Annotated in this window: 49 protein-coding genes and 2 pseudogenes; 20 read left to right on the top strand and 31 right to left on the bottom strand. The window is 71.7% G+C overall.

Features of this window, described 5'->3' with window-relative positions; all coding sequences use genetic code 11:
- Positions 1-127: 127 nt before the first annotated feature.
- From glnII to ABZ154_RS08510, 3 genes and pseudogenes are all read right to left on the bottom strand, one after another.
- Complete coding sequence (gene glnII / locus ABZ154_RS08520; RefSeq protein ID WP_356830309.1) at positions 128-1,162, bottom strand: glutamine synthetase; 1,035 nt, start codon at positions 1,160-1,162, stop codon at positions 128-130.
- Between the two features lie 206 nt (positions 1,163-1,368).
- Positions 1,369-2,516 (bottom strand): annotated as a pseudogene (locus ABZ154_RS08515) (hypothetical protein).
- 25 nt (positions 2,517-2,541) lie between these two features.
- Positions 2,542-4,020, bottom strand: a complete 1,479-nt coding sequence (locus ABZ154_RS08510; RefSeq protein ID WP_356830307.1) for a hypothetical protein — start codon at positions 4,018-4,020, stop codon at positions 2,542-2,544.
- Between the two features lie 242 nt (positions 4,021-4,262).
- Here ABZ154_RS08510 and ABZ154_RS08505 point away from each other — a divergent pair, with 242 nt between their 5' ends.
- Positions 4,263-5,225, top strand: coding sequence for a Gfo/Idh/MocA family oxidoreductase (locus tag ABZ154_RS08505; RefSeq protein ID WP_356830305.1), 963 nt, complete (start codon positions 4,263-4,265; stop codon positions 5,223-5,225).
- Positions 5,226-5,234: 9 nt separating this feature from the next.
- Here ABZ154_RS08505 and ABZ154_RS08500 read toward each other — a convergent pair whose 3' ends face one another.
- Positions 5,235-6,644, bottom strand: coding sequence for a PLP-dependent aminotransferase family protein (locus ABZ154_RS08500; RefSeq protein ID WP_356830303.1), 1,410 nt, complete (start codon positions 6,642-6,644; stop codon positions 5,235-5,237).
- A 47-nt stretch (positions 6,645-6,691) separates the two neighbouring features.
- On the opposite strand from ABZ154_RS08500, the gene ABZ154_RS08495 reads away from it, so the two are divergent.
- The gene (locus tag ABZ154_RS08495; RefSeq protein WP_356830301.1) at positions 6,692-7,189 is read left to right on the top strand and encodes a carboxymuconolactone decarboxylase family protein; all 498 of its coding nucleotides are present in this window, start codon (positions 6,692-6,694) and stop codon (positions 7,187-7,189) included.
- Between the two features lie 18 nt (positions 7,190-7,207).
- Here ABZ154_RS08495 and ABZ154_RS08490 read toward each other — a convergent pair whose 3' ends face one another.
- Positions 7,208-7,570 carry an ArsC/Spx/MgsR family protein gene (locus tag ABZ154_RS08490; RefSeq protein ID WP_356830299.1) on the bottom strand — a complete coding sequence of 121 codons (363 nt, stop codon included), beginning with the start codon at positions 7,568-7,570 and terminating at the stop codon, positions 7,208-7,210.
- A gap of 119 nt (positions 7,571-7,689) precedes the next feature.
- Here ABZ154_RS08490 and ABZ154_RS08485 point away from each other — a divergent pair, with 119 nt between their 5' ends.
- On the top strand, positions 7,690-7,995 hold the full coding sequence (locus tag ABZ154_RS08485; RefSeq protein ID WP_356830297.1) for a hypothetical protein: 306 nt from the start codon (positions 7,690-7,692) through the stop codon (positions 7,993-7,995).
- Positions 7,996-8,427: 432 nt separating this feature from the next.
- Positions 8,428-8,994, top strand: coding sequence for a GNAT family protein (locus ABZ154_RS08480; RefSeq protein WP_356830295.1), 567 nt, complete (start codon positions 8,428-8,430; stop codon positions 8,992-8,994).
- A 240-nt stretch (positions 8,995-9,234) separates the two neighbouring features.
- Here the strand turns inward: ABZ154_RS08480 and glnA are convergent, their stop codons facing one another.
- Positions 9,235-10,644, bottom strand: a complete 1,410-nt coding sequence (gene glnA / locus ABZ154_RS08475) for a type I glutamate--ammonia ligase (RefSeq protein ID WP_015608102.1) — start codon at positions 10,642-10,644, stop codon at positions 9,235-9,237.
- 294 nt (positions 10,645-10,938) lie between these two features.
- Here glnA and ABZ154_RS08470 point away from each other — a divergent pair, with 294 nt between their 5' ends.
- Complete coding sequence (locus ABZ154_RS08470) at positions 10,939-11,346, top strand: RDD family protein (protein WP_356830293.1); 408 nt, start codon at positions 10,939-10,941, stop codon at positions 11,344-11,346.
- An 88-nt stretch (positions 11,347-11,434) separates the two neighbouring features.
- On the opposite strand, the gene ABZ154_RS08465 is transcribed toward ABZ154_RS08470, so the two are convergent.
- From ABZ154_RS08465 to lipB, 4 genes are all read right to left on the bottom strand, one after another.
- Positions 11,435-12,142 carry a DUF4191 domain-containing protein gene (locus tag ABZ154_RS08465; RefSeq protein WP_356830291.1) on the bottom strand — a complete coding sequence of 236 codons (708 nt, stop codon included), beginning with the start codon at positions 12,140-12,142 and terminating at the stop codon, positions 11,435-11,437.
- A 30-nt stretch (positions 12,143-12,172) separates the two neighbouring features.
- The gene (locus ABZ154_RS08460; protein WP_356830289.1) at positions 12,173-12,373 is read right to left on the bottom strand and encodes a hypothetical protein; all 201 of its coding nucleotides are present in this window, start codon (positions 12,371-12,373) and stop codon (positions 12,173-12,175) included.
- A 267-nt stretch (positions 12,374-12,640) separates the two neighbouring features.
- Complete coding sequence (lipA, locus tag ABZ154_RS08455) at positions 12,641-13,618, bottom strand: lipoyl synthase (protein WP_356830287.1); 978 nt, start codon at positions 13,616-13,618, stop codon at positions 12,641-12,643.
- A 184-nt stretch (positions 13,619-13,802) separates the two neighbouring features.
- On the bottom strand, positions 13,803-14,624 hold the full coding sequence (gene lipB, locus ABZ154_RS08450) for a lipoyl(octanoyl) transferase LipB (RefSeq protein ID WP_356830285.1): 822 nt from the start codon (positions 14,622-14,624) through the stop codon (positions 13,803-13,805).
- A 301-nt stretch (positions 14,625-14,925) separates the two neighbouring features.
- On the opposite strand from lipB, the gene ABZ154_RS08445 reads away from it, so the two are divergent.
- Positions 14,926-16,644, top strand: coding sequence for a regulator (locus ABZ154_RS08445; protein WP_356830283.1), 1,719 nt, complete (start codon positions 14,926-14,928; stop codon positions 16,642-16,644).
- 47 nt (positions 16,645-16,691) lie between these two features.
- On the opposite strand, the gene ABZ154_RS08440 is transcribed toward ABZ154_RS08445, so the two are convergent.
- On the bottom strand, positions 16,692-18,095 hold the full coding sequence (locus ABZ154_RS08440; RefSeq protein ID WP_356830281.1) for an NAD(P)/FAD-dependent oxidoreductase: 1,404 nt from the start codon (positions 18,093-18,095) through the stop codon (positions 16,692-16,694).
- Positions 18,096-18,266: 171 nt separating this feature from the next.
- Positions 18,267-19,166 carry a TIGR01777 family oxidoreductase gene (locus ABZ154_RS08435; RefSeq protein ID WP_356830279.1) on the bottom strand — a complete coding sequence of 300 codons (900 nt, stop codon included), beginning with the start codon at positions 19,164-19,166 and terminating at the stop codon, positions 18,267-18,269.
- Between the two features lie 119 nt (positions 19,167-19,285).
- Here ABZ154_RS08435 and ABZ154_RS08430 point away from each other — a divergent pair, with 119 nt between their 5' ends.
- Positions 19,286-19,813, top strand: a complete 528-nt coding sequence (locus ABZ154_RS08430; RefSeq protein ID WP_356830277.1) for a GNAT family N-acetyltransferase — start codon at positions 19,286-19,288, stop codon at positions 19,811-19,813.
- A gap of 83 nt (positions 19,814-19,896) precedes the next feature.
- Here the strand turns inward: ABZ154_RS08430 and ABZ154_RS08425 are convergent, their stop codons facing one another.
- From ABZ154_RS08425 to ABZ154_RS08390, 8 genes are all read right to left on the bottom strand, one after another.
- Positions 19,897-20,418, bottom strand: coding sequence for a DUF4240 domain-containing protein (locus ABZ154_RS08425; RefSeq protein WP_356830275.1), 522 nt, complete (start codon positions 20,416-20,418; stop codon positions 19,897-19,899).
- 62 nt (positions 20,419-20,480) lie between these two features.
- Positions 20,481-21,470, bottom strand: a complete 990-nt coding sequence (locus ABZ154_RS08420; protein WP_356830273.1) for a WYL domain-containing protein — start codon at positions 21,468-21,470, stop codon at positions 20,481-20,483.
- Between the two features lie 167 nt (positions 21,471-21,637).
- On the bottom strand, positions 21,638-24,310 hold the full coding sequence (gene aceE / locus ABZ154_RS08415) for a pyruvate dehydrogenase (acetyl-transferring), homodimeric type (protein ID WP_356830271.1): 2,673 nt from the start codon (positions 24,308-24,310) through the stop codon (positions 21,638-21,640).
- Between the two features lie 266 nt (positions 24,311-24,576).
- Complete coding sequence (locus tag ABZ154_RS08410; RefSeq protein ID WP_356830269.1) at positions 24,577-25,200, bottom strand: GntR family transcriptional regulator; 624 nt, start codon at positions 25,198-25,200, stop codon at positions 24,577-24,579.
- A 147-nt stretch (positions 25,201-25,347) separates the two neighbouring features.
- Positions 25,348-27,174: a 2-oxoglutarate dehydrogenase, E2 component, dihydrolipoamide succinyltransferase gene (gene sucB / locus ABZ154_RS08405; RefSeq protein WP_356830267.1), complete on the bottom strand. Its 1,827-nt coding sequence runs from the start codon at positions 27,172-27,174 to the stop codon at positions 25,348-25,350.
- A gap of 62 nt (positions 27,175-27,236) precedes the next feature.
- Positions 27,237-28,625, bottom strand: a complete 1,389-nt coding sequence (lpdA, locus tag ABZ154_RS08400; protein WP_093693018.1) for a dihydrolipoyl dehydrogenase — start codon at positions 28,623-28,625, stop codon at positions 27,237-27,239.
- Between the two features lie 351 nt (positions 28,626-28,976).
- Complete coding sequence (locus tag ABZ154_RS08395) at positions 28,977-30,536, bottom strand: leucyl aminopeptidase (RefSeq protein WP_356830265.1); 1,560 nt, start codon at positions 30,534-30,536, stop codon at positions 28,977-28,979.
- A 206-nt stretch (positions 30,537-30,742) separates the two neighbouring features.
- Positions 30,743-31,528: an adenosylcobinamide-GDP ribazoletransferase gene (locus ABZ154_RS08390; protein ID WP_356830263.1), complete on the bottom strand. Its 786-nt coding sequence runs from the start codon at positions 31,526-31,528 to the stop codon at positions 30,743-30,745.
- Between the two features lie 130 nt (positions 31,529-31,658).
- On the opposite strand from ABZ154_RS08390, the gene ABZ154_RS08385 reads away from it, so the two are divergent.
- Positions 31,659-32,423 carry a hypothetical protein gene (locus ABZ154_RS08385; RefSeq protein WP_356830261.1) on the top strand — a complete coding sequence of 255 codons (765 nt, stop codon included), beginning with the start codon at positions 31,659-31,661 and terminating at the stop codon, positions 32,421-32,423.
- On the opposite strand, the gene ABZ154_RS08380 is transcribed toward ABZ154_RS08385, so the two are convergent.
- From ABZ154_RS08380 to ABZ154_RS08365, 4 genes and pseudogenes are all read right to left on the bottom strand, one after another.
- Positions 32,363-33,094 carry a hypothetical protein gene (locus tag ABZ154_RS08380; RefSeq protein WP_356830259.1) on the bottom strand — a complete coding sequence of 244 codons (732 nt, stop codon included), beginning with the start codon at positions 33,092-33,094 and terminating at the stop codon, positions 32,363-32,365. The genes ABZ154_RS08385 and ABZ154_RS08380 overlap by 61 nt on opposite strands.
- Positions 33,091-33,763, bottom strand: a pseudogene (locus ABZ154_RS08375) (phosphatidylglycerol lysyltransferase domain-containing protein); the annotation flags it as partial. The gene ABZ154_RS08380 and the pseudogene ABZ154_RS08375, both read right to left, overlap by 4 nt.
- 85 nt (positions 33,764-33,848) lie before the next feature.
- On the bottom strand, positions 33,849-34,955 hold the full coding sequence (gene cobT / locus ABZ154_RS08370; protein WP_356830257.1) for a nicotinate-nucleotide--dimethylbenzimidazole phosphoribosyltransferase: 1,107 nt from the start codon (positions 34,953-34,955) through the stop codon (positions 33,849-33,851).
- A gap of 119 nt (positions 34,956-35,074) precedes the next feature.
- Entirely contained in the window at positions 35,075-36,277 is a 1,203-nt protein-coding gene (locus tag ABZ154_RS08365) for a bifunctional adenosylcobinamide kinase/adenosylcobinamide-phosphate guanylyltransferase (RefSeq protein ID WP_356830255.1), read from the bottom strand.
- A gap of 100 nt (positions 36,278-36,377) precedes the next feature.
- Here ABZ154_RS08365 and ABZ154_RS08360 point away from each other — a divergent pair, with 100 nt between their 5' ends.
- Positions 36,378-36,587: a hypothetical protein gene (locus ABZ154_RS08360; protein WP_003969611.1), complete on the top strand. Its 210-nt coding sequence runs from the start codon at positions 36,378-36,380 to the stop codon at positions 36,585-36,587.
- A gap of 72 nt (positions 36,588-36,659) precedes the next feature.
- On the opposite strand, the gene ABZ154_RS08355 is transcribed toward ABZ154_RS08360, so the two are convergent.
- The 3 genes from ABZ154_RS08355 to ABZ154_RS08345 form a co-directional block, all read right to left on the bottom strand.
- Entirely contained in the window at positions 36,660-37,751 is a 1,092-nt protein-coding gene (locus ABZ154_RS08355; protein WP_356830253.1) for a trypsin-like peptidase domain-containing protein, read from the bottom strand.
- A 79-nt stretch (positions 37,752-37,830) separates the two neighbouring features.
- Positions 37,831-38,523 (bottom strand): methyltransferase domain-containing protein, encoded by a 693-nt coding sequence (locus tag ABZ154_RS08350; protein ID WP_356830471.1) that lies wholly within the window; start codon positions 38,521-38,523, stop codon positions 37,831-37,833.
- A gap of 143 nt (positions 38,524-38,666) precedes the next feature.
- Positions 38,667-39,266 (bottom strand): DUF3043 domain-containing protein, encoded by a 600-nt coding sequence (locus ABZ154_RS08345; RefSeq protein WP_356830251.1) that lies wholly within the window; start codon positions 39,264-39,266, stop codon positions 38,667-38,669.
- A gap of 341 nt (positions 39,267-39,607) precedes the next feature.
- On the opposite strand from ABZ154_RS08345, the gene ABZ154_RS08340 reads away from it, so the two are divergent.
- The 7 genes from ABZ154_RS08340 (at position 39,608) to ABZ154_RS08310 (ending at position 48,914) form a co-directional block, all read left to right on the top strand.
- Positions 39,608-40,390 carry a PspA/IM30 family protein gene (locus ABZ154_RS08340; RefSeq protein ID WP_018511919.1) on the top strand — a complete coding sequence of 261 codons (783 nt, stop codon included), beginning with the start codon at positions 39,608-39,610 and terminating at the stop codon, positions 40,388-40,390.
- 13 nt (positions 40,391-40,403) lie between these two features.
- A complete protein-coding gene (locus ABZ154_RS08335; RefSeq protein ID WP_356830249.1) occupies positions 40,404-40,682 on the top strand; it encodes a hypothetical protein in 279 nt (92 codons plus the stop codon).
- Between the two features lie 186 nt (positions 40,683-40,868).
- Positions 40,869-42,155: a sensor histidine kinase gene (locus tag ABZ154_RS08330; protein WP_356830247.1), complete on the top strand. Its 1,287-nt coding sequence runs from the start codon at positions 40,869-40,871 to the stop codon at positions 42,153-42,155.
- Positions 42,152-42,865 carry a response regulator transcription factor gene (locus ABZ154_RS08325; protein ID WP_356830245.1) on the top strand — a complete coding sequence of 238 codons (714 nt, stop codon included), beginning with the start codon at positions 42,152-42,154 and terminating at the stop codon, positions 42,863-42,865. Before ABZ154_RS08330 ends, ABZ154_RS08325 begins: the two co-directional genes overlap by 4 nt.
- 222 nt (positions 42,866-43,087) lie before the next feature.
- Entirely contained in the window at positions 43,088-46,243 is a 3,156-nt protein-coding gene (locus ABZ154_RS08320; RefSeq protein WP_356830243.1) for an efflux RND transporter permease subunit, read from the top strand.
- 648 nt (positions 46,244-46,891) lie between these two features.
- On the top strand, positions 46,892-48,232 hold the full coding sequence (locus tag ABZ154_RS08315; protein ID WP_356830469.1) for a potassium transporter TrkG: 1,341 nt from the start codon (positions 46,892-46,894) through the stop codon (positions 48,230-48,232).
- Positions 48,225-48,914 (top strand): TrkA family potassium uptake protein, encoded by a 690-nt coding sequence (locus ABZ154_RS08310; RefSeq protein ID WP_356830241.1) that lies wholly within the window; start codon positions 48,225-48,227, stop codon positions 48,912-48,914. The genes ABZ154_RS08315 and ABZ154_RS08310 overlap by 8 nt, the downstream gene beginning before the upstream one ends.
- Before the next feature lie 442 nt (positions 48,915-49,356).
- On the opposite strand, the gene nadA is transcribed toward ABZ154_RS08310, so the two are convergent.
- The gene (gene nadA / locus ABZ154_RS08305; protein WP_356830239.1) at positions 49,357-50,544 is read right to left on the bottom strand and encodes a quinolinate synthase NadA; all 1,188 of its coding nucleotides are present in this window, start codon (positions 50,542-50,544) and stop codon (positions 49,357-49,359) included.
- A 242-nt stretch (positions 50,545-50,786) separates the two neighbouring features.
- On the opposite strand from nadA, the gene ABZ154_RS08300 reads away from it, so the two are divergent.
- Positions 50,787-51,143 carry an iron-sulfur cluster assembly accessory protein gene (locus tag ABZ154_RS08300; protein ID WP_007451212.1) on the top strand — a complete coding sequence of 119 codons (357 nt, stop codon included), beginning with the start codon at positions 50,787-50,789 and terminating at the stop codon, positions 51,141-51,143.
- Positions 51,144-51,217: 74 nt separating this feature from the next.
- Here the strand turns inward: ABZ154_RS08300 and ABZ154_RS08295 are convergent, their stop codons facing one another.
- Positions 51,218-52,645, bottom strand: coding sequence for a hypothetical protein (locus ABZ154_RS08295; RefSeq protein WP_356830237.1), 1,428 nt, complete (start codon positions 52,643-52,645; stop codon positions 51,218-51,220).
- A 158-nt stretch (positions 52,646-52,803) separates the two neighbouring features.
- Positions 52,804-53,001 carry a hypothetical protein gene (locus tag ABZ154_RS08290; RefSeq protein ID WP_356830235.1) on the bottom strand — a complete coding sequence of 66 codons (198 nt, stop codon included), beginning with the start codon at positions 52,999-53,001 and terminating at the stop codon, positions 52,804-52,806.
- 156 nt (positions 53,002-53,157) lie between these two features.
- Between ABZ154_RS08290 and ABZ154_RS08285 the strand changes: the two genes are divergently transcribed.
- Positions 53,158-54,132: a carbohydrate kinase family protein gene (locus tag ABZ154_RS08285; RefSeq protein ID WP_356830233.1), complete on the top strand. Its 975-nt coding sequence runs from the start codon at positions 53,158-53,160 to the stop codon at positions 54,130-54,132.
- Positions 54,133-54,165: 33 nt separating this feature from the next.
- Here the strand turns inward: ABZ154_RS08285 and ABZ154_RS08280 are convergent, their stop codons facing one another.
- Positions 54,166-55,548, bottom strand: coding sequence for an aminotransferase class V-fold PLP-dependent enzyme (locus ABZ154_RS08280; protein WP_356830231.1), 1,383 nt, complete (start codon positions 55,546-55,548; stop codon positions 54,166-54,168).
- Between the two features lie 271 nt (positions 55,549-55,819).
- Here ABZ154_RS08280 and coxB point away from each other — a divergent pair, with 271 nt between their 5' ends.
- Together coxB and ABZ154_RS08270 are read left to right on the top strand one after the other, a co-directional pair.
- The gene (coxB, locus tag ABZ154_RS08275) at positions 55,820-56,788 is read left to right on the top strand and encodes a cytochrome c oxidase subunit II (RefSeq protein ID WP_356830229.1); all 969 of its coding nucleotides are present in this window, start codon (positions 55,820-55,822) and stop codon (positions 56,786-56,788) included.
- Positions 56,785-57,245 (top strand): cbb3-type cytochrome c oxidase subunit I (locus ABZ154_RS08270; protein WP_356830227.1); only part of this gene is annotated, 461 nt, incomplete at its 3' end. The genes coxB and ABZ154_RS08270, both read left to right, overlap by 4 nt.

Genomic DNA, 57,245 nt, shown 5'->3' with positions numbered 1-57,245 from the left:
TTCCCCACGCCGCGCTTCTTCTCGCCCACGTTTCTCTCCTCCGGTCTCGAACGAGCGGGGAAATCCCTGCAGGGAGGGGCCCGCCGGTGATCCGGCGGGCCCCTCCCTGAAAGGTACGGCTACGGGCTCAGACCTGGTCGGCCTTCTCCAGCGCGGTGCAGCAGGTGTCCACGATCAGCCGCGTGACGACGTACGGGTCGACGTTGGCGTTGGGGCGGCGGTCCTCGATGTACCCCTTCTGGTCCTGCTCGACCTGCCACGGGATGCGGACCGAGGCGCCGCGGTCGGAGACGCCGTAGCTGTACTCGTTCCACGGGGCGGTCTCGTGCAGGCCGGTGAGCCGGTCGTCGATGCCCGCGCCGTAGTTCTTCACGTGGTCCAGCGGCTTGGAGCCCTCACCCAGCGACTCGCACGCGGTGATGATCGCCTCGTAGCCCTCGCGCATCGCCTTGGTGGAGAAGTTGGTGTGCGCGCCCGCGCCGTTCCAGTCGCCCTTGACCGGCTTCGGGTCCAGCGTCGCGGAGACGTTGAAGTCCTCGGCGGTGCGGTAGAGCAGCCAACGGGCCACCCACAGCTGGTCGGAGACCTCCAGCGGGGAGAGCGGGCCCACCTGGAACTCCCACTGGCCCGGCATGACCTCGGCGTTGATGCCGGAGATCCCGAGCCCGGCGGCCAGGCAGTTGTCGAGGTGCTTCTCCACGATCTCGCGGCCGAAGATCTCGTCCGCGCCGACCCCGCAGTAGTAGCCGCCCTGCGCGGCCGGGAAGCCGCCCTCGGGGAAGCCGAGCGGCCGGTGGCCGTCGAAGAAGGTGTACTCCTGCTCGATGCCGAAGATCGGGGCCTGGCCCGCGAACTGCTCGGCGACCGGACGCAGCGCCGCCCGGGTGTTGGACTCGTGCGGCGTCATGTCGATGTCGAAGACCTCGCACAGCACGAGGACGTCGTCGCCGCCGCGGATCGGGTCCGGACAGGTGAAGACGGGCTTCAGCACCCGGTCGGAGGCGTGGCCCGCGGCCTGGTTGGTGCTGGAACCGTCGAATCCCCAGATCGGGAGATCCGCTACGTCGCCCGACGGCGTGCCGTCCATGATCTTCGTCTTGGAGCGAAGCTTGGCGGTCGGCTCGGTGCCGTCTATCCAGATGTACTCAGCCTTGAACGTCACGGACGCCATCCTTTGCGGGTGCAGCGGTCTATGCCGCGCAGCTTGGCAAGCTGCGATTTCCCGTCCGTTGCCCGAGTGTGAACCCCGTGTTACCGAGCTTTCCTGCGATAGAAGTGCGTTAGAAGTGCGCCTTGTAAGGACTCGTCACGCGTTGCCCTCAACCGCTGACACGTCACCCTCTACCGCTGACACGTCACCTCCACTGCTCACACGTTGCCCTTGAGGAGCTCCGAGAACCCGGCGGCGCGGATCCGCCGCACCAGCTCCTCCCGGCTCGACCCGAGTGTCCCGGCCGCCCGGGACAGCTCCCAGTCCGCGCCCGCGAGGACGTGCAGCAGATAGCCGCGCCGGATCTGGGCGTCGGAGAGCCGGAACGTCTTGAGGTAGGCGACCTGCCCCTTGTGATCGGTGATCGTCTCCCCGATGTGCTGCCCGCCGCCGTCCCGGACGAACGGCGGCAGGAACCGCCACAGCGTGAACGACCCCATCCGGTACACCCGGTCGAAGCGGTACGAGGAATCCAGCAGCTCCCGCGCGAACAGGGCCTCGTGCGCCTCCTCCCACGCCCGCTCCTGACCCCGCGCCACCGCCCGCAGATCGGCGAGCGTACGGATGTGCGCCCCGTCCCCGAGGCGCGCCCCGAACTCCGCCACCGGCGCCCCGTACAGCGCGTACTGGTGCACCAGCTCCCCGTACAGGTCCTCCACCAGCGAGGCGTGCAGCAGCCGGTAGTCCTCCGGGTGCGGCACCACGAACGCGGCGGCGAGCGCGTCGGAGACGTACACCATCACCCCGCACTGGTCCGGGTGGATCTCGAAGATCCGCAGCGCGTCCCCGAGCCGCGCACCGGCCACCCGAGGTACGCGTCCTCCGCGCGCGGCGACAGCCCGTCGCGCAGCGCCCGGCGCGACCACTCCTCCCAGGCGGTCGACGGGCCGCCGAAGTGCAGCGCGAGGTAGCCCTCCAGGGCCAGATGGAGCGGCAGGAACCGCAGCCGGTCGCCGGGGTGGCGCCTGGCCATGCGATGGTGGGTGAGCCGGGGCAGCCGGACGGTACGAGGCGCCTCCCGCCCGCCACCGAGCTGAGTCCCGTACGCGGCCGACTGCCTGCCCGTTCCCGGCACTTCGGGGCCTTCGCCCTCACCGGACCAGTCGGCGACCAGCCCGTGGGGGATGTACGAGACGTAGTGGCTGTGGGGCTCACGCTCGACGACCCCCGCCCCGAGGCCGTCGTACACCTCCCGGCGCAGCCGGAGCCCTTCCACAGGCGCCTCACGCACCAGCGGTACGAGACGGACGCCGCCCCACACCTGCGCGGGCCGGGTGGAGAGCCCGGTGAGCTCCAGCCGGTTCACGAGACGGCCTCCTTCTCTCCCAGGATCACGACACGGTCTCCTTCTCTCCCAGGAACAGCGCCACCCGCCGGTCCAGGTACGCCTGCAGCTCCGCCGGGCCGGTCCGGCCCTCCGCGAACCGGGCGATCTCCACCAGCGCGGGCAGATCCTCCGCGTCCCGGATCCCGGCCGTCGGAACCCCCGCGGCGAGCCGCCGCACGTCGAAACCGTCCGCGTCGTATACGGGGTTCACGTGCACCACCGCCGTCCGCCGCCCCGGGTCCAGCCGCGTGCGCCACACCCGCAGCACCTCGCCCGCCAGACCCGCCGGGGCGTTGTCCCAACCGTCCGACACGATCACCAGCCGGTCCGGGGCCGCGCCGCCCGGCCCGGGCTCCAGCGCGTCCAGGACCCGCATCCCGAGCGGGGTCGGCCCCCACGGACGTACGAGCAGGGCGTCATCCCGGCCCGAGGTCCACAGCCCCCGGTACGCGCCCGGCGCGGCGAGCGCCTCCAGCAGATGGTGGCAGGCCAGGGCCACGGCGAGCGGCCGCCGCCGCTTCTGCCCCGACCCGGACGAGGAGAAGCTGTCGTCCAGGACCGTGTGCACCCGCCCCCAGCTCCCGGCGTGCCGGCCCGCGGCGCGGCGCGCGGCCGTGCGCAGGGCACCGGTCAGCTCGGCGCGGCGGGCGGCACGCTGCTCGAAGGGGAGCGCGAGGACGTACAGCGCCAGCCGGGTCAGCGGCATCACGGTCAGATCGACCTCCGGCCGCCGGTCGCCCACCACCCGCTGCTCCTGGGTGCGCAGCCGCTCCAGCCGGGTCATCCGGGGCGCGGCCCGCTTCAGGAACGTCTCACGCTTCATGCCGTGCCGGGCCGCGAACCCCTCCGCGACGGTGAACGGCAGCTCGGCCACAGCCCCCTGCTCGTAGTGGGCGCGCCGCCAGGCGTCCAGCACCGGGTGCTCGTACCGCGGCAGCTTCCCCGGCCGGAACAGGAACGCCCCGACCTCCGCCGCCGCCCCGGCCCCCTCGGCGCAGCGCAGATGGATGTGCCGGGCGGCGGTCTTCACGCCGCTCCGGTACTTCACCGCGTCGTGCCCCAGGTCCGGCCGGGCTGCCAGCCAGTCGCGCATGATCGCCCGGGTGCGCCGGTTGTTGATCCGGGCCCGGCGCACCTCGCCGAAGAGGCGGTAGACCCGCTGCGGAGGCAGCAGCGCCAGCCGGGCGGCGATCAGCCGGCCCTCGGTGCGCCGTTCCTCGGCACTCGCCTCGCCCGCCGTCTCCAGGAGGCCGAGCACGATGCGGGCGGCGTTGTGGTCGTTGACGTCGAGGGCCAGCGAAGCGGCGTACACACGGCGGTAGTTGACCCGTACGTAGGCGTGCAGGAAGTCCAGCGACAGCTGCTGGTAGACGGCGCCGGAACGGAACCCGCGCTGTCCGGTCGCGGTGATCGCCGCATTCGCGAAGAGCAGGACGTCTTCGGCGGCGACGAGATCGGCCAGGGTCTCGGGCGGCGTGTTCATGGACTTCCCCCCGGTGGAGACAGCGGACGCCGGCCGGGGAATGGAGGCGCGAACAACGAAATCATCGCTTCACAGGCAAGTCTCGGAAGTCGCAGCCGAAGTCCCGCGGCCGGCCCAGGAAACGTAACGGCCCATGACCGCCCCGCGCCACCGCATAACGCCGGGGGAGGGCACACCGCCTCCCCCGTACCGAGCATGGGGCACACCGCCCCCCGCCCCCGCCACCGGGCACACTGACCCCCATGACGACACCCGCCGGCACCACCAGCGCCACCAGCACCACGAGCACTGCCACCCCCTCCACCCCCATCGCCCCCCTCCGCATCGGCCTCCTCGGCACAGGCCCCTGGGCGCGCAACACCCAGGCCCCCGCGCTGGCCGTCCACCCCGGCGTCGAGCTGAGCGGGGTGTGGGGCCGCCGGGCCGAGGCGGCGGAGGCCCTCGCGACGGTCCACGGGACCCGGGCGTACACGGGGGAGGCGGGGATCGACGCGTTGCTGGAGACGAGCGACGCGGTGGCGTTCGCGCTGCCGCCGGACATCCAGGCGCCGCTCGCGGTCCGGGCGGCGGAGGCGGGCTGCCACATCCTGATGGACAAGCCGGTCGCCACGACGGTCGAGGGGGCCCGCGCGGTCGCGGAGGCGGCGGCGCAGGCGGATGTTGCCTCGGTCGTCTTCTGCACGCTCCGCTTCGCGCCCGAGACCGCCGCGTGGATCGCCGAACAGGCGGCGGTGGAGGGCTGGTTCACCGCCCGCGCCCAGTGGCTCGGTTCGCTCTACGCCGAGGGTTCGGCCAGCCAGTACGCCGACTCGCCGTGGCGGCGGGAGAAGGGCGGCCTGTGGGACGTCGGCCCGCACGCCCTATCGGTGCTGATCCCGGTGCTCGGCGAGGTCACGGAGCTGACCGCCGCCCGCGGCCCCGCCGACACCACCCACCTGATCCTGCGCCACGCCTCCGGCGCCTCCAGCACGGTGACCCTCGGCCTGAGCGCCCCGCCGGCCGCCGCGGGCATGGACATCGAACTGCGGGGCGAGCACGGCACGGCCGCGATCCCGGGCTGGGACGGTGCGGAGGCGGCGTTCCGGGGAGCGGTGGACGCGCTGGCCGAAGCGGTGCGTACGGGGGTGCCGCACGCCTGCGACGCCCGCTTCGGCCTCCGCCTCACGGAGTTGCTGGCGGAGGCGGAGGGCCAGGCCGGCCGGTAGCCGGTGGGCTCACCCCGGCGGGAGGGCCCGGCACAGGGCCTCCAACGCCTCCGGGTAGGCGTGTTCGGCAGGGGTGGCGTATCCGACGACGAGCCCGTCCCGCTCGCCCTCCGCCTGCTCCGCCCCCGGGTGCCGGTAGTCGGCCAGCCCCTCCACCGCGAGCCCCTGCCAGGCCGCCGCCCGCACCACCGACCGCTCGGTGCCGGGCGGCAGCTCCACCACCGCGTGCAGCCCCGCCGCGATCCCGGTGACCCGGACGTGAGGGGCCCGCTGCTCCAGCGCCGCCACCAACTGGTCCCGGCGCCGCCGGTGGTGCTGGCGCATCCGGCGTACATGACGGTCGTACGCGCCCGAGTCGGCGAAGTCCGCGAGGGTGAGCTGCTCCGTGGCGCTGGAGAACTGCTCGCGCTCGCCCTTCGCCGCGACGATCGGTGCCACCAGCCGCTCGGGCAGCACCATCCAGCCGATCCGCAGGGCGGGGGAGAGGCTCTTGCTCACCGACCCCAGCAGCACCACGTGCTCGGCATCGAGCCCTTGGACGGCCCCCACGGGCTGCCGGTCGTAGCGGAACTCCCCGTCGTAGTCGTCCTCCACGACGAGCCCACCCGTGGACCGCGCCCAGTCGACCACCGCCGCCCGCCGCGCGGGGTGCAGCGGCCCGCCGGTGGGGAACTGGTGGGCAGGCGTGAGCAGTACGGCCCGGTCGCGGCGGGTCAGTTCACCGACCCGGGCCCCGTCCCCGTCCACCTCCACCGGCCGGGTGCCGACGCCGTGTGCGGCGAGCAGCCCGCGGTGGAACGGCAGCCCGTACGCCTCCGCCGCCCACGGGCCGCCCACCACCTCCGCCAGCAGCCGCAGCCCGTGCGCGGCGCCCGAGCAGAGGACGATGCGCTCCGGCGAGGTACGCACCCCGCGGACCCGGGCCAGATAGCCGGCCATCGCCCGCCGCAGCTCCGGCCGCCCGTGCGGATCACCGGGCCCGAACGCGTCGTTGGGGGCCGCGGCGAGCGCCCGCCGCCCGGAGGCCAGCCAGGCGGTGCGCGGGAAGGCGGCGGGGTCCGGCTGCCCCTGGACCAGGTCGTGGACGGGGCGGGAGGGGCGTTCCGGGGTGCGGGGGCGGTGGGCCGGGGTGACGGGCGCGGCCCGCTCGGCGACCCGGGTGCCCGAGCCCTGACGGGCGGCGAGCCAACCCTCCGCGACGAGCTCCGCGTAGGCGTCGGCGACGGTGTTGCGGGCGAGCCCGAGGTCGGCGGCGAGGGAACGGTAGGGCGGCAGCCGGGTGCCGGGGGTGAGCCGCCCGCTGCGGACGGCCTCGCGGAGGGCAGCCATCAGGACGGACCGGCGGTTGCCGGTGGCGGAGTGCTCCAGCGGCAGATCACTGCCCAGGATCTCCGCCGAATTGACCCATGAATCCGTCACCGGAACGCACCCCGTAACCGGTCGCCTGTGCCCATAGATTCGTACCCATGACGACGACAGAGATCAAGCCGAACGACCGCACCGCCACCCCCGCCCCCACCGACCGGCTCAATTTCGCGAAGGCCGCCCCGAAGGTGTTCCGGGCCGTGATCGGCCTGGACGCGGCGGCCCGCGAGGGCCTGGACCCGACGCTGGTCGAGCTGGTCCAGATCCGCTCCTCGCACCTGAACCACTGCGCGTACTGCCTCCACATGCACACCACGGACGCGCGGAAGGCGGGGGAGAGCGAGGAGCGGCTGCACATGGTGGCGGTGTGGCGGGAGGCGGCCCACTTCTTCACGGAGCGGGAGCAGGCCGCCCTGGCCCTGACCGACGCGGTCACCCGGCTCGCGGACGCCGGGGTGCCGGACGCGGTCTACGACCGGGCGGCCGAACACTTCGACGAGCAGGAGCTGGCCCAGCTTCTGGCCCTGATCCTCACCATCAACACCTGGAACCGCATCGCCCTCGCCACGGCCAAGCGCGCGGGCACGGACGAACGCTGAGGGTCCCGCCCCTGCTGGCTACCGGCGCCCCAAGGCGTCCCGTACGGCTTCCTCACTCCGGCCCACCACGGCACTCCCGTCGTCGGCGGTGATGATGGGCCGCTGGATCAGCTCGGGGTGCTCGGACAGGGCGGTGACCCACCGCTCTCGCGAACCGGCGTCCCGGGGCCACTCCTTGAGCCCGAGTTCCTTGGCCGCCGCCTCCTGCGTCCGCGTGATGTCCCACGGTTCGAGCGCGAGCCGGCCCAGGACGGCCCGGATCTCCTCGGACGAGGGCACGTCCTCCAGGTAACGCCGGACGGTGTAGTCGGCCCCTTCGGCGTCCAGCAGACCGACAGCGCTACGGCACTTGGAACAGGCCGGATTGATCCAGATCTCCATGGGGCCAAGGGTACGCGAGTGACTGCCGAAAACGCCTCTGGCCAGGGACGATTGTCAGTGGGGGGCAGTAAAATGGAGGGAGTTCGTGAGGGTTCCACCACCCTGCCAGGAGGATGCCGATGGCCGTTGCCGCAGCCACGACCGAGCCGCTCGACCGACAGCTCCCGATGCCCTTCCACCCGCCGCTTCCCGCCCCGCCGACGAAGAAGCGACTGCCCGCGGGCCGCCCCCGCGAGTGGTACGTCTCGCACAACCGCCGCCTGAAGGCCATGCGGCTGGCGATCGCGCTGCTGGACAGCGGGGTCTACCAGCCGGCCAGCGCCGGAAACCACAAGATACGGACGACCGCCGAGCGCCTGGGCATGCACCCGCCGTCCGACACCACCTGCCGCATGGTCCGCGCCCTGATCCGCTACGGCCGCTGACGCCACCACCGCCCGCCGACAGCCCTGTGCCCCCGAGTCCGAACACGGCCCGGGGGCACAGGCATGCTCCCGGCTCGGCCCCCGGCAGGTGGCGGTGCGACGCACCGCCTGCCGGGGGGCAGGCCGCTAGCGGCTGTCGTCCGTGCCTGCCCATCGCCCTCGCCGGCGTCGGCATCACCCTCGGCGCCGCCCTGCTCAGCTGGCTGCTCCGCCTGTCGGGCTGCGCATGGTCCTGGACGGTCAGGGACCGCACCGCCCGCCGGGGGCCACCCCGGCTGCCCGGGCTGCCGCCTGGCGGGCCGACAGGCATGATCGCCCGAAAAGCATCGAACGCGGTGCCGGTTGCCTCTACTGTGACCGGATGACGACCGAGGTGATCACGCCGAAGAACAGGTCCGGAACCACCCGCTGTCCCCAAGCCGAGGGAGCGCGATGAGCGACCTGTGGACCGGCGAGCGGGTACGCCTGCGAGGCATCGAACCGGCGGACTGGGAGGGCTTCCGGGCCCTTGCCCTGCACACCGTGGACGCCCGCAACGCCGACGTGGTCGACCCCCCGCGCTCGGAGGAGAGCTTCCGCGCCTGGACCACCGAACGCGCCGGCCGCACGCCGAACCCCGCCGCGTACCACCTGGTCATCGAGACCCGCTTCGAGCACGCCTTCGTCGGCGCGGTGTCGGTGGGCGAGACGGACGCCAGGGCGGGCCGCTTCCGTACGGGCATCGAGGTCACCCGGGAACACCGCCGCCAGGGCTACGCGGCCGAGGCCACCGAGCTGGTCCTCACCTACATGTTCGCCGAACAGCGCAGCCACAAGTGCGAGGCGGAGGTCTACGCCTTCAACGACGCATCCCTGGCCCTCTACCGCAAACTCGGCTTCGTGGAGGAGGGCCGCCTGCGCCAGCACGAGTTCTTCGCGGGCGCCTACCATGACGTGGTCCTGCTGGGCATCACGGCGGACGAGTACTGGGCGGGCAGGCCGCGGCCTTCGCTGCGGTGAGGCCCTGGAGGCGAGTCGGCTTCCGGTCGCCCGGGGCCTGGGATCAGCCGAAACGCACGGGGCGGTGGACGCCGGACGTTCCCGCCCCTGACGAACATGAGACCCACCTGACCCTCTGTCGCCCATTCCCGCGTCTCGGGGGAACTCAGAGACGAAGTGGCCGAGGGCCGCCACCTCCGGAAGGAGGTGGCGGCCCTCGGTGCCTCAGGCATCAGGCGCTCAGCGAGCGCGACCCGCGGCTTAGATGTCGAAGTACAGCTCGAACTCGTGCGGGTGCGGACGCAGTTGGATCGGGGCGATCTCGTGCGTGCGCTTGTAGTCGATCCACGTCTCGATCAGGTCCGACGTGAAGACGCCGCCCGCCTGGAGGTACTCGTTGTCCGCCTCCAGGGCCTCCAGCACGGCCGGGAGCGACGTCGGGACCTGCTGGACGTTGGCGTGCTCCTCGGGAGCCAGCTCGTAGAGGTCCTTGTCGATCGGCTCGGCCGGCTCGATCTTGTTCTTGACGCCGTCCAGGCCCGCCATCAGCAGCGCGGAGAACGCGAGGTACGGGTTGGAGGACGGGTCCGGGGCGCGGAACTCGACGCGCTTGGCCTTCGGGTTCGAGCCGGTGATCGGGATGCGCATCGCGGCGGAGCGGTTGCGCTGCGAGTACACCATGTTGACCGGGGCCTCGAAGCCGGGGACCAGGCGGTGGTAGGAGTTCACCGTCGGGTTGGTGAACGCCAGCAGCGACGGGGCGTGCTTCAGGATGCCGCCGATGTAGTAGCGCGCCATGTCCGACAGGCCGGCGTAACCCTGCTCGTCGTAGAAGAGCGGCGTGCCGCCCTGCCACAGCGACTGGTGGACGTGCATGCCCGAGCCGTTGTCGCCGAAGATCGGCTTCGGCATGAAGGTCGCGGTCTTGCCGTTGCGCCAGGCGACGTTCTTCACGATGTACTTGAAGAGCATCAGGTCGTCGGCGGCGGCGAGCAGCGTGTTGAACTTGTAGTTGATCTCGGCCTGGCCGGCGGTGCCGACCTCGTGGTGCTGGCGCTCGACCTGGAGGCCGTTCTTGTCCAGCTCCAGGGAGATCTCGGCACGCAGGTCGGCGAAGTGGTCCACCGGCGGGACCGGGAAGTAGCCGCCCTTGTAGCGGACCTTGTAGCCGCGGTTGTTCTCCTCCGACCCGGTGTTCCAGGCGCCGGCCTCGGAGTCGATGTGGTAGAAGCTCTCGTTCGCCGACGTCTGGAAGCGGACGTTGTCGAAGACGTAGAACTCGGCCTCCGGGCCGAAGTACGCGGTGTCCGCGAAGCCGGTCGAGGCGAGGTACGCCTCGGCCTTCTTGGCGATGTTGCGCGGGTCGCGGCTGTACTGCTCGCCCGTGATCGGGTCGTGGATGAAGAAGTTGATGTTGACGGTCTTGTCGCGGCGGAAGGGGTCCACCCGAGCCGTCGACAGGTCGGCGCGCAGCGCCATGTCGGACTCGTGGATCGCCTGGAAACCGCGGATCGACGAGCCGTCGAAGGCGAGTTCCTCGGCCGGGTCGAAGGTCGCTGCCGGGATGGTGAAGTGCTGCATCACCCCGGGCAGGTCGCAGAACCGGACATCGATGAACTTGACGTCGTTGTCCGCTACGTACTTCTGCACTTCGTCGGCGTTCTGGAACATCCAACTCCTCCTACTCCCGGCCCGGGAGGGACGGGGTTGTAGCTCGTGGTGCGGCCAGTGCGGTGGCACACGCTGGTGCCGACCATAGGCAGGCGTGATTTCTCAAGCATGACCCATTTGTTTCGCCCAAGTTAACCGGGGCGAGGGTGAGCGGCATCTCAGCGGCTGTCTCCGCGCGGCTGTTTCCGTGCCCCGCCCGGTCGGGCCCAAACCCGGGCGCAGTACCGTGGACGGGTGGACAACAGGCAAGCAATCGGATCGTGGCTCTCGGGGCCCCGCGCGGCCGCGGAAGACATGGGTGCCGAATTCGGCTACCGCGGCAAGCGGCTCGGGCTGCCCGAAGAGGGGCCGGGGGCCATCGCCTCGCTCGGCCGCCGTTTCGGGGCCGTCTTCATCGACTGGTCGATCTGCATGGTGATCGCATACGGGCTGCTCGCTCGCGGTGACCAGCAGGCGGCGGGGAACTGGGCGCTCGGCGTCTTCCTCCTCATGAGCGCCCTCACCGTCGGCACCATCGGCTGCACTCCCGGCAAGCGCCTCCTGGGGCTGCGCGTGGTCTCCGAGGACGGCGGCCGCCTGGGCTTGGGCCGCGTACTCGTACGGACCGTCCTGCTCCTGCTCGTCATCCCCGCCCTCGTCTGGGACCGCGACGGGCGCGGCCTCCACGACCGCCTCGGCCGCGCCGTACAGGTCCGGATGTAGACAAGGTCCCCATTGAGCACGCCGAAACGCAGCGGCCCCGGACCATCCCACGGTCCGGGGCCGCCCTGTGTACGTCGCGTACGCGCGCTCAGCGCATCTTTCCGCCGCGCGGCATCCGCATGCCCTTGGGCATCGGGCCCTTCGGCAGCGGCATGTTGCTCATCAGGTCGCCCATCGCGCGCAGCCGGTCGTTGGTGCTGGTCACCTGCGGGCCGGTCAGGACGCGGGGAAGCTTCAGCATCTTGGTGCGGACCTTCTTCAGGGGCACCTGACCCTCGCCGTTGCCGACGATGATGTCGTGGACCGGGACGTCCACCACGATGCGGGCCATCTTCTTCTTCTCGGACGCGAGCAGGCCCTTCACCCGGTTCGGGTTGCCCTCGGCGACCAGGACGATGCCGGCCTTGCCGACGGACCGGTGCACGACGTCCTGGCTGCGGTTCATCGCCACGGCGGGGGTTGTGGTCCAGCCGCGTCCGATCCGGTCCAGGACGGCGGCCGCCGCACCGGGCTGGCCCTCCATCTGCCCGAAGGCCGCTCGCTCGGCCCGTCGTCCGAAGATGATCGCCATCGCGAGGACGGCCAGGACGAAGCCCAGGATGCCCAGGTAGACCGGGTGACCGATCACGAAGCCGATGCCGAGGAGGACACCGAACGTGGCGATTCCCACGCCCGCGACGATGAACCCGATCTTGCTGTCGGACCGCCTGGTCATCTTGTAGGTCAGGGCGATCTGCTTGAGCCGCCCTGCGTTCTCGGCGCTGTCCGCGCCTTCAGTTTTTGCCTTCCTCGCCATAAACGGAAGTTTACGTGGCGTGGAAGCGGCCTAGGAACGGTGGTCGGCCACCGCGTCCGGTACGTACGGGGACTCCACCCGGTCCTTGGCCCGGCGGCGGTCCTCCAGGACGGCCGTCCAGGCGTTGCGGCGGGCGGTGCGCTGGCCGCTGCTCAGCAGCAGCGACTCGACGGCGCGCAGGGCGGTGGTGACGGACGGAATGGCGTGGGCGCGGACCGGTGTGGCCTGCATGGTGTTCCCTCTCGGAGTGGATGCGCCACCCGGGCGCGGACTGAGTACGGGAAGCAGTGACGGCGACGGCCGTGGGAGCTGCCGCTGCACGTGTACCTAGGGTCACTGCTTGGTGTTACCAGTGCGTGACCGGTGGGTCAAACACCAATGAACCCTTCATTCCGGCGCCCCGCACGCCGAGGCGGCCCGTACGCGTCCCTCACCTGCGGGGAGCGCGCGGGCTGCCTCGGTCGTACGGTTACTGCTCGGTAGCGCGGGTGAGCGGACTCACACGGCCTGGGCGGTCGGCAGGCTTCCGGTGGCCGCGCCGCGGGCCTCCATCGCCTGCTGGAAGAGCCGGCCCGCGCGGTACGAGGAACGCACCAGCGGCCCCGACATCACGCCGGAGTAGCCGATCGCGTCGGCCTCGTCCTTCAGCTCCACGAACTCCACGGGCTTCACCCAGCGCTCGACCGGGTGGTGGCGCACGGTGGGCCGCAGGTACTGCGTAATCGTGATGAGCTCGCAACCCGCGTCGTACAGGTCCTGGAGCGCCTCGCTGACTTCCTCGCGGGTCTCGCCCATGCCGAGGATCAGGTTGGACTTGGTGATCAGACCGGCCTCGCGGGCCCGGGTGATGACCTCCAGGGAACGCTCGTAACGGAAGCCGGGGCGGATGCGCTTGAAGATGCGCGGCACCGTCTCCACGTTGTGCGCGAGCACCTCGGGGCGCGAGGAGAAGACCTCGGCGAGCTGCTCGGGCTCGGCGTTGAAGTCGGGGATCAGCAGCTCGACCTTGGTCGCGCCCGCCTCCCGCTCCGCCGTCAGCGTGTGGATCTGGCGGACGGTCTCGGCGTACAGCCAGGATCCGCCGTCCTCCAGGTCGTCGCGGGCGACGCCGGTGATGGTGGCGTAGTTCAGGTCCATCTTCACGACGGACTCGCCGACCCGGCGGGGCTCGTCACGGTCCAGCGCCTGCGGCTTGCCCGTGTCGATCTGGCAGAAGTCGCAGCGCCGCGTGCACTGGTCACCGCCGATGAGGAAGGTGGCCTCGCGGTCCTCCCAGCACTCGAAGATGTTGGGGCAGCCCGCCTCCTGGCAGACCGTGTGCAGCCCCTCGCCCTTCACGAGATTCTGCAGCTGCTTGTACTCGGGGCCCATCTTCGCCCGCGTTTTGATCCACTCGGGCTTGCGCTCGATGGGGGTCTGGCTGTTTCGGACCTCCAGGCGCAGCATCTTGCGCCCGTCGGGTGCGACAGCGGACACTCCGGCTCCCCTTTGCTTTCTGCTGCGTGGGATTCGCATGGGATTCTTCGGCGAACACCAGGGTACGCCCGTAAATCAAACGGCCTTACGCCTGCCCAACCTGCGGCCGACGGGACCTATTCCCCGGCGGTCCCCCGGCCGGTGGTGGCGGTCGGGGCTACTGGCCGGTACTGCTTTCCGGCCGCTACGCCGGGGCTGCGGCTTTCGGCTGCTCGGCCGGCTGTTCGATCACGCGGGGTGCGAGCTCCGCGTTCTCCAGGATGTCCCGCAGGTGCTTCTCGGCGACCGGCAGCACCTCCTCGATGGTGATCTCCCGGCCCAGCTCGTTCGAGAGGGACGTGACCCCTGCGTCACGGATGCCGCACGGCACGATCCGGTCGAACCAGGTGTTGTCCGGGTTCACGTTGAGCGCGAAGCCGTGCATCGTGACGCCCTTGGCGACCCGGATCCCGATCGCGGCCAGCTTGCGGTCCTCGCGGCGCTGGCCCGCGTTGGACGGGGCGTACTCCGGGCCGTTCAGCCGCGGATCGAACTCCTCGTCCTGGAGCCTGGGGTCGAAGTCCAGCGAGAGCCCGCCGAGCGTACGACGCTCCTCGACCGGGTCGCCGAGCACCCAGACACCGCTGCGGCCCTCGACCCGCGATGTCTCCACCCCGAAGTCGGCGGACGTGCGGATCAGCGCGTCCTCCAGGCGGCGGACGTGCGCGACGACGTCGACCGGACGCGGCAGCTTCTGGATGGGGTAGCCGACGAGCTGCCCCGGGCCGTGCCAGGTGATCTTCCCGCCCCGGTCCACATCGATGACCGGGGTGCCGTCCAGCGGGCGCTCGCTCACCGCGGTACGGCGGCCCGCCGTGTAGACGGGCGGGTGTTCCAGGAGCAGACAGGTGTCCGGCACCAGGTCCTCGAACCGGGCCGCGTGCACCTCGCGCTGCTTCTGCCAGGCCTCCGTGTACTCGACGGCCTCGTCACCGAAGCCCAGACGGACGAACCGCAGCTCGCTCACGACAGATGCCTCCCTACGTCGGGCGCCGTGTGCCCGAAGGGGTGTCCCCGGGATGACGGCACCCTGCACTGATCGCGCCCGCATCCACTGTACGACCGTCACCCGGCCGGCCCACCGGCAGGTGGAGGAGGCGCTTCCCGACGTGAGGGAGGTCCGGCCCCTTCTGTCAGCTCTGTCCGCAATCCTCACACGATCGGATGAACGTGGAGCAAAGGGTGTCTCCGACCGCCCCGGCGGACGCTAAATTCACGCCGTTCCCCAGGGGCTGCCCGGCCCCCGAAGGCAGGAGACCGTACAGCTGATGTCGGAACGACCCCCGCAGCGCACGCCCAACCGCCGCCTTGCCTCACTCATCGCGGAAGCCGGGTTCTCCCATGCGGGCCTCGCCCGCCGGGTCGATCAGCTCGGCCTCGAACACGGACTGGACCTGCGGTACGACAAGACCTCGGTCACCCGCTGGCTGCGGGGACAGCAGCCGCGCGGCACCACCCCGGCCCTGATCGCCGAGGTCTTCACCCGGCGGCTCGGGCGGCGGCTCTCCGCGCAGGACCTCGGCCTCGACGCCTGCGCGCCCGTCTACGCGGGGCTGGAGTTCGCGGCCACCCCCACCGAGGCCGTCGACATCGTCAGCGGCCTGTGGCGCAAGGACTCGGGGACGCACACCGAGCTGCGCAAGATCGCCTTCACCCCCGCCGGTCTCGTCGTCCCCAGCCGCGACTGGCTGATCGGCCGCGCCGACGAGTGGGTGGCCCGGGACGGCGGGGCGGCCCAGCCGCCCGCCCCGCACCGCAGGGCAGGTGCCGGGGCCGCCGGTGGAGCCCCGGCACCCGGCGGCGGTGCGGAGGCGCCGGCCCCGGGCCGCACGGTCGGGGGCCTGCGCACCGACCTCCGCGGCATGCCCCGCCCCGGCGGACCCGTGCGCCCGGTGGGCCGGCCCGCCACCGGTCACCCCGTGCCGGCCGCCGGCCGGCCGCCGGCGGCCGACCCGTCCGGGACGGCCCGGCCAGGAGCGGCGGCGGGGGCCCTGCCCGGCGGACTGCCCGGCTCGGGAGCTCCTGCCGGTGCGGAGGGGCTCCCCGTGGTCCCGCGCCAGCGGCAGACCGAGCGCGGGCCCGGCCTGCGCGTCGGCAGCGGTGACGTCGCGGCGCTGCGCTCGGTCGGCGAGCTCTTCCGCACCCTCGACCACACCTACGGCGGCGGCCACGCCCGCCAGGCCCTCGTGCGCTATCTGGAGCACGAGGCCGAGCCGATGCTCCGAGGGAGTTACGGCGAAGCCACCGGGCGCCGCCTCTTCGCGGCGGTCGCCGACCTGACCCGGCTGGCCGGCTGGACCTCCTTCGACATCGCCGCCCACGGCCTGGCCCAGCGGTACTTCGTCCAGGCCCTGCGGCTGGCCCAGGCCGCCGGGGACCGCGGCTACGGGGCGTACGTCCTGATCACCATGAGCCGCCAGGCCGTCTACCTCGGCCACGGCAGGGAGGCCGTACAGCTCGCACGCGTCGCCCAGCAGGGCATCGGCTCCGCCGCCCCGCCCCTCGTCCAGGCCCTGCTGCACTCGGTCGAGGCGCGCGGCCACGGGATCCTCGGCGAGGCGCGGGCCTGCACCGCCGCGCTGACCCGGGCCGAGCACGCCCTGGAGATCGCCCGGCCCGGCGACGAGGCGCCGACGTGGGCCCGCCCCTTCGACGAGGCCCAGCTCGCCCACGAGCTCGGCCACTGCCACCGCGACCTCCAGCAGTACCGGGCCGCCGCCCAGCACGCGGAGCGCTCGCTCCAGCTGCGCGCCCCGGCGTACGCCCGCAGCCGGCTGTTCTGCCGGGTGGTCCTCGCCTCCGCCCGGCTGGGCCTCGGTGAGCTGGAACAGGCCTGCCAGCTCGGTGCCGAGGCGGCCCAGCAGGCCTCCGAGATGCGCTCGGTCCGGGCCGCCGAGTACGTACGCGCCTTCGAGCGCGCCCTGGAGCCGTACCGGGACGCGGCCCCCGTACGCGGCTACCGCGACCGGGTGGCGGCGCTGGGCTGAGACCCGGTCGGGCGCCTTCGGAAGGGAGCGCCCTTGAGCGCCCGTCCCTACGCCGCTTCCGGCAGCCCCACGCCTCCCAGATGCCCCGGAGCCACCCCCAGGTCCGTCAGGATCGCCTCGGCCGCCCGGCGCCCCGAGTGCAGCGCCCCCTGGACCGTGCTCGTGTCCCGGTGGTCGCCGCACACGTACAGCCCCGCCAGCACCCGCACCGGCCGGCGCGGGTCGTGCGGTGCCTCCATCGCGGGGACCGCCTCCGGGTCGTGGTGGGCGGCCAGCAGCTCCCAGTCGTCCGTGGGGGCCCCGTACAGCGCCGCCAGATGCGTCCGTACGGAACGGTCCAGGTCCGGCGGCGGCGCCCCGAGCACCGTCGAGGTGATCAGCGTCCGGCCCTCCGGCGCGCGCGAGGGGTCCACCTCGCTCATCACCGCCGTGTACGCCACCGGGCCCGACCGGTCGCCGTCCAGCACCAGCGATCTGGCGGTCGGCGGGGGCGCGGGCGCGGTGTGGTGAAGGACCGTCACCGGACGGAAGGCCGGCACCCGCAGCCCGGGCAGCAGCTCGGCCGCCGCCCCTGCGCCGGTTGCCAACAACAGGGAACGGCAGCCCAGTTCACCGTGCTCCTTGGTGCGTACGGTGGTGATGTCGGCGGCCGTGACGTGCACTCCGGTCCGTACGGTGCCGGGCGGCAGCGCGGCCGCCAGCAGGTCCGGCAGCGTCCCCGAACCGCCCGCCGGGACGCAGAGCCCGCCCCGCGCGTAGTCCCGCAGGGCGAGATCCGCGTACCGGCTCGACGTGGTGAGTCCGGGGTCGCCGAGCAGCGCGGAGAGCAGCGGACGCAGGATGCCGTCCACCGTACGGGCCGGCATCTGGCCGGCCCTCAGGGCGGCGAGCGCCGTCCGCTCGGGGCGGGCCAGGAGCCGGGCCGTCGGGGTGGCGGCCAGCCGGGACAGCGCGGCGCCGAGCCGGGCCCGGTCGATCGCCTCGGACACGGTGGCGCTGCTTCGGAGGCCGGTGGCCCCGGCGCCTGTGCCGCCGCGTGGGCCGCCTCGGGTCACGAGGCGCAGGTGGCTTCCGTACGCGCCCGGAGAGGCGCTGGGGGCGCTCGATCGGGCGCGTACGGCTCTGAGTGCGCCCCTCGCGCTCCGTATGTCGCCGGTGCGGTGGCGGCGGCCCTCGCGGTGCACCAGCACGCCGGGCGCGAACTCCCGCAGCTCCGGGGTGCCGAGCCCCGGGGTGGAGGTCAGCTCCGGCCAGGAGGTGCAGAGCAGGGGGCCGAGCTGGTCGAGACGGAAGCCGTCCACCTCATGGGTGGCCAGCCGGCCGCCCACGGTGGAGGCCGCCTCCAGAACACTGACGCCGACTCCGGCGTCGGTCAGCAGATGGGCCGCTGAGAGGCCGGCGATCCCGGCCCCGATGATGATCACGTCCGCGTGGTGTGCCGTGCTGCGCACAAGCCCCTCCCCGAGTCGGTGCGACTGGTGGGGGGCTCTTGCCCCCAACAGGTCCCCGGAATGCCGGAGTTCGCATCGAGGCTAGGAGGATGGCTGATACCGCATCAGACGCGCGTGCCCGGGAGCACCGGAGCACGGGGTCGCACGGAACACGACGGATATGGGTGAGGCTCAGCGCAGGGCCGCGCGGATCGCCGCGTCGATGCCGGGGAACGCGAACGTGAAGCCGGAGTCCAGCAGCCGCCCGGGGATCACCCGCTGGCTGCCCAGCACATCGCCGGCGAACTCCCCGAGCGCGACCCGCAGCGCGGGCGCGGGGGCGGTGAACAGGGTCGGGCGGCGCAGCACCCGGCCCATCGCGGCGGTCACCTCGGCGTTGGTGACGGGGTCGGGCCCGGTCAGGTTCACCGGTCCGGTCAGCGACTCGGTGTCCAGGATGTGGCGCAGGGCCGCCACCTCGTCGTGCAGGGCGATGAAGCTCCAGTACTGGCGGCCGTTGCCCAGCCGCCCGCCGAGCCCCGCCTTGAACAAGGGGAACAGGCGCCCCCACGCCCCGCCCTCGCGGGCCACCACCAGACCGGTGCGCGCGTGCACCGTGCGCACGCCCCGCTCCTCGGCGGCGGCCGTCGCGGCCTCCCATTCCTCGCAGACGGAGGGCAGGAAGCCGGCCCCGGGCGGCGCGCCCTCGTCGACGGCTCGGTCTCCCGTATCGCCGTAGTAGCCGATGGCCGACCCGGAGAGGAACACCCTCGGCGGGGTGTCCAGCGAGGCGACGGCCTCGGCGATCGCGGCCGTGCCGAGCACCCGGCTCTCGCGGATCTCCCGCTTGTAGTCGTCGGTCCAGCGGTGGTCGCCGACCCCGGCCCCGGCGAGGTGGACGACCGCGTCGCAGCCCACCAGCCCGGCCGCGTCCACGTAACCCCGCTGGGGGTCCCACTCCACCTCGTCACCGGACCTGGCGGGCCGTCGCACCAGGCGGGCCACCTCGTGCCCGTCGGCGCGCAGCGAGCGCACGAGCGCCGCTCCGATGAGTCCGGAGGATCCAGTGACGGCGATACGGGAGGTCGGCATGGTGCCATCCTGCCCCACGGATGACGGGAAACACGGCAGTGGTGATGACGGGCAACACGGCAGTGCATACGAGGAAAACACCGTGGAGTGCGAAGAACCCGGCATGGGAGAGTGACGTCATGTCCGCAACCACCACCCTCCACTCCGTCTCCGTCCGTCCCGCCCTGCCGGCCGACGAGGAAGCCCTCGGTGAGCTCGACCGGTCCACCTGGTCGACGCTGCACGCGGTCGTGCCGCGGCCCCGGCCCCCGTACGACCCCTTCTTCGACGAGCGGCACCGGCCCGAGGACTTCCTGGTGGCCGAGGCCGCGACGGAAACCGGAGAGCCGCGCATCGCCGGGTACATACGCCTGGTCCCGCCCACGCCCCTCGCCTGCAACGCCCATGTGCGGCAGATACAGGGCCTGGCCGTGGCGGCCTGGGCGCGCGGAGCCGGGGTCGGGCGGGCCCTCCTGCGGGCGGCCTTCGCCGAGGCGCGGCGCCAGGGGGCCAACCGGATCACGCTGCGGGTGCTCGGGCACAACACCCCCGCCCGGGCGCTCTACGCCTCCGAGGGGTTCGCCGTGGAAGGAGTGCTGAGCGGCGAGTTCTTCTTGCACGGGCGCTATGCCGACGACGTGCTGATGGGGCGCTCGCTGGCGCCCTGATCCGTGGCCGGTCCGATCCGTGGTCCGGTCCGATCCGTGGTCCGGCCTGATCCGTGGTCCGGCTTGATCCGTGGACGGGTCGCTCAGCGCGGTGCGAAGCGGTCCCAGATCTCCGGGTAGCGGGCCGCCAGCGCCTCGTCGTCCTCGAAGTCGACCGGGGAGCCCAGCGGCTCGGTGGGCTGCGGCGGCAGGCCCAGATCGGGCGCGACCACGCCCGTGAGCTGCTCGTAGGCTTCGTCGGCCGCGTACCCCAGCTCCTCGCCGTCCCCGTCGAGCTCCTCGTCGAACTCCTCCAGCAGCTCCGCCAGCCCGTCCGGGTCGTGCAGCGCACCCTCGAAGACCTCCCGGCCCTGGCCGATCAGCCAGCACCGGAAGTAGTCGAAGGCGTCGTCGCTCGCCCCGCCGAGCAGCACGGCGGCCGCGCCCCACAGATCCCAGCGGTAGGCGCGGTTGTAGCGGGCCTCGAAGTGCCGGGCGAAGTCCAGCACGGAATCGGGGTCGAGCTGCACCAGCCGTTCCACGAGCAGGTCGGCCTGCTCCTCGGGGTCGCCCTCGGCTCCCTCGCGGCTGCTGTCGATGAGCTCCCAGAATTCCGTCTCGTCCATCACGGGTCCAGCATCCAGCCTGCCGGGACCCCTCGCACGCCCAGACGGCGAAAAGAAGCCTTTCAGCGATACAGATCACTCAGGCGTTCGACCGCCTCGGCGATCCGGTCCCTCAGCTTTTCGGGGGCCACGACCTCCAACTCGGGACCCAGCGAAAGGAGCTGGCTGTACGCCACGTCCAGTGACTCCACGGGGAGGACGACCGTGCGCCACCCGTCCGGACCGGCGGGAGGGGCCTCGGAAAGGGCTGTAGCGGCGGCCGCCCGGTCGCCGGTGTACGTGAGCTGCCGTGCACCGCTCTCGGACACCCGTACGGTCACCTCGGTACGGAGGAGGGACCGGGCGAACTCGGCGGCCCGCGCGTCCCAGAACGCGGGCAGGTCGAAGGTCTCGTCCCGGTCGAAGCGTTCGGCGGCCGGCTCCACCGAGGTGAACCGGTCGATCCGGTAGACCCGGAAGTCGTCCCCGACTTTGGCGCAGAGGTACCAGACCCCGGCCTTGAGGACGAGCCCGTACGGAGCGAGCTCCCGTGACACCTCCGTACCTTCGCGTCCGGATCCGCGGCCCCCGCCCTTGCGGTAGCGGGCCCGCAGCAGGCGGTCGTCCCAGACGGCGTCGGCGACGGCGGGCAGGAAGCCGGGGGGCTCCGGCTCGTGGTACCAGGACGGGGCGTCCAGATGGAAGCGCTGGGCGGCGGAGGCCGAGGCGTCGCGTACGGAGGGCAGCAGCGCGGCCGACACCTTGAGCCGGGCCGCCGACGCCGCGTCCTCCAGGCCCATCTCGCGCAGCGCGGAGGGCAGCCCGGAGAGGAAGAGCGCCTCCGCCTCGTTCCGGGCGAGGCCGGTCAGCCGGGTGCGGTAGCCGCCGATGAGCCGGTAGCCGCCCGCCCGGCCGCGCTCCGCGTACACCGGGACGCCCGCCTCGGAGAGTGCCTGGGCGTCGCGGGTGACCGTACGCTCCGACACCTCCAGCTCGGCCGCCAGCTCGGCGGCGGTCATGGCGGGGCGGGACTGGAGGAGCAGCACCATCTTGATCAGCCGGGCAGCACGCATGCGCCCATTGTGGCGGCCGCGAAAACGCACGGCCGCCTGGGCTGAGCCCCCGGCCGCCCGCGCCGAAGCTCCCGGCCGCTGCTCAGGCCGAAACCCCCGGCCGCCGGGGCGGACGCGTTGTCGGACGCGCTCGCCCCGGTGACCGGGGGTCAGGTCGGGCTGACGGCTCAGAGGCCGTACCGCTCCCGGGCCTCCTTGACCGCCGAGGCCGGGACCTCGCCGCGCTTGACGAGCTGGGCCAGCGACGCCACCACGATCGACTGGGCGTCGACACCGAAATGGCGGCGGGCCGCCGCGCGGGTGTCGGAGAGGCCGAAGCCGTCCGTGCCGAGCGAGGACCAGTCCTGCTCCACCCACTGGCTGATCTGGTCCGGGACCTGGCGCATCCAGTCGCTGACCGCGAGCACCGGGCCCGGCGCACCGGAGAGCGCCTGGGTCACGTAGGGGACCTGCTGCTCACCGCGGAGCAGCGCCTCGTCCGCCTCCAGCGCGTCGCGGCGCAGCTCGCCCCACGAGGTGGCGGACCAGACGTCGGCCGTGACACCCCAGTCGGCGGCCAGCAGCTCCTGGGCCTCCAGGGCCCAGTGGATCGCCGTGCCCGAGGCCAGCAGCTGCAGGCGCGGCGCGTCCGCCTTGGCGGGCGTGCCCTCCTTGAAGCGGTACAGGCCCTTGACGATGCCCTCCTCGACGCCCTCGGGCATCGCGGGCTGGGGCTTCGGCTCGTTGTAGACCGTCAGGTAGTAGAAGACGTCCTCGGCGTCGGGGCCGTACATCCGCCGCAGACCGTCCTTGACGATCACCGCGACCTCGTACGCGAACGCCGGGTCGTAGTTGAGCGAGGCCGGGTTGGTGGCCGCGATCAGGTGCGAGTGGCCGTCCGCGTGCTGGAGGCCCTCACCCGTCAGGGTCGTACGGCCCGCCGTGGCGCCGACGATGAAGCCCTTGCCCAGCTGGTCGGCGAGCTGCCACATCTGGTCGCCGGTCCGCTGCCAGCCGAACATCGAGTAGAAGATGTAGAACGGGATCATCGTCTCGCCGTGCGTCGCGTACGACGTGGCGGCGGCGATGAAGTCGGCCATGGCCCCGGCCTCGGTGATCCCCTCGTTGAGGATCTGGCCGTCCTTGGCCTCCTTGTAGTACATCAGCTGGTCGCGGTCGACCGGGTCGTACGTCTGGCCCATCGGCGAGTAGATGCCGGCGGACGGGAAGAGCGACTCCATACCGAACGTACGGGCCTCGTCCGGGACGATCGGCACCCAGCGCCTGCCGGTCTCCTTGTCCCGCATCAGGTCCTTCACCAGGCGGACGAACGCCATGGTGGTGGCCATCTCCTGCTTGCCGGACCCCTTGTACAGGGCCTTGAACGCGCGCTCCTCGGGCTGCGGCAGCGGCGCCGAGGCGTGCATCCGGCGGGCCGGGGCGGGACCGCCGAGGGCGGCGCGGCGCTCCTGGAGGTAGCGGACCTCGGGGGAGTCGGCACCGGGGTGGCCGTAGGGGACGAGACCGTCCTCGAAGGCGCTGTCGGGGATCGGGAGGCCGAGCAGCTCGCGCATGCCCTTGAACTCGTCGATCGACAGCTTCTTCATCTGGTGGTTGGCGTTCTTGGACTCGAAGCCCTTGCCGAGCGTGTAGCCCTTGACCGTCTGGGCCAGGATCACGGTCGGCGCGCCCTTGTGCTCCACGGCCGCCTTGTACGCCGCGTACACCTTGCGGGCCTCGTGGCCGCCGCGCGAGGTGTAGAAGCACTCGGCGATCTTCGCGTCGGTGAGCAGCTTCGCCAGCTCGGCGAGGGCGGGCTCAGCGCCGAAGAAGTGGTCGCGGATGTAGGCGACGTCGCGGGTGGCGTACGTCTGGAACTGGGCGTCCGGGACCTCCCGCAGGCGGCGCAGCAGCGCGCCCGTGGTGTCCAGCTGGAACAGCTCGTCCCAGGCGTTGCCCCAGAGCGTCTTGACGACGTTCCAGCCGGCCCCGCGGAACTGCGCCTCCAGCTCCTGGACCACGCGGAAGTTGGCGCGGACCGGGCCGTCGAGGCGCTGCAGGTTGCAGTTGATGACGAAGGTCAGGTTGTCGAGCTGCTCACGGGCCGCGAGGGCCAGGGCGGCGGTCGACTCGGGCTCGTCCATCTCGCCGTCGCCCAGGAAGGCCCAGACGTGCGAGTTGGCGGTGTCCTTGATGGAGCGGTTGGTCAGATAGCGGTTGAAGCGCGCCTGGTAGATGGCCGAGAGCGGGCCGAGGCCCATCGACACGGTGGGGAACTCCCACAGCCAGGGCAGCCGCCGCGGGTGCGGGTAGGAGGGCAGGCCCTCGCCACCGGACTCCTGCCGGAAGTTGTCGAGCTGCTGCTCGCTGAGCCGGCCGTCGAGGAAGGCGCGGGCGTAGATGCCGGGGGAGGCGTGGCCCTGGATGTAGAGCTGGTCGCCGGAGCCGTCCCCCTCCTTGCCGCGGAAGAAGTGGTTGAAGCCGGTCTCGTAGAGCCAGGCCGCCGAGGCGAACGTGGCGATGTGCCCGCCGACCCCGTACCTGGCTCCCCGGGTCACCATCGCGGCCGCGTTCCAGCGGTTCCACGCGGTGATCTTCGACTCCATCTCCAGGTCGCCGTCGAACACGGGCTCGGCGGCGGTCGGGATGGAGTTGACGTAATCGGTCTCCAGCAGCTTGGGCAGCGCGAGACCGGCGCCCTCGGCGTGCTGCAGCGAGCGGCGCATCAGGTACGCGGCGCGGTGCGGGCCGGCGGCCTGGGTGACGGCGTCCAGGGAGGCCGCCCATTCGGCGGTCTCCTCGGGGTCACGGTCCGGGAGCTGGTCGAGCTCGCTCGGAAGCTTTCCTACGGGGTCGGTCATGATCGCCGCCTTCCGGAGAGGAGGGGGGTGGAGAAGGCCCTGGCTGGCAGGACAGGGCGATGGGGCCGGTGGGCCCGCGGAGTGAACTGTAAGCCGCTGATCGATGATCGATCAAAGGATTGAAGGCAAAACTTCTCGATACGAAGAAAAGTGGCATGGGGTGCCTCGAAAAGGGGCACGGAGTGACGCGAAAAAGTGCGCAAAAGGGGTGCTGACCTGCACGGAAGAGCAGGTCGCACGCCAAACGATCGACCGCCCGGAAAGGCTCAGGCGCGCGGTGCGCAACCCAGCACGTGGGCCTTCACCAGGGCGCCGATCTGCGGGTCCCCGGCGAGGAACGCGTCGATGAGGGCCTGGTGCTCCTCCGCGTACGACTTCTGCACCGTCCCCAGCCAGCGGATCGACAGGGCCGTGAACACCTCGATGCCGAGCCCCTCCCAGGTGTGCAGCAGCACCGCGTTCCCGGCGGCCCGGACCATCTCCCGGTGGAAGCCCACCGTGTGCCGCACCTGCGCCTCGCCGTCGGCAAGCCGGTCCGCCTCGTACAGCGCGGCCACATGGGGCTCCAGCGCCGAGCAGTTCCGGCCGAGCAGCGGGGCGGCCAGCTCCGCCGCGATCTGCTCCAGGCCCGCCCGTACCGGATAGCTCTCCTCCAGGTCGGCCGCGGTGAGGTTGCGGACCCTCACGCCCTTGTTGGGGGCCGACTCGATCAGCCGGAGCGTCTCCAGCTCCCGCAGCGCTTCCCGTACGGGCGTCTGGCTGACCTCCAGCTCGGTGGCGATGCGGCGCTCCACGATCCGCTCACCCGGCTTCCAGCGCCCGCTGACGATCCCCTCCACGATGTGCTCGCGGATCTGTTCGCGCAGCGAGTGGACGACGGGCGGGGTCATGTGGTGCTCCTTCAGGGCAGACCGGTGCTGCCTACATCATCACGGCGGCGCGGGCGACCGGTGGTGTTTAGACAATACGGCGGCGCCCCCGCCCGGAAGAGTTCCGGACGGGGGCGCCGCTGGTGAGGCTGGTTACAGCCGGAGCGTTCAGAGGCCGAGCTCGACCTCGAACTCACCGGCCTCCAGGATCGCCTTGACCGACGTCAGGTAACGGGCGGCGTCCGCGCCGTCCACCAGGCGGTGGTCGTAGGAGAGCGCGAGGTACGTCATGTCGCGCACCGCGATGGTCTCGCCGAGGTCCGGGTGGTCGATGACCACCGGGCGGCGGACCGTGGCGCCGATGCCCAGGATGGCTGCCTGGTTCGGCGGCACGATGACGGTGTCGAACAGTGCACCGCGCGAACCGGTGTTGCTGATGGTGAAGGTGGCACCGGACATGTCGTCCGGCGTCAGGCCGCCACCGCGGGCCTTGCCGGCCAGCTCGGCGGTCTTCTTCGAGATACCGGCGATGTTCAGGTCGCCCGCACCCTTGATGACGGGGGTCATCAGGCCCTTCTCCGCGTCCACGGCGATGCCGATGTTCTCCGCGTCGAAGTACGTGATGGTGCCTTCGCCCTCGTTGATCCGGGCGTTGATGACCGGGTGGGCCTTCAGCGCCTGGGCCGCCGCCTTCACGAAGAACGGCATCGGGGAGAGCTTGACGCCCTCACGGGCGGCGAAGGAGGCCTTCGCCTGGTTGCGCAGCTTCATCAGCTTGGTGATGTCGACCTCGACGACCGAGGTCAGCTGGGCCTGCGAGTGCAGCGCCTTCATCATGTTGTCGCCGATGACCTTGCGCATGCGGGTCATCTTGACCGTCTGACCGCGCAGCGGGGACGCCTCCAGCTTCGGCGCGGCCTTGGCGGCGGCCTGGCTTCCCGCAGTCTCAGCGGGTGCCGGAGCAGCGGCGGCGGCCTTGGCGGCCTCCGCGGCGGCGACGACGTCCTGCTTGCGGATACGGCCACCGACGCCGGTGCCCTTGACCGAGCTCAGGTTCACGTTGTTCTCGGACGCGAGCTTGCGGACCAGCGGCGTGACGTAGGCGCCGTCGTCACCGGTGGGCGCGGCGGCCGGGGCGGCCGGTGCCGGGGTGGCGGGGGCGGGCTGGGCGGCGGCGGGAGCCGGAGCAGCGGGTGCCGGAGCAGCGGGTGCGGCCGGTGCCGGGGCGGGAGCCGCGGGGGCCTCCTGCTTCGGCGCCTCGGCCTTGGGGGCCTCGGCCTTGGGAGCCTCCTGCTTCGGAGCCTCCTCCTGCTTCGGGGCCTCGGCCTTGGGAGCCTCCTGCTTCGGGGCGGCGCCCGGAGCACCGATGACGGCGAGCTTGGCGCCGACCTCGGCGGTCTCGTCCTCGGCGACCACGATCTCCAGCAGCACACCGGCGACCGGGGCGGGGATCTCGGTGTCGACCTTGTCCGTGGAGACCTCGAGCAGCGGCTCGTCCTCCGCGACCTCCTCGCCGACCTCCTTCAGCCAGCGGGTGACGGTGCCCTCGGTGACGCTCTCGCCGAGCGCCGGGAGGGTGACGTCGGTGCCCTCGGCGGACGAACCGCCGGTGGTCGCCTCGGCGGTCGGGGCCTCGGCCGGAGCCTCGGTCTCGGTCGACGGGGCGGTGGGCGCCTCTTCGGCGGCCGGTGCCGGGGTGGCGGCCGGCTCGGTGGACGACTCCTGGGCCGGAGCCTCGGACTCGGCCGGTGCGCCGGAGCCGTCGTCGATGACGGCCAGCTCGGCGCCGACCTCGACGGTCTCGTCCTCGGCGACCTTGATGGACGACAGAACGCCGGACGCGGGGGCCGGGATCTCGGTGTCGACCTTGTCGGTCGAGACCTCGAGCAGCGGCTCATCGGCCTCGACGCGCTCGCCCTCGGCCTTCAGCCAACGGGTGACAGTGCCCTCGGTGACGCTCTCGCCGAGCGCCGGAAGGGTTACGGAAACCGACATGGTTTCAGTTGCTCCTTACGAAAATGCGGAAGTGGTCGGTCGTCGCGCCCGGGACCGGGGGATCAGTCGTGCGAGTGGAGGGGCTTGCCGGCCAGCGCCAGGTGAGCCTCGCCCATCGCCTCGTTCTGCGTCGGGTGGGCGTGGATGAGCTGGGCGACCTCGGAGGGCAGCGCCTCCCAGTTGTAGATCAGCTGGGCTTCGCCGACCTGCTCGCCCATGCGGTCGCCCACCATGTGGACGCCGACCACGGCACCGTCCTTGACCTGGACGAGCTTGATCTCGCCCGCGGTCTTCAGGATCTTGCTCTTGCCGTTGCCCGCGAGGTTGTACTTGAGGGCGACGACCTTGTCGGCGCCGTAGATCTCCTTGGCCTTGGCCTCGGTGATGCCCACGGAGGCGACCTCGGGGTGGCAGTACGTCACCTTCGGCACGCCGTCGTAGTCGATCGGAACGGTCTTGAGACCGGCGAGACGCTCCGCCACCAGGATGCCCTCGGCGAAGCCGACGTGCGCGAGCTGGAGGGTGGGGACCAGGTCACCCACGGCCGAGATCGTCGGCACGTTGGTCTGCATGTACTCGTCGACCAGGACGTAGCCGCGGTCCATGGCGACCCCGGCCTCCTCGTAGCCCAGGCCCTGCGAGACCGGGCCGCGGCCGATCGCGACGAGCAGCAGCTCCGCCTCGAAGGTCTTGCCGTCGGCGAGGGTGACGCGGACGCCGTCCTGCGTGTACTCGGCCTTCTCGAAGAACGTACCGAGGTTGAACTTGATGCCGCGCTTGCGGAACGCGCGCTCAAGAAGCTTCGAGCTGTTCTCGTCCTCCACCGGGACGAGGTGCTTCAGGCCCTCGACGATGGTGATCTCGGTGCCGAAGGACTTCCACGCCGAGGCGAACTCGACGCCGATGACGCCGCCGCCCAGCACGATCGCCGACTTCGGGACGCGGTCCATCTTCAGCGCGTGGTCCGAGGAGATGATCCGGTTGCCGTCGATCTCCAGGCCCGGCAGCGACTTCGGCACGGAGCCGGTCGCCAGCAGCACGTGGCGGCCCTGGATGCGCTGGCCGTTCACGTCCACGGAGGTGGGGGAGGAGAGCTTGCCCTCACCCTCGATGTAGTGGACCTTGCGCGAGGCGATAAGACCCTGGAGACCCTTGTACAGGCCCGAGATCACCTCGTCCTTGTACTTGTTGACGGCCTCCATGTCGATGCCCTCGAAGGTCGCCTTCACGCCGAACTGGGCCGACTCGCGGGCCTGGTCCGCGATCTCGCCCGCGTGCAGCAGCGCCTTCGTGGGAATGCAGCCGTTGTGCAGGCAGGTGCCGCCGACCTTGCCCTTCTCGATCAGGGCGACGTCCAGGCCCAGCTGCGCTCCGCGCAGGGCCGCGGCGTACCCGCCACTGCCACCGCCGAGGATCACTAGGTCGAAAACGGTGCTGGCGTCGTTCGCCACGTCACGTCCTCCATGCATGTGCGCCGTACGCCGGGCCCCGTCGCTGGGGTATGACCGGCCGGTCGGCTGGTGTTCGGCCGCTTTGTCTTCGGCCCTGTGGTGGGGGCCCTGTCCTGCCGAGAACCCATCTTCGCACTTGTCGACGGTGGGCGGGACGCGGGGCCCGGGTCCGGGACGGATGATCGTCCGTTCCGGAGGGTTACTGCTGCGTAGATACCTACGGATTCCGTCGATGTTCGTCGAGAGCGAAATCCTGTCTTTCCTTGCCGCTTTTGAAACGAGTCTTGCCGCTTTCGCTGCGACAACACGTACGGCCCCGGACCTATGCCCGGGGCCGTACGTGTCAGGCACTCAGCCCAGGTCGCCGTCGGCGGTGCGCTCGGCCAGGCGCACCAGAGTGCGGACCGCGGAGCCGGTGCCGCCCTTGGGCGTGTAGCCGTACGGCGCGCCCTCGTGGAAGGCCGGGCCCGCGATGTCCAGGTGCGCCCAGGCGATGCCCTCGCCCACGAACTCCTTGAGGAACAGGCCGGCCACCAGGCCGCCGCCCATGCGCTCGCCCATGTTGGCGATGTCGGCGGTGGGGGAGTCCATGCCCTTGCGCAGGTCGTCGGGGAGCGGCATCGGCCAGGAGGCTTCGCCGACCTCCTCGGCGATCTCGTGGATCGACGTACGGAAGGCGTCGTCGTTGGCCATGATCCCGAAGGTGCGGTTGCCGAGCGCCAGCACCATCGCGCCGGTCAGGGTCGCCACGTCGACGATCGCGTCGGGCTTCTCCTCCGAGGCGCGGGTGAGCGCGTCGCCCAGGACGAGCCGGCCCTCGGCGTCGGTGTTGAGGACCTCGACGGTCTTGCCGCTGTACATGCGCAGCACGTCACCGGGGCGGGTGGCGTTGCCGGAGGGCATGTTCTCGGCGAGCGCCAGCCAGCCGGTCACGTTGACCTTCAGGCCGAGGCGGGCGGCCGTGACGACGGCGGCGAACACGGCGGCGGCGCCGCTCATGTCGCACTTCATCGTCTCGTTGTGACCGGCCGGCTTGAGCGAGATGCCGCCCGAGTCGTAGGTGATGCCCTTGCCGACGAGGGCCAGGGTCTTCGCCGCCTTCGGGTGGGTGTAGGCGAGCTTCACCAGGCGCGGGCCGTTCGCGGAGCCCTGGCCGACGCCGAGGATGCCGCCGAAGCCGCCCTTGGCCAGGGCCTTCTCGTCCAGGACCTGGACCTTGATGCCGTGCTCCTTGCCCGCGGCGGTGGCCACGGCGGCGAAGGACTCGGGGTAGAGGTCGTTGGGCGGGGTGTTGATCAGGTCGCGGGCGCGGTTGATCTCCTCGACCAGGGCCAGCGCGCGCTCGACGGCCGCCTTGTAGGCCTTGTCGCGCGGCTTGGCGCCGACCAGGACGACCTCGGCGAGCGGGAGCTTCGGGCCGCTGTCCTTGGACTTGGCGTCCTTGGGGGCGAGCTTGTTCTCGCCGCCCTGGTAGGCGGTGAAGGCGTAGGCGCCGAGCAGGGCGCCCTCGGCGACGGCCGCGGCGTCCTCGACGGAGGCGGCGGGCAGCGCGAAGCCGGCCTTCTTGAAGCCGGACAGCGCACGGGCGGCGGTACCCGCGGCGCGCCGCAGCGCCTCCGCGTCATACGCGTCCTCCTTGTCCGGGACCGCACCGAGGCCGACTGCGACGACGACCGGGACCTTGAGGCCGGACGGCGCGGGCAGCTTGGTCAGTTCGCCCTCGGCACCCACGGCCCCCAGGGTCGCGAGAACGGTGGCGAGCTTTCCGTCGAACGCCTTGTCCACGGCCTCGGCGCCCGGCGCCAGGACCAGGTTCCCCGACTTGGATCCAGCGCCCTTCGCGACGCCGACGACGAGCGCGTCGGCGCGCAGCGTCGCCGCACCGGCAGTGCTGAGAGTGAGAGCAGTCACGGTGGTGAAATCTCGCTTCCGTTGAGTTCGAGTTCGGTCGAGGGGTGGGCCGACCGTGCCCGGCGCATCGTAGACGCCTCCGCGACGCGCCGGGAATGAGCCTACGCGCGCGGTTCGCCGGGAGTTACGGCGGCGGGCCGTTGCGGACCGGTAGGGCGGTCGGTTCCGGCCGTGCGCGGGCCGGGTCCCGGCCGGTCGTAGGGCGGTCAGGGGCCGAGCGCCAGCACCACCAGGGCCGCTGTCGCCGCCGTCTCCGCCACCCCGCCGAACACGTCCCCGGTCACCCCGTCGAACCGGCGGACGCAGTGGCGCAGCAGGAGTTCGGCCGCGGCCAGGGCGCCCAGCACCGCGAGCGCGTGGTGCAGAGCCCCGTACGGGCCGAACACCGCGCCCCCCGCCGCGCACACCGCCACCGTCACCGCCGCCGCGACCACCGCCCGTCCCACCGGGACCGTGGACGCCACCACCGCGCCGAGCCCCTCCGGCCGGGCCGCCGGGACGCCCTGCCGGGACGCCAGGGTGAGCGCGAGCCGGGCGGCGACGGCCGCGACCACGGCCCCGAGCGCCCCGCGCGCCCAGCCCCCCTCCCCGTACAGCTCGAAGAGGACGGCGACCTGGGCCAGCAGAACCAGGAGGAGCGTGATGACACCGAACGGCCCAATGTCGGACTGCTTCATGATCCGCAGCGCGTCCCCGGCCGGTTTCCCGCTGCCGAGGCCGTCCGCGGTGTCGGCGAGGCCGTCCAGGTGCAGCCCCCGGGTGAGGGCGGCGGGCACCGCGACGGAGGCGACCGCCGCGAGCAGCGGCCCCGAGCCCGCCAGCAGCGACAGCGCGCCGAGCCCGGCGGCGAGCAGGCCGACGGTGAGCCCGGCGAGCGGGGCGCAGAGCATCCCGGCCCTGGCGGTCGCGCGGTCCCAGCGGGTCACGCGGACGGGCAGCACGGTGAGGGTGCCGAAGGCGAAACGCAGGCCGTGGCTGTTCAGGGAGGTCACCGCGGGCAGGTTAGCCGCTCCCGCGCACGGATAGATTGGCTGAAACGTCAGAAAAGCCGCAGAGCTGAACATAGAGTCGCAGAGCTGAGCAAGCAAAGCCGCAGAGCTGAGCGCATCGGGAGCGGGTGGCATGGGTAACTGGTGGCACACCGACATCGCCGAGCCGGGCAAGCTCCCCCTGCTCCTCGCGCTGGCCGCCTTCGTCCTCACCTTCGCGATCACCCGCACGATCACGCGGATGATCCGTGCGGGGAAGGGCCCGTTCCGCAACATCACCCCGGGCGGGATCCACATCCATCACGTGGTGCCCGGGATCGTGCTGACGGTGATCGGCGGATTCGGCGCGGTGGCGGCGGGGAGGCACGGGGTGGCCGCCGGGCTGTCCGCGGTGATCTTCGGGATCGGGGCCGGGCTGGTGCTGGACGAGTTCGCGCTGATCCTGCATCTGGACGACGTGTACTGGACCGAGGAGGGCCGCCAGAGCGTCGAGGTCGTCGTGCTGACGGCCTCGCTGGTGGTGCTGGTCCTGGCCGGGTTCTCGCCGCTCGGGGTGGACGACGTCACCGACGAGGAGCAGCAGAGCAGGCTCGGCGTCATCACCTCGTACGCGATCAACTTCTGCTTCGTCCTGATCGCACTGTTCAAGGGCAAGACCCGGATGGCGGTGCTCGGCACCCTCGTCCCGTTCGTCGCGCTGATCGGCGCGCTCCGCCTGGCCCGCCCCACCTCGCCGTGGGCCAGGCGGTTCTACCGCAACCGCCATCGGGCCCGCTCGAAGGCGGTGCTGCGCGCCTACCACCACGATGTGCGCTGGGCGGGCCCGCGCCGAAGGTTTCAGGACCTCGTCGGCGGCGCCCCCGACCGCGTCCCGCTGCCACCGGCCCGCAAGCCCTGACCCCGGCCCTCGCGCCGCCGCCCGAGCCACTCCCGTACGGCACACACCACCAGGACGGCGGCGATGGAAGCCAGATGTTCCCGGCCCGCCAGGTTGTCCTTGACGAGGACCTCCACCACCATCGCGACGACCACCAGGGACCCGGTGAACCAGGCCCGGTGGGCGTGGCAGACGTACACCGCGAGCCCCACCACCGCCGCCGAGGGCCCGGTGTCCACCACCTGCGCGTCCGAGGCCGGCAGCCCCAGGAACGCGTCCGGGCCGAGCGCGATGCCGACCCGGGCGTACAGCGTTCCCGCCAGCGTGGCGAGGTACGCGACGGCGAGGCTGCGCCACCGTCCCAGGCACGCCTCCGCGATGCCGAACACCAGCAGGATCTGCGCCAGCGCACCCCACACCGGCAGGTCGAGGGCAGGGACGAAGAGGGACAGCGGTGTACGCAGCAGAGCCGGCCACACCGCGTCCTCGGCCCGCACCGCCCCCAGGTTCTGCACCGGTCCGTAGCCCCACGCCTGGTTCTGGACCAGCTGGACGGTCGCGGTCAGCGTCACCGCCGTCAGGGTCAGTGCGAGCGCCCCTGCTCCCCGTTCGGAGAGGCCCGTCCGTACGGTGGTGAAGAGCGGGCCCCACTCCCGCCGCGCGGCCCGGCGCAGCGCCGGCAGGCGGCTCATCTAGGGGCGCCGAGACGCGCGCGGTGCAGCCACTTCGGCAGCCCCGTCGCCTCCGGGAACCCCTCGGCCCGGCCTGCCGCGACGGAGACGCGCGCCAGGTCGGCGCTCTTCTCGAACAACATGAGACGTGGCTCCCAGATCGGTCGGTGCTCGGCGTTGGCCCGGTACAGCGACTCGATCTGCCACCAGCGCGAGAAGAAGCTCCGCAGCGCACGCCACAGCCTCAGCACCGGTCCCGCGCCGAGCCGCGATCCCCTCTCCAAGACGGAGCGCAACAGGGCGAAGTTGAGCGAGAGCTGAGTGATCCCGATCTCGCCGGATCGGCGGAGGAGCTGGATGACCATGAACTCCATGAGGCCGTTCTCCGCCTCGCGGTCACCGGCGCATCGAGTCGAGGGAGAGGCCGCTCGTGCAGCGTGAAGTCGGCCCTCTCCACGATCGCCTCGTCACCCAGCTCCAGCGCGTCCATGCCGTGCCGGTGTAGACCGTGCCCGCCTCCTCGCTCGCGCCCAGCACCGCCGGGATCCAGCCGTGCTCGCGGGCCTCTGCGAGCCACGGGTCGATGGCGCCGGGCCAGGCCGCCGGGTCGTCGACCCAGTCCGGGGCGGTGATCCCGGGGACGCGTGAGTCGTCTGCGGCCACGGAGATCAGCCGCAGGGCGCCGTAGCGGCAGCGGCCAGGCCAATTACATGGCGCGCAGTACGGACATAAGGGCGACGAGGGCCGTGTGTGCACCCGCATCGCCCCCGGCCGCTCAGGTCGCGTCGAGTGCCTTCACGTCAGCCTCGTCCTCGTCCTCGGAGCCGGTCTCCTCCGCCGCCACCGGCGCACGCTCCGGCAGCTCGGCCGCGAACGCGGCCGCCGCCTGCACCAGCGGCAGGGCCAGCAGCGCGCCCGTGCCCTCGCCCACCGTGACCCCGTGGTCCAGCAGCGGGGTCAGCGCCATCCGGTCCAGCGCCTTGGACTGCGCGGGCTCCCCGCTGACCTGCCCGGCCAGCCACCAGTCCGGCGCCCGGAACGCCGCCCGCTGCGCCACCAGCGCACAGGCCGCCGAGACGACCCCGTCCAGGATCACCGGCATCCGGCGCACCGCCGACTGGAGCAGGAACCCCGTCATCGCGGCCAGGTCCGCCCCGCCCACCGTGGCCAGCAGCTCCACCTGGTCACCGAGTACCGGCCGGGCCCGGCGCAGCGCGTCCCGGATCGCGGCGCACTTGCGCATCCAGGCCAGGTCGTCGATGCCCGCACCGCCGCGCCCGGTCACCACCGAGGCGTCCGTACCGCAGAGGGCCGCGATGAGGGTGGCGGCGGCCGTGGTCCCGCCGACGCTCAGGTCGCCGAGCACCACCAGATCGGTGCCGGAGTCCGCCTCCTCGTCGGCGATGGCCATGCCCAGGCGGACGGCCTGCTCGGCCTCCTCGGCACTCAGCGCGTCCTCGATGTCGATGCGCCCCGACCCACGCCGCACCCGGTGACGCACGACGGACTCGGGCAGCAGCCCCGGATCGCAGTCGACCCCGGCGTCCACGATCCGCACCGGCACCGAGAAGCGCCGGGCCAGCACCGCCACCGGGCTCGCCCCGTCGAGGGCCGCCCGCACCAGCTCATGGGCGCTGCCCGCCGCACGCCCGGAGACGCCCAGCTCCGCCACCCCGTGGTCACCGGCGAAGAGCACCACGCGCGGCTGCGCGACGGGCCTGACCGGTACGGACTGCTGCGCGGCGCTGAGCCACTCGCCCAGCTCGTCGAGCCGGCCCAGGGCCCCCGGCGGGACGATCAGCCGCTCCCGCCGTTCCTCGGCGTCGCGCCGTACGCCCCCGTCGGGGCGTTCGATCAGGTCGGAGAAGTCGTCCAGGTTCACGGAGGTCTGCCTCGCGGGTCGTCACGTCGGTTTCCGGTCCGGGCACCCGGCGGCGGGCCCCTGCCGGGAACAGTACCGGTCGGCCCGCGGGGGCCGATGTCCCGCGTACTGACGCCCCCTCACCCCCGCAGCACCACCGCCTGCCCCGCCACCACCAGCAGCACCTCCTCGCACTCGGCCGCCACCGCTGCGTTCAGCCGCCCCAGCTCGTCCCGGAACCGCCGTCCCGCCGGAGTCGCCGGGACCACCCCAGCACCCACCTCGTTGGTCACCAGCACCACCTGACGCCGGGTCCCGCGCACCGCCGCCACCAGCTCCGCGACTCGCGTCCGCAAGGCTTCCTCGCCGCCGTTGCGCCACCGCACGCCCTCCCAGGCGTCCACCCGGTCCATCGCGTCGGTCAGCCACAGCGACAGGCAGTCGATCAGCAGCGGCGGCCCGTCCGCGCCCAGGAGCTGCGCGAGCTCACAGGTCTCCTCGGTCCGCCACGCGCCCGGCCTGCGCTCCCGGTGCAGCCCCACCCGGGCCGCCCACTCCGGGTCCCCTTCGCGCCGCCCGCCGGTCGCCACGTACACCACCTCGGGGAACGTCTCAAGACGCCGCTCCGCCTCCAGCGACTTCCCCGACCGGGCGCCGCCCGTCACCAGCACCCGGCGCGGCACGTCCGGCACCACCGGGTACTCGCCCACCACCAGCGTCGTCCCGTCCGGCACCGCCCGCGCCCCGGCCGCCGCGAGGAGCCGCTCCAGCGCCGCACCCGGCGGGGCGTCGTGGTCCAGGTGGACCGCGATCACCTCGGTGGCCGGGCCGACGGCGCCGACCGCCCGCAGCCGCGCCACCGCGTCGGGCCGCCCGATCACATCGCAGACGACCAGGTCGTACGGCCGCTCGGCCCGCCCGTCGAGACCGGCGGGCGCCGCCCCCGGCGGCAGGTACAGCAGCCGCTCGCCGTCCGGGGAGCCCACCTCGTAACCGGTCCCCGGCGCGTCCATCGGTACCGCCCGCACCCGGTGCCCGCTGATCAGCGTCAGCACCTGGCCGTCCGGCACCCGCCCGGCCGGCGGCAGGGTGGGCGGCAGTTCCACGGCGGGCCCGTCGTGCGGATGGGTCAGCAGCACCTGGCGCACGGCGCCCAGCGAATGCCCCGCGCGGGCGGCGGCGAACACCGCTCCCGGGGTCAGGTCCAGCAGCAGCGCGTCGTCGATCAGCAGGGCGGTCGCGGCGCGCGCCCAGGGGCCACGGGCCGTCGCACACGCCGCACAGGGGCAGGAAGGGCGCGGGAGCCCGTCGGGGGCTCCGGTGCCGAGCAGAGTCAGTTCCACACCTTGATCCTCCCGTGTCCTCACGCCAGGTGCGCGCCCGGCTAGGCTTCGGGCAGCAACTGACCCGGGAGTCGGGCGTAACGCGACCCAGGAGGCGGACATGGCGTGGACGTGGCGGTTCGAGAAGTCCGACGGTACGGAGACGGAGCCGGCGCTGCAGCCGGAGGAGTTCACCACCCAGGGCGACGCGGAGTCCTGGATCGGTGAGTTCTGGAAGGAACTCCTGGAGGGCGGTGCCGCCCAGGTGACGCTCTTCGAGGACTCGACCAAGATCTACGGCCCGATGAGCCTGCAGGCCGACGGCGCTTGATGGGCTGAGGGAAGGGGCGGTACGGGGACTTTCCCGTACCGCCCCTTCCGCATGAACCCCTGCGAGGCTCCCTCAGATCTCCCCGAGCATGACCTCGGCCGTCCGGCTGTCGCCGTCCCGCGTGTACGTCACGGTCACCTTGTCGCCCGGCTTGTCGCCCGCCAGGGCCTCGGAGAGCGAGGTGATGGTGGTGACGGCCGTGTCGCCGATCTTCGTGATGATGTCCCCGGCCCGCAGTCCCGCCTCGTCCGCAGCCCCGCCCGGCTCCACACTCACCAACGCCACCCCGGCCGGCCGGTAGGAGTCGTCGACGACCGTACGGCCGGTGATGTTCAGCGCGGCCCGGCCCGAGTCGGTGACCCGGCCGTCCTTGATGATCTGGTCGGCGACCGTCCTCACCATCGAGACGGGGATCGCGAAGCCTATGCCCGGCGCCGCACTGTCGCCCATCTGCGGGTCCGTCGCCGCGAGGGTCGGGATGCCGATCACCTCGCTGTTCAGGTTGACCAGTGCCCCGCCGCTGTTGCCCGGGTTGATCGCCGCCGAGGTCTGCACCATGTCGGCGATCGTCGCACCCGTCCCCCCACCGGCCCGGCTCTCGCTGACGGTCCGGCCGAGCCCCGAGACGATGCCCTGGGTGACGCTGCTGGAGAGGCCGAGCGGCGAGCCCATCGCCATCACGATCTGCCCCACCTCGACCTTCTCCGCGTCGCCGAACTTCGCGGGCCTCAGGCCGTCGGGCACGTCGTCCACCTTGATGACCGCGAGGTCCTGCTCCGGGTAGGAGGAGACCAGCGAGGCGTTCAGCACCGCCTCCCCGGTGGCGACGGTGACCTTGAACTTCTTCTCATCGCCGATCACATGGGCGTTGGTGACGATATGGCCCTTGCCGTCGTAGACGATCCCGGAACCGAGGCTGTTCGACGCGTCGATCTGCACCACCGAGGGCAGTACGTCGTTGATGACCGCCCGGTAGGCGCTTTCCAGGTCGGCGGTGTCACGGGTCGCGGAGCCCTGGGCCGTACCGGAGGGACTGGCCTTGGGCGCGGGGGCCGCCGCAGGGTTCGCGCCGGAACAGCCGGCCGCCAGGGCGAGCGCGCAGAGACCCGCGGACAGGGGCAGCCGCAGGCGCCGTACGGAGCGGCGGGAGGGGGATGCGTCCATATCCGGAGTCTGGTGCCCCCACCCTTTCGGGTGCCTGTACTGATGGGCCGAACGAGACTCCCGCATCCCCTACCGCCTGCTAGCCGCGCACTCCGCACAGATGCAGCAGGGCCGCGACACCCCGGTAGGGATCGGTCCGCCCGGCCCGGTCCTCCAGGGTCAGCACCCGCTCCAGCTCCCCGGCGGGCAGCTCGGTCCCCTCGGCCACGTTGTCCGTGAAGACCCGGACCCCGTACCAGGCGTGCAACGGGGCGGCGATCCCGGCCAGGGTGGACCGCAGGGCGTCGAGGCGGTCGGCCCGCACGGTGAGGCCGAGGTCATTCGTGTACGTGGCCGAGTCGAAGGCCTCCAGGGCCGCACCGAACTCGCCGGTGAGGCCCGGGCGCATCGCCAGGCCGTCCGCGTTCCGTACGAGCAGCGAGAGCAGGCCGCCCGGCGCCAGCATCCGGGCCAGCCCGGCCAGCATCGGGTCCGGCTCCTCGACGTACATCAGGACGCCGTGGCAGAGCACCACGTCGAAGCTGCCCGGCAGGAAGTGCACGCCGGTCTCCCGGCCGTCCCCCTCGATCAGCTTGACCCGCTCGCGGATGCCCTCGGGCTCGGTCGCCAAGTCCTCGCGGGCCGCCCGCAGCAGCTCGGCGTCCGACTCCAGACCGGTCACCGAGTGACCGGCCCGCGCGAGACGCAGCGCCTGCACGCCCCGGCCCATGCCGACGTCCAGGATGCGCAGCCGCTGACCGACCGGGAACCGCCCGGCTATCTGCTCGTCCAGCTGCCGGGCGACGAGCTCCTGACGGACGGTGTCACGGACGCCACCGGGACCACGCACGCCGCCGGGACCACGTACGCCGTCGGTGGCACATACGCCGTCCTGGCTCGCCGGGCGGACCCCCGTGGAGCCGGAGATGTCCGTGCTCAGGGCCGCTCTCCGCGCTTGACCTGGGGCTTCGGGAGCCGCAGACGGCGCATCTGGAGCGTGCGCATCAGGCCGTAGGCGACGGCTCCGCGCTTGGGGGTGTCCGGGAAGCGCTCCCGCAGCTGCTTCTTCAGGCGGATCGACAGACCGACCGAGTCGATCACGATCAGGATGATCACACCCATCCACAGCAGCAGCGAGATGCTCTGGATGTTCTGCACCTGGATCACGCTGAGGATCAGGATGATCACGGCGAGCGGCAGGAAGTACTCGGCGATGCAGAAGCGCGAGTCCACGAAGTCGCGGACGAAGCGCCGCACCGGGCCCTTGTCGCGGACCGGGAGGTAGCGCTCGTCGCCCGAGGCGAGCGCCTCGCGCTGCCTGGCCAGGTCGGCACGGCGCGCTTCACGCTGGCGCTTCATGGCCGCCTTGCGGTCGGTCGGCGCGCTGGACGCGGCGCGTCGGCGCTGCGTCTGGGCCTCGCTGCGCTTGGGGGTGGGGCGACCTTTGGGAGCCTGCGGGTCGCGGGGCTGCTGGGAGAGGTCCGCCGTCACCTTGTCGGTGGGGGCCTTCTCTGTCTTGGCGCGGCTACGGAACACAAAACCCAAGGGTACGGGGTCGGCATGCGGGCTCGTGGACCCGGGCGGGAACGATCCGGCAACGGACGGCGTCCTGGTAAGCACCCCGACAGGGGCAGAAGGGGCGTTCGCCGCCGGTTTTCCTGGCCGTACCGGCAGTTTCCCCGGCGGCGCCGACGGTTTCCCTGACTGCCGTCTACACCCTGGGCGGGAGCGGTCGCGGGGGGCAGTCGTCCTTGGGGAGGAGCACATCGGGACTCGAACAGTGCGGTAATGGAGACAGGGCCCGTACTGTGGGTTCTATCGGGAGTGCTGGAGCTCAGTCCGTCAGAAGGGGGCGCGCGAAGCCCATGAGCGGTGTCATGAAGCGTATGGGGATGCTTTTCCGCGCGAAGGCAAACAAGGCCCTTGACCGGGCCGAGGATCCGCGCGAGACCCTGGATTACTCGTACCAGAAGCAGCTTGAGCTGCTTCAGAAGGTGCGCCGCGGCGTCGCCGACGTGGCGACGTCCCGCAAGCGGCTGGAGTTGCAGCTGAACCAGTTGCAGGGCCAGTCGTCCAAGCTGGAGGACCAGGGCCGCAAGGCGCTGGCGCTGGGCCGCGAGGACCTGGCGCGCGAGGCGCTGTCCCGGCGTGCCGCCCTTCAGCAGCAGGTCACCGACCTGGAGACGCAGCACACGACGCTGCAGGGCGAGGAGGAGAAGCTCACCCTCGCGGCCCAGCGGCTGCAGGCCAAGGTCGATGCCTTCCGCACCAAGAAGGAGACCATCAAGGCGACCTACACGGCGGCCCAGGCGCAGACCCGGATCGGCGAGGCCTTCTCCGGCATCTCCGAGGAGATGGGCGACGTCGGCCTGGCGATCCAGCGGGCCGAGGACAAGACGCAGCAGCTCCAGGCGCGAGCCGGCGCCATCGACGAGCTGCTCGCCTCCGGCGCCCTGGACGACCCGACCGGCACGGCGAAGGACGACATCGCCGCCGAGCTGGACCGGATCTCCGGCGGCTCGGATGTGGAGCTGGAGCTGCAGCGCATGAAGGCCGAGCTGGCCGGCGGCTCCTCGTCCTCACAGCAGGCGATCGAGGGCGGTGCCCAGGACGGCACGCAGCAGTCGCAGCAGTCCCCGCACAAGTTCGACAAGCAGTAGTGAGGGCGGCGTCATGATCGTACGGATCATGGGGGAGGGCCAGGTCAAGCTGGCCGACAGTCACTTCGTCGAACTCAACGAGCTCGACGACGTCCTGCTCAAGGAGATGGACAGCGGGGACGGCCCCGGCTTCCGCACCACGCTCCACGCGCTTCTCGACAAGGTGCGCGAGCTCGGCACTCCGCTGCCCGACGACTCCCTGGAGCCGTCGGAGCTGATCCTGCCGGCGCCCGACGCGACCCTCGAAGAGGTGCGCGCCATGCTCGGCGACGACGGGCTCATCCCGAACTAGACGACCGGCTCATCCCGGACCGGACGTACCTGCTCCACCAGCGCTCGCACACCTGTGCCCCGCACCCGGCCTGCCCGGTGCGGGGCACAGTGCTGCGATCACCCGCTCCTGCCTGTACGGTTCCGTGGTCGTATCGGCACACCGCGGAGACGGATCCGTAGGCGGCACGCCGTACCGTTGCTGGACGTGACCACCCTCCCCTCCGGGTTCGCGCGGGCCCGCCACTGGCTTCGGGACCACCCCCTCGCGTTCGACGCGACCCTGGCGTTCTGCGTCCTGATCGCGATGATCTGCGGTTCGTTCGCGGACCCGGGCGAGGGCCACGGGCCGACGTTCGGGACCCGTACCCCCGAGGCCTTCAGCGTGCTGCTGATGGTGCTGGCCGCCTCCACCCTCGTCCTGCGCCGACGGCGCCCCATGGCGGTCCTCGCGGTGACCGGCGTCCTCACGGCCACCGAGTACGTCTTCATGGACCCGCCGGCCCCGGTCGTGATGAGCACCGTCATCGCGCTCTACACCGTCGCCTCGCGCACCGACCGCCCCACCACCTGGCGGGTCGGCCTGCTGACCATGGGGATCCTCACGGTCGCCGCGATGGTCTTCGGCTCGACGCCCTGGTACAGCCAGGAGAACCTCGGCGTCTTCGCCTGGACCGGGATGGCGTCGGCCGGCGGGGACGCCGTACGCAGCAGGCGCGCCTTCGTCGACGCGATCCGGGAGCGCGCGGAGCGAGCCGAGCGCACCCGCGAGGAGGAGGCCCGCCGCCGCGTCGCGGAGGAGCGGCTGCGGATCGCCCGGGACCTCCACGACGTCGTCGCCCACCACATCGCCCTGGTCAACGTCCAGGCCGGGGTCGCCGCCCACGTCATGGACAAGCGCCCGGACCAGGCCAAGGAGGCGCTCGCCCACGTACGCGACGCCAGCCGCTCCGCGCTCAACGAACTCCGGGTCACCGTCGGGCTGCTGCGCCAGTCCGGCGACCCCGAGGCCCCCACCGAACCGGCCCCCGGCCTCGCGGTCCTGGACGAGCTGGTGGACACCTTCCGCAACGCCGGGCTCCCCGTCGAGGTGGCCGGCGCCGACCGGGGCCCCCGGCTCCCCGCCGCCGTCGACCTGGCCGCGTACCGGGTCATCCAGGAGGCCCTGACCAACGTACGCAAGCACGCGGGCGCCGGCGCGAAGGCGGAGGTGAGCGTCGTACGGGTCGGAAACACCGCCGAGATCACGGTGCTGGACAACGGCCGGGGGAGCGCCGCCGCGCACCCGGGTCCCGAGAGCGGCACCGGCGCCCCGGACGGCGGCGGCCACGGCCTCCTCGGCATGCGCGAACGGGTCACCGCACTCGGCGGCGCCCTCACGGCGGGGCCTCGCTACGGGGGCGGGTTCCGGGTCCATGCGATCCTGCCCATCGGGGCCCGCACGGGTGAGCCGGAACCGCCCGGCCCGGCGGCCGCGACGGGGGAGCGCCGATGACCCAGTCCGCAGAGACACCGCAGCCACCCATCAAGGTGCTGCTCGCCGACGACCAGGCGCTCCTGCGCAGCGCGTTCCGGGTGCTGGTGGACTCCGAACCCGACATGGAGGTCGTCGGCGAGGCGGCCGACGGGGCCCAGGCGGTGGAGCTGGCCCGGGAGACCGGCGCCGACGTGGTGCTGATGGACATCCGGATGCCGGGCACGGACGGGCTCGCCGCCACCCGCCTGATCAGCGCCGACCCGGCGCTGGCCGCGGTGCGGGTGGTCATGCTCACCACGTTCGAGGTCGACGAGTACGTGGTCCAGGCCCTGCGCGCCGGAGCCTCCGGCTTCCTCGGCAAGGGCGCGGAGCCCGACGAGCTGCTCAACGCGATCCGGATCGCGGCGGCGGGCGAGGCGCTGCTCTCCCCGGCGGCGACCAAGGGGCTGATCGCCACCTTCCTGGCCCAGGGCGGCAGTTCGGGGGAGGGGCCGGACAGCGCGGAGTACGCGGAACGGCTGGCCGCACTCACCGTGCGCGAGCGGGAGGTCCTCGTCCTGGTGGCGGGCGGCCACTCCAACGACCGGATCGCCGAGCGGCTGGCGGTCAGCCCGCTCACCGTCAAGACCCATGTGAACCGGGCGATGGCGAAGGTGGCGGCCCGGGACCGCGCCCAATTGGTGGTCATCGCGTACGAATCGGGCCTGGTACGCCCTCGGGTGGAGTGAGGCGGAGCCGGAGGCCGCGGAGGGTGGAGAGAGGGCGTACTCCACCTGCGGTATGCGCGGCATAAGAAAGCAGCCCGGGGACCGACGTCCGGGCGATCCGGGTCGGAGATCGTATAAGCGGGCGGGCTTGTCCCCGGCGCGGGCCCCCGGAACGGACTTTCGAATCCGGGTCCCCGCTTTCCCGCCCGTCCGTCTCGCACGCCACAGAAGAGAGACCCACCCATGTCCTGGCTGTCCAGATTCAGCCTCGCGCAGCGGGCCCTGATCGGGCTGATCTCGATCGTCGCGCTCGTCTTCGGCGCGATTGCGATCCCGCAGCTCAAGCAACAGCTGCTGCCCACCATCGAACTTCCGATGGTCTCGGTGCTCGCCCCCTACCCGGGTGCGTCCCCCGACGTGGTGGAGAAGCAGGTCGTCGAGCCGCTGGAGAACTCCCTCAAGGCCGTCGACGGCGTCGAGGGCATCACCTCCACCGCCAGCGAGGGCAACGCCCTCATCATGGCGACCTTCGACTTCGGCGACGAGGGCACCAAGCAGCTCGTCGCGGACATCCAGCAGGCGGTGAACCGGGCCCGCGCCCAGCTGCCCCCGACAGTCGACCCGCAGGTCATCGCCGGTTCCACGGACGACATCCCCACCGTGGTCCTCGCCGTCACCTCCGACAAGGACCAGCAGGCGCTCGCCGCCCAGCTGGACCGCACGGTCGTTCCCGCCCTCCAGGACATCGAGGGAGTCGGCCAGGTCACGGTGGACGGAGTCCAGGAACTCCAGGTCTCCGTCGTCCCCGACGACAAGAAGCTCGCCGCGGCCGGCCTGAACGCGGGCGCGCTCGCCCAGGCGCTCCAGGCGGGCGGCGCCACGCTGCCGGCCGGCTCCTTCTCCGAGGCCGGTAAGAACCGCACCATCCAGGTCGGCGGCGGCTACACCTCGCTGCAGCAGATCGAGGACCTCCAGGTCGTTGCGAAGGACCCGGCGGGTGCCTCCGACGGACCGGGCAAGCCGGTGCGGATCGGTGACGTCGCCGAGGTGAAGCAGGAGCCGTCCACCGCGGTCTCCATCACCCGGACGAACGGCCGGCCCAGCCTCGCGGTGATGGCCACGATGGACAAGGACGGCAGCGCCGTCGCCATCTCGGACGCCGTCCAGGACAAGCTCCCCGACCTCCGTAAGGACCTCGGAGCGGGTGCCGAGCTGACCGTGGTCTCCGACCAGGGCCCGGCCGTCTCCAAGTCGATCTCCGGTCTCACCACCGAGGGCGCGCTCGGCCTGGTCTTCGCGGTCCTGGTGATCCTGGTCTTCCTCGCCTCGATCCGCTCGACCCTGGTCACCGCGGTCTCCATCCCGCTCTCGGTCGTCCTCGCGCTGATCGTGCTGTGGACCCGCGACCTGTCGCTGAACATGCTGACGCTCGGCGCGCTGACCATCGCGATCGGCCGGGTCGTCGACGACTCGATCGTGGTCCTGGAGAACATCAAGCGGCACCTCGGCTACGGCGAGGAGCGCCACGCGGCGATCATCACCGCGGTCAAGGAGGTGGCCGGAGCGGTCACCTCCGCCACCCTCACCACCGTCGCCGTGTTCCTGCCGATCGGGCTGGTCGGCGGCATGGTCGGCCAGCTCTTCGGCTCCTTCTCGCTGACCGTCACCGCCGCGCTCCTGGCCTCGCTGCTGGTCTCGCTGACAGTGGTCCCGGTCCTCTCCTACTGGTTCCTGCGCGCCCCCAAGGACACCCCCGAGGACGCGACGGAGGCCCGCCGCCTGGCAGAGGAGAAGGAGGCGGCGAGCAAGCTCCAGCGCCTGTACGTCCCGGTCCTGCGCTTCGCGACCCGCCGCCGGGTCACCAGCCTGGTCATCGCCGCCGCGGTGCTCATCGCCACCTTCGGCATGCTCCCGCTGCTCAAGACCAACTTCTTCGACGCGGGCGAGCAGGAAGTCCTCACCGTCAAGCAGGAACTGGCCCCCGGCACCAGCCTCCAGGCAGCCGACGAGGCGGCCCGCAAGGTCGAGAAGGTCCTCACCGACGACAAGGGCGTCAAGGACTACCAGGTCACCGTCGGCTCCTCCGGCTTCATGGCGGCCTTCGGCGGCGGTACGGGCTCCAACCAGGCGTCCTACCAGGTCACGCTGAAGGACGCGGCGGACTACGAGGACGCCCAGGACCGTATCGACGCGGCCCTCGGCAAGCTCGACGGCATCGGCGACACCACCATCGCCGCGGGCGACGGCTTCGGCTCCCAGGACCTCAGCGTCGTCGTCAAGGCGTCCGACGGGGACGTCCTCAAGAAGGCCGCCGAGGCGGTCCGTACCGAGGTCGCCACCATCAAGGACGTCACCGACGTCCAGAGCGACCTGGCGCAGAGCATCCCGCGCATCTCGGTCACGGCCGACGACAAGGCGGCCGCCGCCGGATTCGACTCCACCACGCTGGGCGGCATCGTCGCCGGAGCCGTACGCGGCACCCCGGCCGGCAGCGCGACGCTGGATGACACCGAGCGCGACATCGTCATCAGATCGGCCCGCCCGACGGCCACCATGGCCGAACTGAAGGCCCTGCCGCTCGGCCCGGTCAAGCTCGGCGACATCGCCACGGTCGAACTGGTTCCCGGACCGGTCTCGATGACCCGCATCGACGGCCAGCGGGCGGCGACCATCACCGCCAAGCCCGTCGGCGACAACACGGGCGCGATCAGCGCGGCCCTCGCCACGAAGATCGACGCGCTGGACCTCCCCGAGGGCGCCACCGCCACCATCGGCGGCGTCACGGAGGACCAGAACGAAGCCTTCGCCAAGCTCGGCCTCGCCATGCTGGCGGCCATCGCGATCGTCTTCATGCTGCTGGTGGCCACCTTCCGGTCGCTCGTGCAGCCGCTGATCCTGCTGGTCTCGGTCCCGTTCGCGGCGACCGGCGCCATCGGCCTCCTGCTCATCACGGGCACCCCGCTGGGCGTCCCCGCGATGATCGGCATGCTGATGCTCATCGGCATCGTGGTCACCAACGCGATCGTGCTGATCGACCTGATCAACCAGTACCGCTCGCGAGGCCTCGGCATCGTGGAAGCCGTGGTCGAGGGCGGCCGCCACCGCTTCCGCCCGATCCTGATGACGGCGCTCGCGACCATCTTCGCGCTGCTCCCGATGGCTCTCGGTGTCACCGGGGAGGGCGGCTTCATCGCGCAGCCGCTGGGCGTCGTGGTGATCGGCGGCCTGATCAGCTCCACGCTGCTGACGCTGCTGCTGGTCCCGACGCTGTACGCGATCGTCGAACTCCGCAAGGAACGCCGCGCCGGGAAGAAGGCCGCCAGGCGGGCGGCCAAGGCAGGCGTCCCGGCGGAGCCGGAGCCGGAGGAGGCGAAGGAGACCCAGCGTTCGGGCGTGTAGCCGCCTGCGGTACGGAGAAGGGGCCTGTCCCACGCGGGTGCGTGGGACAGGCCCCCGCGCGTCGTGCTACTTGAGCGAGGAGACGAACGCGCCCCAGGCGGCAGCCGGAATGACGAGCGCCGGTCTGGCGGGGTTCCCATGGGTGACCGCGATGCGTCGATCTCGACAAGGGCGGCGCCATGGCCGCGGACCGGGGCTTGCCTGACACTGCTCAGACGAGAAGCGGCGGCGGGCTCGCCATTGCGACGGCCGAGCACCGCGTGCGCCGCCGGTCAGAGCGTGTCACGGCCGGTAGATCATTTCGATCAGGCCCCCGGTGATCAGAACCCACGCTCCCATGCCCAACAGCCACCACGACTCACTGGCAGCCCCGGCCGCCAGGAGAAGCACGGCGGCCAGAAACAGCGTGTACTCGGTGCGCCGCAGACCCCGGGTGAGATCCGGGCCCTTCACCCGAGCGGCCGCAGCGTCGGCACAGACCGGTGAGAGGTTCGGAGACGGAGGCCGCTTCGGGGTCGCATGGCGCAAGCGTAGACACGGCGCAGGGCGAACGGCAGGGCCTGCTGTCGAAAACGGTGTCAGGGTTGTCTATCGTCTACCAGTGCGAACAATTGGGGTGCCCGTCCGCAGGGCGGAGGGCTTGTCGTGGTGAGGCGGCGGTGGCCGCGCCTTCGGCATCCGGCGCAGGTGGTCGTGGCCGGCTTCGCCACAGCGATCGCTGCCGGGACCGGGCTGCTGATGCTGCCGGGGGCCAAGGCCGGGCCCGGTGGTGCCGGTGTGCTGGAGGCGTTGTTCACCTCCACCTCCGCGGTGTGTGTGACCGGTCTGATCGTGGTCGACACCCCCGGCTACTGGACCGGATTCGGCCAGGCCGTGATCCTGGGGCTCATCCAGGTGGGCGGCTTCGGCATCATGACCTTCGCCTCCCTGCTGGTTCTGCTGGTCTCCCACCGCATCGGCCTCAAAGCGCGGATGACGGCCGCTGCGGAGACCAAGACCCTGGGCCTGGGCGACGTCCGCTCGGTCGTGACCGGTGTGGTCAAGGTCAGTCTCCTGCTGGAGGCCGTCACCGCCCTGGCACTGGCTCTGCGGTTCGCGATCGCCTACGACGAGCCCTGGCCACGAGCGGCATGGCTGGGTCTCTTCCACGCCGTCTCGGCGTTCAACAACGCCGGCTTCGCCCTGTACTCCGACAGCCTGATGGGCTTCGTCACCGACCCGTGGATCTGCCTGCCCATCGCGCTGGCCGTCATCGCCGGCGGACTGGGCTTCCCCGTCCTGTTCGAGCTGCGCCGCCGGTTCCGCAAACCGCGCGGCTGGTCCCTGCACACCAAGATCGTGCTGTGGGCCACCGGCGTCTTCCTGGTCGGCGGCAGCGCCTTCATCACCGCGCTCGAATGGTCCAACCCCGCCACCCTCGGCCGCCTGCACGTGCCGGGGAAGCTGCTGGCCGGGTTCTTCCAGGGCGTCATGCCGCGTACCGCCGGGTTCAACAGCATCGACACCTCCCAGATGAACCCCGCGAGCTGGCTGGGCACCGACGTGCTCATGTTCATCGGCGGAGCCAGCGCCGGCACCGCCGGCGGCATCAAGGTCACCACCTTCGCCGTGCTGTTCTTCGTCATATACGCCGAGATCCGCGGCGAAGGCGCGGTCAACATCTTCCACCGCCGCCTCCACGGCGACCTCCAGCGCCAGGCCCTCACCGTCGTGCTGCTGTCCGTGGCGGCCGTCGCCATCACCACCGTGGCCTTCATGGTCTTCTCCGACCACACCCTGGACGAGTCACTGTTCGAGGTCACCTCCGCGTTCGCCACCGTCGGCCTGTCCACCGGCATCACCGCCGACCTGGCCCCCGGCCTGCAGCTCCTGCTGATCGCGCTGATGTTCATCGGCCGGCTCGGCCCCATCACGGTCGCCTCCGCACTCGCCCTGCGCACCCGCCACCGCCTGTACGACCTCCCCGAGGAGAGACCCATCATTGGCTAGGAAACCCAACCCCAAGAAACGACGTACGGAATCGCGGAGCTCCGTCGTCGTCATCGGCCTGGGCCGCTTCGGCCGCGCCCTGGCCCTCGAACTCGTCGACGAGGACACCGAAGTCCTCGGCATCGACGAGAACGCCGAAGTCGTCCAAGCTGTCTCCGGCTCCCTCACCCACGCCGTTCGGGCCGACTCCACCAAGGAGGACGCCCTGCGCCAGCTCGGCGTCCACGAGTTCGACCGCGCGGTCGTCGCCATCGGCACGGACCTGGAAGCCAGCATCCTCACCGCCTCGCTGCTGATCTCCTTCGGCATCGAGAACGTCTGGGCCAAGGCCATCAGCGAGGCCCACGGCCGCATCCTCAACCAGCTCGGCGTCCACCACGTCGTCTACCCCGAACACGACATGGGCCAGCGCGTCGCCCACCTCGTACGAGGCCGCATGCTCGACTACATCGAGTTCGAAGACGACTTCGCCATGGTCAAGACCAATCCGCCCGCCGACATCATCGGCCTCCCCCTGGCCAACAGCGCCGTCCGCACCCGCTACGGCATCACCGTCGTCGCCATCAAGCGCCCCGGCGAGGGCTTCACCTACGCCACCCCCGAAACCATTGTGGAAACGGACGACACCATCATCGTCGCCGGACGCACCCGGGCAACCGAACGCTTCAGCGAACTGCAGTAAGACCTGCCCCCGGCACCGGCCCCAGCTCACAGGGGGCCCGGGTAGAGGCCCCTCGAACCTCGGACGTCCCCGCCGAGCGCCCGGATGATCCGGAGCCACGTCCGCCCCCGCGGATCGGGGGCGGCGGACGCTCAGCGCGACGGCCCCCGCACCAGCCGGGCGCGGGTCTCCGGCCGTCGCCGCCGCCTCGCCGCCCGGCACCTCGGCGTTCTTGGACCAGAAGGCGCGCGACCGGGGCCAGTTGGGCGCGAACATCCAGGTGCTGACGAGGTCCAGGGCCTCCGGCGCCACGGCGAGCCGGTCCGGTGCGGAGGTGACGGTCTCCGCCTCCCACGCCGTGGGGAAGGACCAGTCCGGCCGGGCAGCGCCGGACCCGCACGCGAAAGCCCCGGTATGCCGACCTGCGGCATACCGGGGCTCCCGGCGGTGGACGCGGCAGCCGTTACGGCAGCGCCAGCATCCGCTCCAGCGCGAGCTTCGCGTACTTCTCCGTCTCCGGGTCGACCTCGATCCGGTTGACCAGCTTGCCCTCGGCCAGCGACTCCAGGGTCCAGACCAGGTGCGGCAGGTCGATCCGGTTCATCGTCGAGCAGAAGCAGACCGTCTTGTCGAGGAAGGCGATCTCCTTGCCCTCCGAAGCGAAACGGTTCGCCAGGCGGCGGACCAGGTTCAGCTCCGTGCCGATGGCCCACTTCGAGCCGGCCGGGGCCGCTTCCAGGGCCTTGATGATGTACTCCGTCGAGCCGACGTAGTCCGCCGCGGCCACGACCTCGTGCTTGCACTCCGGGTGGACCAGCACGTTGACCCCGGGCATCCGCGCCCGGACGTCCTCGACCGACTCGACCGAGAAGCGGCCGTGGACCGAGCAGTGGCCGCGCCACAGGATCATCTTCGCGTTCCGCAGCTGCTCGGCGGTGAGGCCACCGTTCGGCTTGTGCGGGTTGTAGAGGACGCAGTCCTCCAGGCTCATCCCCATGTCCCGCACCGCCGTGTTGCGGCCCAGGTGCTGGTCGGGGAGGAAGAGGATCTTCTCGCCCTGCTCGAAGGCCCACTCCAGAGCCCGCTTCGCGTTGGACGACGTACAGATCGTGCCGCCGTGCTTGCCGGTGAAGGCCTTGATGTCGGCGGAGGAGTTCATGTACGAGACGGGCACCACCTGATCGGCGACCCCGGCCTCCGTCAGCACGTCCCAGCACTCGGCGACCTGCTCGGCGGTGGCCATGTCGGCCATCGAACAGCCCGCCGCCAGGTCCGGCAGCACGACCGCCTGGGCGTCCGTGGTCAGGATGTCCGCGGACTCGGCCATGAAGTGCACACCGCAGAAGACGATGTACTCCGCCTCCGGGCGCGCGGCCGCGTCACGGGCGAGCTTGAACGAGTCGCCGGTGACGTCCGCGAACTGGATGACCTCGTCGCGCTGGTAGTGGTGGCCGAGGACGAAGACCCTGTCCCCGAGCTTCTCCTTCGCCGCACGGGCGCGGGCGACCAGGTCCGGGTCGGAGGGGGAGGGGAGGTCGCCCGGGCATTCGACGCCTCGCTCGCTCCTCGGATCGGCCTCGCGGCCGAGCAGCAGCAGCGCGAGGGGTGTCGGCTGTACGTCCAGGGGCTGGGCCGTGGTCACGTCACGCACCCTTTCTTCTCTGCGTTCTGCTCTGCGCTTCTGCGAACGCGCCTTTTCGTCTATTTGACGTTATCTATCATAGCTCCTTCGTGTCACTTTGACGATGCCGATAGCGTCGATGTGACGCATCCCCCGGGCGGCCGGGTGTGCGAGCATGAAAAGGAACAGACAAGCGCTTGGCCCGGAATGAATCCGCGGTTGAGGCGGTTGAACCGTCGGCAAGCAGTCCGTACAACCCGGGAGAGAAGCAGATGTCCGTATCGGACGAGACCACCACCGTGAGCGACGGCATCCTCCTGTCCGACGCCGCCGCAGCCAAGGTCAAGGGCCTGCTGGAGCAGGAAGGCCGCGAGGACCTGGCCCTGCGCGTCGCCGTCCAGCCCGGCGGTTGCTCGGGCCTGCGCTATCAGCTCTTCTTCGACGAGCGTTCGCTCGACGGCGATGTCGTCAAGGACTTCGACGGCGTCAAGGTCGTCACCGACCGCATGAGCGCCCCGTACCTGGGCGGCGCCTCGATCGACTTCGTCGACACCATCGAGAAGCAGGGCTTCACGATCGACAACCCGAACGCGTCCGGCTCCTGCGCCTGCGGCGACTCGTTCAGTTAACCGCCGCAAGAGCGGAGACGTACGAGGGCGGCCCCGGGAGCGATTCCCGGGGCCGCCCTCGCATGCCCTTCGGCTCAGCTGCGCGGCACCGTCGCCCCGCTCTCCGCGTCGATCACCGTCCGGTCGCCCAGCGGCTTCTCCAGCGTCACCGTCCGCTTCAGCTCCTTGGCGATCATGATGCAGGCGCCGCCCTTCTGCGGCTTCTCCGTGATGGTGATGCGCACCTGCCCCGGGCTCTCCTCGGCGCTCGCCGTGTACGTGGAGCACACGCCGCCCCAGAAGGTCACCTCCAGCGTCCGGCCGTCGGCCGCGTACGAGGTCGCCTTCCGGTCGCCCGAGGGCGTCGGGGCCGTGGGCTTCTCGACGAACTCCGGCGCCACCGCGATCTGCGTGACCGTGCTCTCCGGCCCGCCCGTCCCCTGGCGGACGTGGAACAGCCACGACGGTACGAGGGTCTGGCGGCCGTCCACGTACTGGAGGGCCAGGCCGAACACCGCCTCCTCGACCGTCTGGGTCACCGGCGCCCGCTTGCCGTTCGACGGCACGCACTGCGGGTCCGAGGGGGTCGGCTCACCCTCCAGCGGTACGGGGGTGGCGCAGCCGCCGATGTCCTTGCCGCCGTCCCCCTTGGCCTTGCCCGCCTCGTTGAGCTGCTTGAGCGCCGCGTCGGCCCCGATGACCGGGTAGGTGGCGCCCTTCTCCAGCGCCTTCAGCTGCCCGCTGCCCCCGGCCACCTTGCCGTCCGGGCCGATCTGCACCCCGGTCGACCAGCCGTACGTCGGCAGCCCGTCCACCTTCGGGTCCGCGTTCACCACGCGTACGTCGCCCATGAGCTGGCCCGCGTTCAGTGCCGCGTCGTCCTGGCCGACGGCCTTGAGCACGGGCACCGCGGCGGCCTTCGCGGCCTTCTCGCTCACCGGCTGCCCGTCCGCCTCCGGCGGGCTCTGGTTCGCGCACATCTTGCCCGGGTCGCAGGGCTTCGATGGGGTGGTGCGGGCGAAGGTCCAGGTGCCCGGCGCCTGCTTGGTGACCTTCAGGAGCGCGCCGGGCCCGTCCTCGTCGCCGACCACCCAGGACGCGTCCACGGTCCGCGGGGTCCCCGGGATGCCGAGCGCCTTCGCCAGCCGGGCCACCTCCGCCGACGCGACCGTGCCCGTGGCGCGGTGCACCGCCGCCTCGTCCGGGCCGTCGGGAAGGTGCCCCGCCGCCCGGTAGACCACGGGCGGACCGTTCGGGTCCGGCTCACCCGGGGCGATGCCCGGGGGTGGCGTGCTCGGGTCGCCGGGCGTGGCCGGGGCCGCCTCGGCGGCGTCCAGGGCCAGCACGGGGGCCCGGTCGCGGGCGGAGCTGTCCGCCGCGCCGCCGTCGCCGGAAGCGGTGGAGGCCCAGTAGGCCCCGCCGCCCCCGGCCAGCAGCACCGCTGCCGCCACCGAGGCCACCGCGAGCGGCGGACGCCGCCGCCGGGGGCCGGTCACGTCGTTGTCGGGTCGCTCGGTGCTCACCGGATCGCTCCTTCGACTGCGTTGCCGTCGCGTTCACTACCGCGTGCCCCCGGACGGGGACACCGGTGGGACGGAGCGGAGGGAGATGCGGTTCCCGTGCCGGAGGAGCATGCGGGTCTCCCGTGCCGGCGGCTGCGGCTCCCGTGCGGCCGCCGCCCTCAGTCCCCGTACTCGGACATCGCGTCGATGAGCCGCGCCGACGCGGGCGGCACCGTCACTCCGTGGATCAGGGACGGCTTCACCGGTGCGGTTGCGGCCTTCTTGGGCGCGGCCCAGTGCGGAGCCATGCGCGCGCAGTCCCCGCGCAGCTCGGCCAGGCTCACTTCGGACTCTCGCGATGCGGTGTGGTTCGACATATCCGCACCGTAGTCACGGTCACGCTCAGGTAGAAAGCCCTACTATCGGGTAGTTTTCCCTATTCCCGCCCGGAGAGCTCACCCGGTAGCGTGGACTGTCACGCCGTCCCGGAGGGCGCACCTCGGCCCTTCGCCTTCCGCAGGAGAAGCCTCCCCGTGCGTATCGCAGTCACCGGCTCCATCGCCACCGATCACCTCATGACCTTCCCCGGCCGCTTCGCCGACCAGCTGGTCGCGGATCAGCTGCACACGGTCTCCCTCTCCTTCCTGGTCGACAACCTCGATGTGCGCCGGGGCGGTGTCGCCGCCAACATCTGCTTCGGCATGGGTCTGCTCGGCACCAAGCCGATCCTCGTCGGGGCCGCGGGCTCCGACTTCGACGAGTACCGCGCCTGGCTCGACCGGCACGGCGTCGAGACCGCGTCGGTCCGGATCTCCGAGGTCCTGCACACCGCCCGCTTCGTCTGCACCACCGACGCCGACCACAACCAGATCGGCTCCTTCTACACGGGCGCGATGAGCGAGGCCCGCCTCATCGAGCTGAAGAGCGTCGCGGACCGCGTGGGCGGCCTCGACCTGGTCTCGATCGGCGCGGACGACCCGGAGGCGATGCTCCGCCACACGGAGGAGTGCCGCTCGCGGAGCATCCCGTTCGCCGCGGACTTCTCGCAGCAGATCGCGCGGATGAACGGCGACGAGATCCGCATCCTGCTGGACGGCGCCACGTACCTCTTCGCCAACGAGTACGAGAAGGGGCTCATCGAGTCCAAGACCGGCTGGAGCGACGAGGAGATCCTCTCCAAGGTCGGCCACCGCGTCACCACGCTCGGCTCCCGCGGTGTCCGGATCGAGCGGGTCGGCGAGCCCGTCATCGAGGTCGGCTGCCCCGAGGAGGACACCAAGGCCGACCCGACCGGCGTCGGCGACGCCTTCCGGGCCGGGTTCCTCTCCGGTCTCGCCTGGGGCGTCGGGCTGGAGCGGGCCGCCCAGGTCGGCTGCATGCTCGCCACCCTGGTCATCGAGACGGTCGGTACCCAGGAGTACACCCTGCGCCGCACCAACTTCATGGACCGCTTCACCAAGGCGTACGGCCACGAGGCCGCCGCCGAGGTCCAGCAGCACCTGAAGTAGCGCACCGCTCAGCACCTGAAGCAGCGCACCCGCTCAGCTGAGCCGGCGGACCACATAGGCCGAACCCCGGTCCGCCGGCTCCTCGCCCACGTACTCCTGCTCGCGCATCTCGCACCAGGCGGGGATGTCCAGCCGCGCCGCCTCGTCGTCGGCGAGCACGGTCACCGTGGCGCCCACCGGTACTTCCCCGATCACCTTTGCGAGCTCGATCACCGGGACCGGGCAGCGCCGGCCGAGCGCGTCCACCACCAGGGAGGCGTCCGGCGCGGGGGCGCGGGGCGCCGACACCGGGGCGCCGAGCCGCTCCCGTACCTCCGCGACCACCCCGGGCAGCACCTCCAGGAACCGGTCCACGTCCGTCTCCGCCGTGCCCAACGGCAGCGAGACCCGGACGTTCCCCTCCGACAGCACACCCATCGCCTTCAGTACATGGCTCGGCTCCAGCGTGCTGCTGGTGCAGGACGAACCGGACGATACGGAGAAACCGTGCCGGTCCAGCTCGTGGAGGAGGGTCTCCCCATCGACATAGAGACAGGAGAAGGTGACCAGATGCGGCAACCGCCGCTCCGGATCGCCCACCACCTCCACATCGCCCACCCGCTCGGCCACGACCGACCGGATCCGGCCGACCAGCGCCCGCAGCCGCACCGCCTCGGCCGCCGCCTCGTCCCGTACCGCGCGCAGCGAGGCCGCCGCCGCCACGATCGCTGGCAGGTTCTCGAACCCCGGTGCCCGGCCCGACTCCCGCTCCCCGGCGGGGCCTTGCGGCGCGAACCGCACCCCCTTGCGTACCGCGAGCAGCCCCACCCCGGCCGGCCCGCCCCACTTGTGCGCGCTCGCCGTCAGCAGCGACCAGCCGCCCGCCACCGGCCCCCACCCCAGCGACTGGGCGGCGTCCACCAGCAGCGGCACCCCCGCCTCGGCACAGAGCGCGGCCACCTCCTCCACCGGCTGCTCGGTCCCCACCTCGTGGTTGGCCGACTGGAGGCAGGCCAGCGCGGTGTCGGGTCGCAGCGCTCCGGCGTACGTTGCCGGGTCCACCGCCCCCGACCGCTCCACCGGCACCTCGGTGAACGAACCACCCGCCGCCTCGTGGGCCGCCGCCGCATGGAGCACCGAGGAATGCTCGACCGCCGAGAGGGCCAGATGGCGGCCGACACGCCGACGCCCCGAAAGAGCTCCGGCAATTCCGGCGTGGACGGCGGTGGTCCCCGAAGAGGTGAAGACCAACTCGTCCGGACGGCAGCCGACGGCGTCCGCGGCGGCCTCCCGCGCGGCGTCCAGCAGCAACCGGGCGCGCCGCCCCTCGCGGTACAGGCGGGCGGGGTCGGCCCAGCCCTCGTCCAGCGCGGCAAGCAGCGCCTGGCGTGCGACGGGGTGCAGGGGGGCGGCGGAGGCGGCGTCGAAGTAGGGCACACCGCCACGCTAGTCCGCAGCCGGTTCCGCCCCGCCGCCACCCGCCCGCCCCGGCCGGGGGAGAGGGCGTCAGATGGCCCCCGGAGGCCCCGATTCCACCCCTTCGGGGAGTCGGGCGGCGCGTTGGGCACCCTCCCCGCGCGACCCCAAATAGCGTCCAGTAGGGTTTGGTCCGCATAAACATCCAAACCCCTGCCCGCGACAGGGACGGCGACCGACCAGAGAGACGGGCGCGCCGACCGTGCGGGCGAGACTCTCGGGAAGGCGCTACGTGAGTCCCAACGGCTCCGACCGCTCGTCGCGGCGCCCGATGCGGCGGAAGCTGCCGCAGGTGCTGACTGCGGGCCTGGTCCTGGCGACGGCCTCCGGTTGTTCATACAACTGGGAGGATTTCCCCCGCCTCGGTATGCCCACTCCGGTGACGGAAGAGGCCCCTCGGATCCTCTCCCTCTGGCAAGGCTCGTGGGCGGCAGCGCTCGTCACGGGTGTCCTTGTCTGGGGGCTGATCCTCTGGAGCGTCTTCTTCCACCGGCGTAGCCGCACCAAGGTGGAGGTACCTCCGCAGACCAGGTACAACATGCCCATCGAGGCGTTGTACACAGTGGTTCCCCTCATCATCGTCTCGGTGCTCTTCTACTTCACCGCGCGTGATGAGTCGAAGCTCCTCGAGCTCTCCGACAAGCCCGCCCACACCGTCAACGTGGTCGGCTACCAGTGGAGCTGGGGCTTCAACTACATCGAGAAGGTGGAAGGCCAGCCCGCTGCGGGCAACGAGATCCCCAAGGAACTCGACGCCATCCCCAAGAAGTACCAGGAGGACTTCCCGAAGGACGCCACCGGCGTCTACGACGCGGGCATCCCCGGGACGCGCAACCCCCAGAACGGCAACCCGGGGCCGACCCTGTGGCTGCCGAAGGGGGAGAAGGTCCGCTTCGTCCTCACTTCGCGTGACGTCATCCACTCCTTCTGGGTGGTGCCGTTCCTCATGAAGCAGGACGTCATCCCGGGCCACACCAACGTCTTCGAGGTCACTCCCAACCGGGAGGGCACCTTCATGGGCAAGTGCGCAGAGCTCTGCGGCGTCGACCACTCCCGGATGCTCTTCAACGTCAAGGTCGTCTCCCCGGAGCGGTACCAGCAGCACCTCAAGGAGCTGGCTGAGAAGGGTCAGACGGGCTACATGCCGGCAGGCATCGAGCAGACCGACCCGGCCAGGAATTCGGAGAAGAAGCAACTGTGAGCATCCTCAACGAACCTCAGGGTGCGGCACCGGCAGACGACTCGTACGAGGACGAGCTGCCCGTGCGCCGCAAGCAGCCGGGAAATGTCGTCGTCAAGTGGATGACCACCACTGACCACAAGACGATCGGCTCGCTCTACCTGGTCACGTCGTTCGCCTTCTTCATCATCGGCGGACTCATGGCGCTCTTCATGCGCGCCGAGCTCGCTCGTCCCGGCACGCAGATCATGTCGAACGAGCAGTTCAACCAGGCGTTCACGATGCACGGCACGATCATGCTGCTGATGTTCGCGACGCCGCTGTTCGCCGGATTCGCGAACTGGATCATGCCGCTGCAGATCGGCGCGCCCGACGTGGCGTTCCCGCGGCTGAACATGTTCGCGTACTGGCTGTACCTCTTCGGCTCGCTCATCGCGGTCGCCGGGTTCCTCACGCCGCAGGGCGCCGCCGACTTCGG

Source organism: Streptomyces sp. NPDC006261, from assembly GCF_040613515.1.
Classification (GTDB): Bacteria; Actinomycetota; Actinomycetes; order Streptomycetales; family Streptomycetaceae; genus Streptomyces.
This window is presented reverse-complemented; position numbering and strand designations above follow the sequence as displayed.

Coding starts and splice junctions, on each gene's coding strand:
- ABZ154_RS08430 (WP_356830277.1), top strand. CDS start 19,286: ATGTCCGCAACCACCACCCTCCACTCCGTCTCCGTCCGTCCCGCCCTG.
- ABZ154_RS08470 (WP_356830293.1), top strand. CDS start 10,939: ATGGGTGCCGAATTCGGCTACCGCGGCAAGCGGCTCGGGCTGCCCGAA.
- ABZ154_RS08485 (WP_356830297.1), top strand. CDS start 7,690: ATGGCCGTTGCCGCAGCCACGACCGAGCCGCTCGACCGACAGCTCCCG.
- ABZ154_RS08420 (WP_356830273.1), bottom strand. CDS start 21,470: ATGCGTGCTGCCCGGCTGATCAAGATGGTGCTGCTCCTCCAGTCCCGC.
- ABZ154_RS08410 (WP_356830269.1), bottom strand. CDS start 25,200: ATGACCCCGCCCGTCGTCCACTCGCTGCGCGAACAGATCCGCGAGCAC.
- ABZ154_RS08505 (WP_356830305.1), top strand. CDS start 4,263: ATGACGACACCCGCCGGCACCACCAGCGCCACCAGCACCACGAGCACT.
- ABZ154_RS08510 (WP_356830307.1), bottom strand. CDS start 4,020: ATGAACACGCCGCCCGAGACCCTGGCCGATCTCGTCGCCGCCGAAGAC.
- ABZ154_RS08480 (WP_356830295.1), top strand. CDS start 8,428: ATGAGCGACCTGTGGACCGGCGAGCGGGTACGCCTGCGAGGCATCGAA.
- ABZ154_RS08445 (WP_356830283.1), top strand. CDS start 14,926: ATGTCGGAACGACCCCCGCAGCGCACGCCCAACCGCCGCCTTGCCTCA.
- ABZ154_RS08355 (WP_356830253.1), bottom strand. CDS start 37,751: ATGGACGCATCCCCCTCCCGCCGCTCCGTACGGCGCCTGCGGCTGCCC.
- ABZ154_RS08325 (WP_356830245.1), top strand. CDS start 42,152: ATGACCCAGTCCGCAGAGACACCGCAGCCACCCATCAAGGTGCTGCTC.
- ABZ154_RS08380 (WP_356830259.1), bottom strand. CDS start 33,094: ATGAGCCGCCTGCCGGCGCTGCGCCGGGCCGCGCGGCGGGAGTGGGGC.
- ABZ154_RS08335 (WP_356830249.1), top strand. CDS start 40,404: ATGATCGTACGGATCATGGGGGAGGGCCAGGTCAAGCTGGCCGACAGT.
- ABZ154_RS08465 (WP_356830291.1), bottom strand. CDS start 12,142: ATGGCGAGGAAGGCAAAAACTGAAGGCGCGGACAGCGCCGAGAACGCA.
- ABZ154_RS08385 (WP_356830261.1), top strand. CDS start 31,659: ATGGGTAACTGGTGGCACACCGACATCGCCGAGCCGGGCAAGCTCCCC.
- ABZ154_RS08490 (WP_356830299.1), bottom strand. CDS start 7,570: ATGGAGATCTGGATCAATCCGGCCTGTTCCAAGTGCCGTAGCGCTGTC.
- aceE (WP_356830271.1), bottom strand. CDS start 24,310: ATGACCGACCCCGTAGGAAAGCTTCCGAGCGAGCTCGACCAGCTCCCG.
- ABZ154_RS08360 (WP_003969611.1), top strand. CDS start 36,378: ATGGCGTGGACGTGGCGGTTCGAGAAGTCCGACGGTACGGAGACGGAG.
- ABZ154_RS08495 (WP_356830301.1), top strand. CDS start 6,692: ATGACGACGACAGAGATCAAGCCGAACGACCGCACCGCCACCCCCGCC.
- ABZ154_RS08340 (WP_018511919.1), top strand. CDS start 39,608: ATGAAGCGTATGGGGATGCTTTTCCGCGCGAAGGCAAACAAGGCCCTT.
- ABZ154_RS08425 (WP_356830275.1), bottom strand. CDS start 20,418: ATGGACGAGACGGAATTCTGGGAGCTCATCGACAGCAGCCGCGAGGGA.
- ABZ154_RS08320 (WP_356830243.1), top strand. CDS start 43,088: ATGTCCTGGCTGTCCAGATTCAGCCTCGCGCAGCGGGCCCTGATCGGG.
- glnA (WP_015608102.1), bottom strand. CDS start 10,644: ATGTTCCAGAACGCCGACGAAGTGCAGAAGTACGTAGCGGACAACGAC.
- sucB (WP_356830267.1), bottom strand. CDS start 27,174: ATGTCGGTTTCCGTAACCCTTCCGGCGCTCGGCGAGAGCGTCACCGAG.
- ABZ154_RS08290 (WP_356830235.1), bottom strand. CDS start 53,001: ATGTCGAACCACACCGCATCGCGAGAGTCCGAAGTGAGCCTGGCCGAG.
- ABZ154_RS08435 (WP_356830279.1), bottom strand. CDS start 19,166: ATGCCGACCTCCCGTATCGCCGTCACTGGATCCTCCGGACTCATCGGA.
- ABZ154_RS08300 (WP_007451212.1), top strand. CDS start 50,787: ATGTCCGTATCGGACGAGACCACCACCGTGAGCGACGGCATCCTCCTG.
- ABZ154_RS08460 (WP_356830289.1), bottom strand. CDS start 12,373: ATGCAGGCCACACCGGTCCGCGCCCACGCCATTCCGTCCGTCACCACC.